At 60.5% G+C, this 54,882-nt stretch carries 59 protein-coding genes and 4 tRNA genes (1 of these 63 only partly in view); 37 read left to right on the forward strand and 26 right to left on the reverse strand.

Going from position 1 to position 54,882, the window contains the following annotated elements; translation table 11 throughout:
• The first annotated feature begins 276 nt into the window (after nt 1–276).
• Entirely contained in the window at nt 277–1,614 is a 1,338-nt protein-coding gene (gene gdhA, locus L6D81_RS22740; protein WP_236182019.1) for an NADP-specific glutamate dehydrogenase, read from the forward strand.
• On the opposite strand, the gene L6D81_RS22745 is transcribed toward gdhA, so the two are convergent.
• The 4 genes from L6D81_RS22745 to L6D81_RS22760 all read right to left on the reverse strand — a co-directional run bounded on the left by L6D81_RS22745 (nt 1,611) and on the right by L6D81_RS22760 (nt 5,051).
• Complete coding sequence (locus L6D81_RS22745) at nt 1,611–2,105, reverse strand: GreA/GreB family elongation factor (RefSeq protein WP_236182020.1); 495 nt, start codon at nt 2,103–2,105, stop codon at nt 1,611–1,613. The genes gdhA and L6D81_RS22745 overlap by 4 nt on opposite strands.
• Nucleotides 2,106–2,175: 70 nt before the next feature.
• Nucleotides 2,176–2,532, reverse strand: a complete 357-nt coding sequence (locus L6D81_RS22750; protein WP_236182021.1) for a hypothetical protein — start codon at nt 2,530–2,532, stop codon at nt 2,176–2,178.
• 84 nt (nt 2,533–2,616) lie between these two features.
• Nucleotides 2,617–4,470: an Lnb N-terminal periplasmic domain-containing protein gene (locus L6D81_RS22755; protein WP_236182022.1), complete on the reverse strand. Its 1,854-nt coding sequence runs from the start codon at nt 4,468–4,470 to the stop codon at nt 2,617–2,619.
• A gap of 92 nt (nt 4,471–4,562) precedes the next feature.
• The gene (locus L6D81_RS22760; protein WP_007950971.1) at nt 4,563–5,051 is read right to left on the reverse strand and encodes a DUF3015 domain-containing protein; all 489 of its coding nucleotides are present in this window, start codon (nt 5,049–5,051) and stop codon (nt 4,563–4,565) included.
• Nucleotides 5,052–5,352: 301 nt separating this feature from the next.
• On the opposite strand from L6D81_RS22760, the gene L6D81_RS22765 reads away from it, so the two are divergent.
• Complete coding sequence (locus tag L6D81_RS22765; protein WP_236182023.1) at nt 5,353–7,791, forward strand: Lon protease family protein; 2,439 nt, start codon at nt 5,353–5,355, stop codon at nt 7,789–7,791.
• Between the two features lie 243 nt (nt 7,792–8,034).
• Complete coding sequence (locus L6D81_RS22770; protein WP_007950969.1) at nt 8,035–8,364, forward strand: PA4575 family protein; 330 nt, start codon at nt 8,035–8,037, stop codon at nt 8,362–8,364.
• A 19-nt stretch (nt 8,365–8,383) separates the two neighbouring features.
• Here the strand turns inward: L6D81_RS22770 and L6D81_RS22775 are convergent, their stop codons facing one another.
• On the reverse strand, nt 8,384–10,213 hold the full coding sequence (locus L6D81_RS22775) for a hypothetical protein (protein WP_236182024.1): 1,830 nt from the start codon (nt 10,211–10,213) through the stop codon (nt 8,384–8,386).
• Nucleotides 10,214–10,375: 162 nt separating this feature from the next.
• Here L6D81_RS22775 and L6D81_RS22780 point away from each other — a divergent pair, with 162 nt between their 5' ends.
• The 3 genes from L6D81_RS22780 (at nt 10,376) to L6D81_RS22790 (ending at nt 12,049) form a co-directional block, all read left to right on the forward strand.
• Nucleotides 10,376–10,864, forward strand: coding sequence for a TIGR00645 family protein (locus L6D81_RS22780; RefSeq protein ID WP_007950967.1), 489 nt, complete (start codon nt 10,376–10,378; stop codon nt 10,862–10,864).
• A 135-nt stretch (nt 10,865–10,999) separates the two neighbouring features.
• Complete coding sequence (locus L6D81_RS22785) at nt 11,000–11,305, forward strand: DUF6482 family protein (protein ID WP_236182025.1); 306 nt, start codon at nt 11,000–11,002, stop codon at nt 11,303–11,305.
• A 126-nt stretch (nt 11,306–11,431) separates the two neighbouring features.
• Entirely contained in the window at nt 11,432–12,049 is a 618-nt protein-coding gene (locus L6D81_RS22790) for a BamJ family beta-barrel-assembly machinery protein (protein ID WP_236182026.1), read from the forward strand.
• Between the two features lie 49 nt (nt 12,050–12,098).
• Here L6D81_RS22790 and L6D81_RS22795 read toward each other — a convergent pair whose 3' ends face one another.
• The 3 genes from L6D81_RS22795 to L6D81_RS22805 all read right to left on the reverse strand — a co-directional run bounded on the left by L6D81_RS22795 (nt 12,099) and on the right by L6D81_RS22805 (nt 13,997).
• A complete protein-coding gene (locus L6D81_RS22795) occupies nt 12,099–12,356 on the reverse strand; it encodes a PA4570 family protein (protein ID WP_007950964.1) in 258 nt (85 codons plus the stop codon).
• A gap of 207 nt (nt 12,357–12,563) precedes the next feature.
• On the reverse strand, nt 12,564–12,905 hold the full coding sequence (locus L6D81_RS22800; RefSeq protein WP_236182027.1) for a zinc ribbon domain-containing protein YjdM: 342 nt from the start codon (nt 12,903–12,905) through the stop codon (nt 12,564–12,566).
• A 123-nt stretch (nt 12,906–13,028) separates the two neighbouring features.
• Nucleotides 13,029–13,997, reverse strand: coding sequence for a polyprenyl synthetase family protein (locus L6D81_RS22805; RefSeq protein WP_007950962.1), 969 nt, complete (start codon nt 13,995–13,997; stop codon nt 13,029–13,031).
• 241 nt (nt 13,998–14,238) lie between these two features.
• Between L6D81_RS22805 and rplU the strand changes: the two genes are divergently transcribed.
• The 5 genes from rplU to L6D81_RS22830 all read left to right on the forward strand — a co-directional run bounded on the left by rplU (nt 14,239) and on the right by L6D81_RS22830 (nt 17,992).
• The gene (gene rplU / locus L6D81_RS22810) at nt 14,239–14,550 is read left to right on the forward strand and encodes a 50S ribosomal protein L21 (protein ID WP_003228361.1); all 312 of its coding nucleotides are present in this window, start codon (nt 14,239–14,241) and stop codon (nt 14,548–14,550) included.
• Nucleotides 14,551–14,585: 35 nt separating this feature from the next.
• The gene (gene rpmA / locus L6D81_RS22815; protein ID WP_003228360.1) at nt 14,586–14,843 is read left to right on the forward strand and encodes a 50S ribosomal protein L27; all 258 of its coding nucleotides are present in this window, start codon (nt 14,586–14,588) and stop codon (nt 14,841–14,843) included.
• Nucleotides 14,844–15,036: 193 nt separating this feature from the next.
• Nucleotides 15,037–16,260, forward strand: a complete 1,224-nt coding sequence (cgtA, locus tag L6D81_RS22820) for an Obg family GTPase CgtA (protein ID WP_039771717.1) — start codon at nt 15,037–15,039, stop codon at nt 16,258–16,260.
• 137 nt (nt 16,261–16,397) lie between these two features.
• Nucleotides 16,398–17,516 (forward strand): glutamate 5-kinase, encoded by a 1,119-nt coding sequence (proB, locus tag L6D81_RS22825; RefSeq protein ID WP_236182083.1) that lies wholly within the window; start codon nt 16,398–16,400, stop codon nt 17,514–17,516.
• Between the two features lie 11 nt (nt 17,517–17,527).
• The gene (locus L6D81_RS22830; protein ID WP_085747711.1) at nt 17,528–17,992 is read left to right on the forward strand and encodes a CreA family protein; all 465 of its coding nucleotides are present in this window, start codon (nt 17,528–17,530) and stop codon (nt 17,990–17,992) included.
• Nucleotides 17,993–18,102: 110 nt separating this feature from the next.
• Here the strand turns inward: L6D81_RS22830 and rpsT are convergent, their stop codons facing one another.
• Complete coding sequence (gene rpsT / locus L6D81_RS22835) at nt 18,103–18,375, reverse strand: 30S ribosomal protein S20 (protein WP_003228351.1); 273 nt, start codon at nt 18,373–18,375, stop codon at nt 18,103–18,105.
• 252 nt (nt 18,376–18,627) lie between these two features.
• Here rpsT and murJ point away from each other — a divergent pair, with 252 nt between their 5' ends.
• From murJ to ispH, 6 genes are all read left to right on the forward strand, one after another.
• A complete protein-coding gene (gene murJ, locus L6D81_RS22840; protein WP_236182028.1) occupies nt 18,628–20,166 on the forward strand; it encodes a murein biosynthesis integral membrane protein MurJ in 1,539 nt (512 codons plus the stop codon).
• A gap of 129 nt (nt 20,167–20,295) precedes the next feature.
• Nucleotides 20,296–21,234, forward strand: a complete 939-nt coding sequence (ribF, locus tag L6D81_RS22845; protein WP_007959537.1) for a bifunctional riboflavin kinase/FAD synthetase — start codon at nt 20,296–20,298, stop codon at nt 21,232–21,234.
• 13 nt (nt 21,235–21,247) lie between these two features.
• Nucleotides 21,248–24,079 carry an isoleucine--tRNA ligase gene (gene ileS / locus L6D81_RS22850; protein ID WP_236182029.1) on the forward strand — a complete coding sequence of 944 codons (2,832 nt, stop codon included), beginning with the start codon at nt 21,248–21,250 and terminating at the stop codon, nt 24,077–24,079.
• On the forward strand, nt 24,072–24,584 hold the full coding sequence (gene lspA, locus L6D81_RS22855) for a signal peptidase II (RefSeq protein WP_236182030.1): 513 nt from the start codon (nt 24,072–24,074) through the stop codon (nt 24,582–24,584). The genes ileS and lspA overlap by 8 nt, the downstream gene beginning before the upstream one ends.
• A gap of 7 nt (nt 24,585–24,591) precedes the next feature.
• The gene (fkpB, locus tag L6D81_RS22860) at nt 24,592–25,029 is read left to right on the forward strand and encodes an FKBP-type peptidyl-prolyl cis-trans isomerase (protein ID WP_236182084.1); all 438 of its coding nucleotides are present in this window, start codon (nt 24,592–24,594) and stop codon (nt 25,027–25,029) included.
• A 75-nt stretch (nt 25,030–25,104) separates the two neighbouring features.
• A complete protein-coding gene (gene ispH / locus L6D81_RS22865) occupies nt 25,105–26,049 on the forward strand; it encodes a 4-hydroxy-3-methylbut-2-enyl diphosphate reductase (RefSeq protein WP_236182031.1) in 945 nt (314 codons plus the stop codon).
• On the opposite strand, the gene L6D81_RS22870 is transcribed toward ispH, so the two are convergent.
• A complete protein-coding gene (locus L6D81_RS22870) occupies nt 26,021–26,575 on the reverse strand; it encodes a GspH/FimT family pseudopilin (protein WP_236182032.1) in 555 nt (184 codons plus the stop codon). The genes ispH and L6D81_RS22870 overlap by 29 nt on opposite strands.
• A gap of 127 nt (nt 26,576–26,702) precedes the next feature.
• On the opposite strand from L6D81_RS22870, the gene L6D81_RS22875 reads away from it, so the two are divergent.
• The 7 genes from L6D81_RS22875 to thiO are packed head-to-tail and all read left to right on the forward strand — an operon-like array spanning nt 26,703 to nt 33,475.
• Entirely contained in the window at nt 26,703–27,176 is a 474-nt protein-coding gene (locus L6D81_RS22875; protein ID WP_064599521.1) for a GspH/FimT family pseudopilin, read from the forward strand.
• Entirely contained in the window at nt 27,173–27,622 is a 450-nt protein-coding gene (pilV, locus tag L6D81_RS22880; RefSeq protein WP_236182033.1) for a type IV pilus modification protein PilV, read from the forward strand. The genes L6D81_RS22875 and pilV overlap by 4 nt, the downstream gene beginning before the upstream one ends.
• Nucleotides 27,619–28,332, forward strand: a complete 714-nt coding sequence (locus tag L6D81_RS22885) for a PilW family protein (protein ID WP_236182034.1) — start codon at nt 27,619–27,621, stop codon at nt 28,330–28,332. The genes pilV and L6D81_RS22885 overlap by 4 nt, the downstream gene beginning before the upstream one ends.
• A 10-nt stretch (nt 28,333–28,342) precedes the next feature.
• On the forward strand, nt 28,343–28,822 hold the full coding sequence (locus tag L6D81_RS22890; protein ID WP_236182035.1) for a pilus assembly PilX family protein: 480 nt from the start codon (nt 28,343–28,345) through the stop codon (nt 28,820–28,822).
• Entirely contained in the window at nt 28,809–31,901 is a 3,093-nt protein-coding gene (locus L6D81_RS22895) for a pilus assembly protein (RefSeq protein WP_236182036.1), read from the forward strand. Before L6D81_RS22890 ends, L6D81_RS22895 begins: the two co-directional genes overlap by 14 nt.
• Nucleotides 31,902–31,915: 14 nt before the next feature.
• Complete coding sequence (locus L6D81_RS22900; protein ID WP_085648738.1) at nt 31,916–32,317, forward strand: type IV pilin protein; 402 nt, start codon at nt 31,916–31,918, stop codon at nt 32,315–32,317.
• 57 nt (nt 32,318–32,374) lie between these two features.
• Nucleotides 32,375–33,475 (forward strand): glycine oxidase ThiO, encoded by a 1,101-nt coding sequence (thiO, locus tag L6D81_RS22905; protein WP_236182037.1) that lies wholly within the window; start codon nt 32,375–32,377, stop codon nt 33,473–33,475.
• Between the two features lie 59 nt (nt 33,476–33,534).
• Here thiO and L6D81_RS22910 read toward each other — a convergent pair whose 3' ends face one another.
• The 4 genes from L6D81_RS22910 to L6D81_RS22925 all read right to left on the reverse strand — a co-directional run bounded on the left by L6D81_RS22910 (nt 33,535) and on the right by L6D81_RS22925 (nt 37,832).
• A complete protein-coding gene (locus L6D81_RS22910; RefSeq protein ID WP_236182038.1) occupies nt 33,535–34,881 on the reverse strand; it encodes a sigma-54-dependent transcriptional regulator in 1,347 nt (448 codons plus the stop codon).
• Nucleotides 34,878–36,467: a sensor histidine kinase gene (locus L6D81_RS22915; RefSeq protein WP_236182039.1), complete on the reverse strand. Its 1,590-nt coding sequence runs from the start codon at nt 36,465–36,467 to the stop codon at nt 34,878–34,880. The genes L6D81_RS22910 and L6D81_RS22915 overlap by 4 nt, the downstream gene beginning before the upstream one ends.
• The gene (locus tag L6D81_RS22920; RefSeq protein ID WP_236182040.1) at nt 36,457–36,690 is read right to left on the reverse strand and encodes a PP0621 family protein; all 234 of its coding nucleotides are present in this window, start codon (nt 36,688–36,690) and stop codon (nt 36,457–36,459) included. The genes L6D81_RS22915 and L6D81_RS22920 overlap by 11 nt, the downstream gene beginning before the upstream one ends.
• A gap of 125 nt (nt 36,691–36,815) precedes the next feature.
• A complete protein-coding gene (locus L6D81_RS22925) occupies nt 36,816–37,832 on the reverse strand; it encodes an outer membrane protein assembly factor BamD (protein ID WP_039771681.1) in 1,017 nt (338 codons plus the stop codon).
• A 152-nt stretch (nt 37,833–37,984) separates the two neighbouring features.
• Between L6D81_RS22925 and rluD the strand changes: the two genes are divergently transcribed.
• The 8 genes from rluD to L6D81_RS22965 all read left to right on the forward strand — a co-directional run bounded on the left by rluD (nt 37,985) and on the right by L6D81_RS22965 (nt 43,433).
• A complete protein-coding gene (rluD, locus tag L6D81_RS22930) occupies nt 37,985–38,947 on the forward strand; it encodes a 23S rRNA pseudouridine(1911/1915/1917) synthase RluD (RefSeq protein ID WP_236182041.1) in 963 nt (320 codons plus the stop codon).
• Nucleotides 38,944–39,666, forward strand: a complete 723-nt coding sequence (gene pgeF, locus L6D81_RS22935; protein WP_236182042.1) for a peptidoglycan editing factor PgeF — start codon at nt 38,944–38,946, stop codon at nt 39,664–39,666. Before rluD ends, pgeF begins: the two co-directional genes overlap by 4 nt.
• 129 nt (nt 39,667–39,795) lie before the next feature.
• The gene (gene clpB / locus L6D81_RS22940) at nt 39,796–42,360 is read left to right on the forward strand and encodes an ATP-dependent chaperone ClpB (protein ID WP_236182043.1); all 2,565 of its coding nucleotides are present in this window, start codon (nt 39,796–39,798) and stop codon (nt 42,358–42,360) included.
• 298 nt (nt 42,361–42,658) lie between these two features.
• Nucleotides 42,659–42,734 (forward strand) — tRNA-Asn (locus L6D81_RS22945).
• A 9-nt stretch (nt 42,735–42,743) separates the two neighbouring features.
• Nucleotides 42,744–42,820, forward strand: a tRNA-Pro gene (locus L6D81_RS22950).
• Nucleotides 42,821–42,825: 5 nt separating this feature from the next.
• A tRNA-Lys gene (locus L6D81_RS22955) sits at nt 42,826–42,901 on the forward strand.
• A gap of 97 nt (nt 42,902–42,998) precedes the next feature.
• A tRNA-Pro gene (locus L6D81_RS22960) sits at nt 42,999–43,075 on the forward strand.
• A 127-nt stretch (nt 43,076–43,202) separates the two neighbouring features.
• Complete coding sequence (locus tag L6D81_RS22965) at nt 43,203–43,433, forward strand: hypothetical protein (RefSeq protein WP_236182044.1); 231 nt, start codon at nt 43,203–43,205, stop codon at nt 43,431–43,433.
• Nucleotides 43,434–43,506: 73 nt separating this feature from the next.
• On the opposite strand, the gene L6D81_RS22970 is transcribed toward L6D81_RS22965, so the two are convergent.
• The 5 genes from L6D81_RS22970 to L6D81_RS22990 all read right to left on the reverse strand — a co-directional run bounded on the left by L6D81_RS22970 (nt 43,507) and on the right by L6D81_RS22990 (nt 46,858).
• A complete protein-coding gene (locus tag L6D81_RS22970) occupies nt 43,507–43,902 on the reverse strand; it encodes an HvfA family oxazolone/thioamide-modified RiPP metallophore (RefSeq protein ID WP_236182045.1) in 396 nt (131 codons plus the stop codon).
• Nucleotides 43,903–44,115: 213 nt separating this feature from the next.
• A complete protein-coding gene (locus L6D81_RS22975; protein ID WP_236182046.1) occupies nt 44,116–45,414 on the reverse strand; it encodes an NAD(P)/FAD-dependent oxidoreductase in 1,299 nt (432 codons plus the stop codon).
• Nucleotides 45,415–45,477: 63 nt separating this feature from the next.
• The gene (locus L6D81_RS22980) at nt 45,478–45,651 is read right to left on the reverse strand and encodes a DUF3094 family protein (protein ID WP_003228304.1); all 174 of its coding nucleotides are present in this window, start codon (nt 45,649–45,651) and stop codon (nt 45,478–45,480) included.
• Nucleotides 45,652–45,707: 56 nt separating this feature from the next.
• On the reverse strand, nt 45,708–46,235 hold the full coding sequence (locus L6D81_RS22985) for an MOSC domain-containing protein (RefSeq protein ID WP_236182047.1): 528 nt from the start codon (nt 46,233–46,235) through the stop codon (nt 45,708–45,710).
• Nucleotides 46,232–46,858 (reverse strand): DUF1780 domain-containing protein, encoded by a 627-nt coding sequence (locus L6D81_RS22990; protein WP_007959580.1) that lies wholly within the window; start codon nt 46,856–46,858, stop codon nt 46,232–46,234. The genes L6D81_RS22985 and L6D81_RS22990 overlap by 4 nt, the downstream gene beginning before the upstream one ends.
• Nucleotides 46,859–46,988: 130 nt before the next feature.
• On the opposite strand from L6D81_RS22990, the gene L6D81_RS22995 reads away from it, so the two are divergent.
• The 3 genes from L6D81_RS22995 (at nt 46,989) to L6D81_RS23005 (ending at nt 48,423) form a co-directional block, all read left to right on the forward strand.
• On the forward strand, nt 46,989–47,456 hold the full coding sequence (locus tag L6D81_RS22995) for an FAD/FMN-containing dehydrogenase (RefSeq protein WP_236182048.1): 468 nt from the start codon (nt 46,989–46,991) through the stop codon (nt 47,454–47,456).
• Nucleotides 47,453–48,142: an energy-coupling factor ABC transporter permease gene (locus tag L6D81_RS23000; protein WP_236182049.1), complete on the forward strand. Its 690-nt coding sequence runs from the start codon at nt 47,453–47,455 to the stop codon at nt 48,140–48,142. Before L6D81_RS22995 ends, L6D81_RS23000 begins: the two co-directional genes overlap by 4 nt.
• Nucleotides 48,143–48,207: 65 nt before the next feature.
• Nucleotides 48,208–48,423 (forward strand): hypothetical protein, encoded by a 216-nt coding sequence (locus L6D81_RS23005; RefSeq protein ID WP_007959584.1) that lies wholly within the window; start codon nt 48,208–48,210, stop codon nt 48,421–48,423.
• A gap of 6 nt (nt 48,424–48,429) precedes the next feature.
• On the opposite strand, the gene yacG is transcribed toward L6D81_RS23005, so the two are convergent.
• From yacG to pilB, 5 genes are read right to left on the reverse strand one after another with little or no spacing between them, the layout of a single operon-like run.
• Nucleotides 48,430–48,630, reverse strand: a complete 201-nt coding sequence (gene yacG, locus L6D81_RS23010; protein ID WP_039771664.1) for a DNA gyrase inhibitor YacG — start codon at nt 48,628–48,630, stop codon at nt 48,430–48,432.
• A complete protein-coding gene (gene coaE / locus L6D81_RS23015) occupies nt 48,627–49,250 on the reverse strand; it encodes a dephospho-CoA kinase (protein ID WP_207983964.1) in 624 nt (207 codons plus the stop codon). Before coaE ends, yacG begins: the two co-directional genes overlap by 4 nt.
• Nucleotides 49,247–50,119, reverse strand: a complete 873-nt coding sequence (locus tag L6D81_RS23020; protein ID WP_236182050.1) for a prepilin peptidase — start codon at nt 50,117–50,119, stop codon at nt 49,247–49,249. Before L6D81_RS23020 ends, coaE begins: the two co-directional genes overlap by 4 nt.
• Before the next feature lies 1 nt (nt 50,120).
• Nucleotides 50,121–51,338, reverse strand: coding sequence for a type II secretion system F family protein (locus tag L6D81_RS23025; protein ID WP_236182051.1), 1,218 nt, complete (start codon nt 51,336–51,338; stop codon nt 50,121–50,123).
• Between the two features lie 2 nt (nt 51,339–51,340).
• Nucleotides 51,341–53,041 (reverse strand): type IV-A pilus assembly ATPase PilB, encoded by a 1,701-nt coding sequence (pilB, locus tag L6D81_RS23030; RefSeq protein WP_236182052.1) that lies wholly within the window; start codon nt 53,039–53,041, stop codon nt 51,341–51,343.
• A gap of 226 nt (nt 53,042–53,267) precedes the next feature.
• Between pilB and L6D81_RS23035 the strand changes: the two genes are divergently transcribed.
• Both L6D81_RS23035 and L6D81_RS23040 read left to right on the forward strand, forming a co-directional pair.
• Nucleotides 53,268–53,684 (forward strand): pilin, encoded by a 417-nt coding sequence (locus L6D81_RS23035; RefSeq protein ID WP_236182053.1) that lies wholly within the window; start codon nt 53,268–53,270, stop codon nt 53,682–53,684.
• A gap of 284 nt (nt 53,685–53,968) precedes the next feature.
• The gene (locus L6D81_RS23040; protein ID WP_236182054.1) at nt 53,969–54,325 is read left to right on the forward strand and encodes a BON domain-containing protein; all 357 of its coding nucleotides are present in this window, start codon (nt 53,969–53,971) and stop codon (nt 54,323–54,325) included.
• Between the two features lie 165 nt (nt 54,326–54,490).
• Here L6D81_RS23040 and L6D81_RS23045 read toward each other — a convergent pair whose 3' ends face one another.
• Complete coding sequence (locus tag L6D81_RS23045; protein ID WP_236182055.1) at nt 54,491–54,787, reverse strand: DUF2845 domain-containing protein; 297 nt, start codon at nt 54,785–54,787, stop codon at nt 54,491–54,493.
• Nucleotides 54,787–54,882, reverse strand: partial view of a DUF748 domain-containing protein gene (locus tag L6D81_RS23050; protein WP_236182056.1) — the 3' end only. It continues 2,856 nt past the right edge of the window; only the last 96 of its 2,952 coding nucleotides appear in the window; the start codon falls outside the window, past its right edge; its stop codon occupies nt 54,787–54,789. Before L6D81_RS23050 ends, L6D81_RS23045 begins: the two co-directional genes overlap by 1 nt.

The following is a 54,882-nucleotide window of genomic DNA, read 5'->3' on the forward strand; positions in this document are numbered from 1 at the left end:
AAAAGGAAGGAAAGTATTAATATCGCGCATAAGAACGCCGGTTTGTTAGATGTGTTTGCTCGCACGAACATCATCAACCAAATCGGCGTTCTTGTTTCTATGTTTCCCGGGATTCCGTGAAGAACCTTTTTTTTGCCTGCAATTCGGGCTGATTTATAGCGTGTGTACTATTTGTTTTCATAAATGCGACATTTTTGTCTGTTGCTGTGTACAGGACGTTTGTTACAGTCCGGCTCAATCTCCTCCAACGACAACAAATTTGCCGAGCCTTTTCCCATGATCGAATCCGTCGAATCCTTCCTCGCCCGTCTGAAAAAACGCGATCCGGATCAACCCGAATTCCACCAGGCCGTCGAAGAAGTCCTGCGCAGCCTGTGGCCGTTTCTCGAAGCCAATCCGCACTATCTGACCTCGGGGATTCTGGAGCGCATCTGCGAGCCGGAGCGGGCGGTGGTGTTCCGGGTGTCGTGGGTCGACGATCAGGGCAAGGTTCAGGTCAATCGCGGTTTCCGCATCCAGATGAACAGCGCCATCGGCCCATACAAGGGCGGTTTGCGCTTCCATCCTTCGGTGAATATGGGCGTGCTGAAATTCCTCGCCTTCGAACAGACCTTCAAGAACTCCCTGACCTCCCTGCCCATGGGCGGCGGCAAGGGCGGTTCGGACTTCGATCCGAAGGGCAGGAGCGACGCTGAAGTCATGCGTTTCTGCCAGGCATTCATGAGCGAGTTGTACCGGCACATCGGTGCCGATGTGGACGTGCCGGCCGGTGATATCGGTGTCGGCGCGCGGGAGATCGGTTTCCTGTTCGGCCAGTACAAGCGCCTGAGCAACCAGTTCACCAGCGTGCTGACCGGCAAGGGCGTGACCTACGGCGGCAGCCTGATCCGCCCGGAAGCCACCGGTTTCGGTTGCGTGTACTTCGCCGAGGAAATGCTCAAGCGCCGCGAGCAGACCGTCGAAGGCAAACGCGTGGCGATCTCCGGTTCCGGCAACGTTGCGCAATACGCCGCTCGCAAAGTGATGGATCTGGGCGGCAAGGTGATTTCCCTGTCTGACTCCGAAGGCACGCTGTATTGCGAGGCAGGCCTGAGCGAAGAGCAGTGGCTGGCGCTGCTTGAACTGAAAAACGTCAAGCGCGGACGGATCCGCGAATTGGCGGCGACGTTCGGCCTGGAGTTTCGCGCCGGTCAATTGCCATGGTCGTTGTCGTGCGACATCGCGCTGCCGTGCGCCACCCAGAACGAACTCGACGCCGAAGCCGCCCGCACCTTGCTGCGCAACGGCTGCATCTGCGTGGCCGAGGGCGCGAATATGCCGACCACCCTCGAGGCGGTGGATATCTTTATCGAGGCCGGGATTCTGTTTGCGCCGGGCAAGGCCTCGAATGCCGGCGGCGTGGCGGTCAGCGGTCTGGAGATGTCGCAGAACGCCATGCGCCTGTTGTGGACGAGCGGTGAAGTGGACAGCAAGCTGCACGGGATCATGCAGTCGATCCACCACGCCTGCGTGCATTACGGAGAGGAAAACGGCCGGATCAACTACGTCAAAGGCGCGAACATCGCCGGCTTCGTCAAGGTTGCCGACGCGATGCTCGCCCAAGGCGTTGTTTAAGAACGTTCTATGCGGATCACTTCAATCAGTTGATCGCCGGCCGGACGCTGCCACAGCACTTCGTCGTTGAGCCGCGCGCCAAGCAGCGCACGGCCCAGCGGTGAGGCCCAGTTGATCAGGCCGTTGGCGGCATCGGCCTGATCTTCGCCGACCAGTTGCACCCGGCGCTCGGTGTCGTGTTCATCGGCGTAGGTTACCCAACTGCCGATCTGCACCTTGTCGGTCGAAGTCGGACCTGGCGCGACCTGAGCGCTGCCGACCCGTTGATTGAAATACCGCAAATCCCGTTCGAGATCGGCCAGCCGCTGCTTGTCGGCCTGTTCGCCCTTGGCCGACTGCTCGGCGTGCAGGCTTTGCAGCTCGGCGACTTTCGCCTGCAACTGGGCAAGCCCTTGCGGCGTGACGTAGTTGGGCTGGGTGCTGACCTGCCGTTCGACCGGCTGATCGGCTTGCGCAGCGGCGTTGTCTTCGTTGACGAAAGCGCGACTCATGGTGGGCTCCTGTTATAGCCGTTGGGCCATGTTCGCAGGCAAAAGGTTTCGCTGGATGTCTGGAAGCGACCTACTGCGAACGATAAGCCCGCGCGGCGCCCTGATCCTTCTCCTGCTGCCAGGCGCGCTCGCGTTCGTCCCAGTGCTCGTTGCGGTACTGTTCGCGATCCTTGTTTTCCAGCATCGCCTGACATTGGCGGAAGCCGTCGCTCCAGCCTTCGGCGTATTGCTTGTCCTTGAGATAGCGCGGCACGTTCTTGCGAAAGTCGCCGCTGATTGAGCCGGCCGCCTGACGACCGCTGATGCAACCGTCATCGAAACCGTCGGCGAACGCCGGTGGATAACCCTTGGCAATCAGGTCTTCGTGGGTGCTCTGACAGCCACCCAGCAACAGCAACACGCCCGTAAAAACCGCACACCGCCACATCACGCTCTCCCGCGCCGTCACACGGCTGATAGGGAAAGTCTAGAAGCGGATTCGTCGATGGGGCGTGAAAGAAAGATCAAAACCTCAGTAGTGATACCACTTCACTTCCAGCATCACCTCGGTCTGCGGTGTGGCCAGATGGCTGAACTCGCGCTGGGCACTCAGACGCAGGCCGAGGTTGCGCGACAATTCCCACTGCTGATTCAGACTCAGGCTGCGGCGCACTTCACCATTGAAGAAGTAATCGCCTTTGGCCTCCAGGCTGAGATTGCCCAACGGGTTTTTCCACAACACGCCGGTATTGAAACCGCCTGCGGGGGAAACGAACTCGGCGAAATCATTGTTGTGTTCAACGCGCACCGTGCCGAGGGCAAACCCCAGCACATCGTCACCCAGCGCCCAGGTTCCGCCACCGCCACCGTTGACATGGCTGACCAGGGTTTCGTCGTCATGCTGGCCCGGCACACGTTCAAGACCACCGGTGACTTGCCACGACAGCGGCTGCAACAGCGCATTGCGCGGGGTCAGCGAGCGGATGGTCGCCAGATCCAGCTGCTGGAATTGCCAGTGATTGCCTTCGTACTGGCGCAACTTCATCTGCAGGATTTCGATCTGCGCACCGAGCGGGAAACTCTCGGCGTTGTCGTTGAGGTCGTGATAGGCCATGCGCAAGCCGTACTCGCCGAACGCGCGGTCACCGCGCGTGCCGAGACCGGCCTGCCAGGTGCGCGATTCATGGCCGTCTTCGGGCAGGCCCGGCTGCGGGATTTGCAGCTCCGGTGCCGGGTTTTTGTTGATCGCCCGCAGCAGTTCGAAACTGCGCTGTGCACGCTGTGGATCACGCTCCTGGCCGTTGGCGCGGTAGCGCTCCAGGCGATATGCCGCGTCGACGATCAGCGCTTGGCGATCCCGGGGCAGGGCCTTGAAGGCCGGGGCCTGAAGCTGCTGCTGATCGGCGCTGACCTTCAGCACCCAGTCCTGTTCTTCGCCGCTCAAGGGTTCGGCACGGCTGAGCAGTTCGCGCTCGCGGGACGGACGGTATTCGATGTGCTCGACCAGCCCGGCTTCCTTCACTGCTTTGACGGTGTCGGTGGGGATGGCGGTCAGCGGGAATTGCTCGGTCAGACGCAGGCTCGGGCGCGCGACCTGCAACAGTTCGAGCAGGCGATAGGAGCAGTTTTCATCGAAGAAGAAATAGTCGAACTGGATCTGCTTCAACTCCCATACGTGCTCGACCATCCGCGCGGTTTCGGCTTGCGTCAGGTTGAGCCGGTATTCCCACAGGTCGCGGTTTTCCAGGCTGCGGTATTCCGAGAGTTTTTCCTGATACGGCACCAGCGCGAACAGCCCCGGATAACCACCCATCAAGCCTTTCCAGGCGTAAAGAATGCTGTTGTCAGAACCTTCGATGTAGGCGCCGAAGTTGATCGCGTAACTGAGCAGCGAAGTCTTGTCGCTTTGCACGTCGGCCTGGTCGATGCGCAGCAGGGTGTGGCCGAACATCGACGACGGGCTGTTGAGGTAGGCCGCCGGGAAAATCATCACTGCGCTGTGTGGTGAGACGTCCTTGAACCATTTCTTGAATTCGGCGCAGTCCGGCGTCGGCAGGTCAGTCAGGTTGAGCTGATCCTTCAGCCAACGGGTACGTGCCGGGTAAACGCACTGGGCGTGTTGTTCACCGAGACTCGCCGGGGCGTACAGCGCCTGGACGGTAGCGGCCAGTTCGTGGTCGGGGTGCTCGTTGCCATCGGGGGCGAGGAAGAATTTTTTGTCGCTGACATAGCTGCGCCAGCCACCGAGCTTGGCAGTTTCGTAATGACCGAGGGAAATCCAGAAGCGGTCGTTGGCCAGTTGCTGCAAACGTTGAGGGTCGATGTGGGGCGCGGCGGACAGCGGGGCGCAGACACACAGCGCCAGCCAGGCAAGGCGTTTGAGCATAAATGGCAACTTAAGTCGAAAAGAAACAAAGCCCAGGAAGGGCGGGCCGAAAAAATAAAACCCGCTTCCCGAAAGAAGCGGGTGAGTCGAGCTTAAGCCTGAGTCGCGTACTTGGCCAGACGTGGGTCTGCCTTCAGAACGGCCAGGGTGTTGGTATGCACGTCTTCGGCGGTCACGTCCGCCTTGCTGAAGATCTGCTGGAAGTGCTCGTGAGTGACGGCGGCGAAGTGCGCACGATCTTCCGGCGCCACGCCCAATACCACGGCATAGGTCGTCAGCGCTTCGCCGTTGCCTTTTGCCATGTCTTCGGACAGCTCGTTCATCATGCCATTCATGGCAAACCAGGATTTGCCGCCATAGGTCAGCGAAGCGTTGGTGGAGCAACCGTTGGTGCCGGACGTCATGCCGAACGTGGCGTTACCGGAGGTGCCGTTGGTGGTGGAGGCCAGGAAGTGCGCCGGGGTGCCACGCTGACCTTCGAACAGCATGTTGCCCCAACCGCAATCCGGACCGCCTGGAGCTTGCGCCATTGCGTTGATCGATACAGCGGTGAAGAGAGTACCGAGAAGAATCCGTTTCATAGCTTTGTTCTCTTTATGTGCATACCAATGGACAGGGTTCTGGCCCCCCGAGCTCTGTACGAAACAGATCAAAACGAAGCCAGTGGGCCGGTATTAGTTCCAGCCGCGCAGTTTGGAGTTTAGGCACGTTCCCGGGGTTCCGTGATTTTTTACGAAAGATTTGGTGATAACCCCGGTTTCACTGGGGCTGGGTCAAGGTTGGCCGGTTGTCTATGCTTTGTCGTGTGGCGCGCCTTGCCAGTGGGGCTCGGGCAGCGCCAGAATGCCGCTATCTGCCCCGCCTGATTGTTAAGGAAGCCCGATGCCTGATCCTGTTGCTGCCAGCTTGCGTCTAGCGCCCGAAGCGCTGACCCGTCCGTTTTCCGCTGAACAGTTCAGCTTCACTACCACCAATGATCTGGAGACCTTTCGCGGTGTGCTTGGCCAGGAACGTGCGGTCGAAGCCTTGCAGTTCGGTGTGGCCATGCCACGCCCCGGTTACAACGTATTCGTCATGGGCGAGCCCGGCACCGGCCGGTTCTCGTTCGTCAAACGCTACCTGAAGGCCGAAGGCAAACGCCTGCAGACCCCGGCGGACTGGGTCTACGTCAACAATTTCGATGAACCGCGCGAGCCCCGCGCCCTGGAATTGCCGTCGGGCACGGCCGGTGCTTTCATCGGCGACATCAACGGCCTGATCGACAACCTGCTGGCGACCTTTCCTGCGGTGTTCGAACACCCGTCCTACCAGCAGAAGAAGAGCGCCATCGACCGCGCCTTCAACCAGCGCTACGACAAGGCACTGGATGTCATCGAACGTCTGGCCCTGGAAAAAGACGTCGCCCTGTATCGCGACAGCAGCAACATCGCCTTCACCCCGATGCTCGAAGGCAAGGCGCTGGATGAAGCCGAGTTTGCCCAGTTGCCTGAAGCCGAGCGCGAACGCTTTCACGACGATATCTCCGGTCTCGAAGAACGCCTGAACGAAGAATTGGCGAGCCTGCCGCAATGGAAGCGCGAATCGAGCAACCAACTGCGTCAGCTCAACGAAGAAACCATCACCCTGGCCTTGCAGCCATTGCTCGCACCGCTGTCGGAAAAGTACGCGGAAAACGCGGCCGTCTGCGGTTACCTGCAAGCGATGCAGGTCTATCTGCTGAAAACCGTGGTCGAGCAACTGGTCGACGACAGCAAGACCGACGCCGTCGCGCGCAAGCTGCTGGAAGAACAGTACGCCCCGAGCCTGGTGGTCGGTCATCCGGCCAGCGGCGGTGCGCCGGTGGTGTTCGAGCCGCATCCGACCTACGAAAACCTGTTCGGCCGTATCGAGTACACCACCGATCAGGGCGCGCTCTACACCACCTATCGCCAGTTGCGCCCGGGTGCACTGCACCGCGCAAACGGCGGTTTCCTGATTCTCGAAGCGGAAAAAATGCTCGGCGAGCCGTTCGTATGGGATGCGCTCAAGCGCGCCCTGCAATCGCGCAAGCTGAAGATGGAATCGCCGCTGGGCGAGATGGGCCGTTTCGCCACCATGACGCTCAACCCGCAGCACATTCCGCTGCAGGTCAAAGTGATCATCATCGGTGCGCGTCAGCTGTATTACACGCTGCAGGACCTCGATCCGGACTTTCAGGAGATGTTCCGCGTTCTGGTGGACTTCGACGAAGACATCCCGATGGTCGACGAGAGCCTGGAGCAGTTCGCCCAGTTGCTGAAAACCCGCACTTCGGAAGAAGGCATGGCGCCGCTGACCGCCGACGCGGTGGCGCGTCTGGCGACCTACAGCGCGCGTCTGGCCGAACATCAGGGGCGTTTGTCGGCACGAATCGGCGATTTGTTCCAGCTGGTCAGCGAGGCGGATTTCATCCGGCAGCTGGCCAACGATGAAATGACCGACGCCGGCCACATCGAGCGTGCCCTGAAGGCCAAGGCCACCCGCACCGGTCGGGTATCGGCGCGGATTCTCGACGACATGCTGGCGGGGATCATCCTGATCGACACCGACGGCGCGGCGGTCGGCAAGTGCAATGGCCTGACCGTGCTGGAAGTCGGCGACTCGGCGTTTGGTGTGCCGGCGCGGATTTCCGCCACGGTGTACCCGGGCGGCAGCGGCATCGTCGACATCGAGCGCGAGGTCAACCTCGGTCAGCCGATCCACTCCAAGGGCGTGATGATCCTTACCGGGTATCTGGGCAGCCGTTACGCCCAGGAATTTCCGCTGGCGATTTCCGCGAGCATTGCGCTGGAGCAGTCCTACGGCTACGTCGATGGCGACAGTGCGTCGCTGGGCGAGGCGTGCACGCTGATCTCGGCGTTGTCGAAAACCCCGCTCAAGCAGTGCTTCGCGATCACCGGCTCGATCAACCAGTTCGGTGAAGTGCAGGCGGTGGGCGGGGTCAACGAGAAGATCGAAGGCTTCTTCCGTCTCTGCGAAGCACGCGGGCTGACGGGCGAGCAGGGCGCGATCATCCCGCAGGCCAACGTTGCCACGCTGATGCTTGATGAAAAAGTGCTGGCGGCGGTGCGGGCCGGGCAGTTCCACGTCTACGCGGTGCGTCAGGCCGACGAAGCGTTGAGTCTGCTGGTGGGCGAGCCGGCCGGTGAGCCGAACGAACAGGGCGAATTCCCGGAAGGCAGCGTCAATGCGCGGGTGGTGGAGCGCCTGCGGGTGATTGCCGAGATGATCAGCGAAGAAGACTTGAAAGAAGCCGAGAAGGAACTGGCGCAGGAGGCGCTGGCCGAGGCCAAACCGGCGTAAGTCAGGCGGCCGTTAAAAAAGTGGGAGCCTTGTGCTCCCATTTTGTTTTGTCGCGAACGTCGGCAAAAGTGCCATCACTCTGGCGTCAATATTCACACAATGACCATTCGGCGCCTTCTGGTTCTGTGCGGCTTGCGCACCGGACTTTTCTTCTATTCTCTGCTCAAGGACATCGACAGTATCACTGGATCGAAACAGCTCTTCAGCAAGGGCTGAACACCGGCTTTACCGAGGGTCGCCGCCATGTCGCGCAACCTCTGCCTCACCCGTCAATGCCTGGGTCTTGTGACCCGTATCGAATGCGCCATCAAGCCGTTGGCCGGCGATAACGGCATGTGGACGTTGCTCTTCGCCGCCGGCATGGCCGGTGAACAACCTTCCGCCATCAAGGCCCAGGGCCCGTTTCACGGGCCGATCGCCGCCGAGTCGATTCTCGACACCATTGTCGAAAGCCTGACGATGCACGGCTATGAGCTGGCCAATGACCCACAGATCTGGTCGTTGCATCTGCAGGCGCAGTTGCGGCAGATCAACGGTGGACGCGGACGCAGTATCGGCACTTTCGACCATTAGCGTCGATCACCAGTGCCGATCAGGGCGCAGCGCCCTGGGTCTGCGGCTTGTCGAGTTTGACCTCAAAGCCGTATTGCACGGTGGCGAGGTCGGTTCGCTGGTAGGTTTCCACGTGCGTCGGATGGCCGTAGAAATAATGCACGCCGAATAATGCCGGCCCTTCTGTGCTCGCATCGTGGCTGACCGACAGGATTCGCTTCAGGTAATTGCCGCTGTCGTCCTTGACGAAGAATCGCCATTCGTTGGCGGGGAATCGCTTCAAGTCCACCACGAGCGCGTTGTTTCTGATGTCCAGACCTTTTGGCAGGGCCTTGGCTTCATAGGCCTGTTTGTCCACCGTGGCCAGGAACAACGGCATCGAGCCGACGGCAATCGCCGGGGTTTCCGGGAACAGGTTCAGGTCGTAGGTGATGGTCGCCTGTAGCGGATCGACCTGATACGCCTCGGGCGGCAGCTCGATCGGCTCGTCGAGTTTGCCGTCGTGTTTTTCAGTGAAGAACGTCACCGGGCTTTCGCCGGGGCTGAAGTCGTCGCCGAGCATTTCATCATTGAAGGTTCTGCGGTGGTCGAATTCGATGCGTGCGGCGCTCGGCTCTTCAACCGACTGGCGGATATGAACGCCGCTTTTGAGCTGTTCTTCAGTCAGGGACGCGCCCTTGAGCCAGTCGCGTGCCTGGTCATCGTAGACGGTGATCGGCAGGTCGAGCGGCTGCACGGTTTTTTCCGTGGTGTGTGGATTGAATTCGCGCACCGGCAAGTCCAGCGCCTTGCGGGTGACGGTCACTTCGGAAAAATCCAGCAGGCTGACTTCAAGGGTGTCGATCGGGCCGTTGAAGTACACCTTGGTGTAGTGGCGCGGATGCTGCTGTTCAAAGGCCTGTTGTTCATCGTCCAGCTTTTTTTCCAGTGCCTCGCTCCAGGCTTTTTGCTGTTGCAGGTAGGCCAGCTGCTTTTGATAGAAGGCCACCTGCTCGGGGTTTTCGTTGATGGCGCCGGCGCGCACCAGAAACCGGCCCGTCGAATCGCGGGCCTGGACGATCAACGGATTGAGCCGGGTGTTGGCGACTTCCGGAGCGAGGGGCAACTGGTTGCTGAACTCGAGTTCGGCGTAATGCTTGTCCAGCTTCAGCAGGGTCACGCTGAGGTTGCCGTCGGAGCGGGTCTGGCCGACGTCCTTTTTATCCAGGTTGAAACTGTGCAGGCGTTTCGGTGCGATGACTTCCACCTGGCCTTGCAGGCTGACCGGGCGCGGCAGGTTCTTCTTGTCGACATTCAAGCCCTCGATGAACGGGTAAGTGACGGTCAGGTCATCGGGGTTGGTGACGTTGGAACTGGACGGGCTCAGTTGAATGCCCGGATCGGTTTCCGACCATTCCGGCTGGTAGGCAATCACCCGTTTGTTGCTCAGGGTAACCGAGTGCCACTCCATGCCATGGGGGAACAGAAAGCCGCCGGGGATGTTGAGATTGAAGGGGAACACCGGTTGCAGATCGGTGAGGTAATCGGAGCTGGAATCCTTGTGCAGCACAAACAGGCCGTTGATGAAGGTGTCGACCAGCGCCTGAGGTGTCGGGTAATGCCGGAGTACGCCGAGGGCGTCTTCGCCGTATTCGGTCCGGGGCGGTTTGTTGTCGAGCTTCTGTTGCGCGCGTTCGAGCAATAGCAACGAACCGCCGAGTTCGGTCACGGCGTCCTTGAGTTTCGGGTCGGTAATGGCGTCCAGTGATTGCTCGAACTGCGCCGTCTTTTCTTCGAGACTGACGGCGGGTTTTTCATCGCCGGGCGGACACCCGCCGAGCAACAGGGCGAGGCAAATTCCGGCAGTCGTTATCGGCAATCGCACATCCATTTCCAGTCGTCCTGTGCACTGTCGCTGGGCTGTCAATGGTTTGGACACTAGCAGAAAAACTTTGACACACACACGCAGGTAGCGGATTTCCGGGCGGTTTCTGGCTGTCATGGGCGGCTGGTATACTCGCCGCCGATTTCAACCCTTCTTGTGTGAGAGTCAATGGAACGCTTTATCGAAAATGCAATGTACGCCACGCGCTGGCTGCTGGCGCCGATCTACATCGGGCTGTCCCTGGGGCTGCTGGCGCTGGCATTGAAATTCTTCCAGGAAGTGTTTCATGTCATTCCCAATGTCTTCTCCATGGCCGAGTCCGAGCTGATTCTGGTGCTGCTGTCGCTGATCGACATGGCGCTGGTCGGTGGCTTGCTGGTGATGGTGATGATTTCCGGCTACGAGAACTTCGTGTCCGAGCTGAACATCGATGAAGGCAAGGAGAAGCTCAGCTGGCTGGGCACCATGGACTCCTCGTCGCTGAAGATGAAAGTGGCGGCATCGATCGTGGCGATCTCCTCGATCCACCTGCTGCGGATCTTCATGGACGCCAAGAACGTCGATCCCGAGCACCTGATGTGGTACGTGATCATCCACATGACTTTCGTGATCTCTGCGTTCGCCATGGGGTATCTGGACAAGCTCACCAAGCACTGATGAGCTGACGATTGCAGTAACAAAACCGCCCGTCTGTTGCGAAACAGACGGGCGGTGTCGTTTGTGGCTTGTACTTTGTCCGGCCGAGGCATATCCCTGTAGGTCTCAAGGCTTGCCACCGCGTGAGGTGCGTTCATGAACCTGCAAGAGCTGAATGCGTTTGCCGTCGCCAGAAAAGTCGACGAACTGAACCTGATCTCCATGGAAGGCGGAATCTATCTGCTCGAAGCCCGGATGCATGGTGCGGCGTACCCGCTGAGCGATGCGCAGGGAAAAATGCTGACACTGCGTTCGGTCGAGCATGCCCGGGATCTGCTGCATAACTTTCCGGTGCTGCCGTTCAACCTGGTGCACACCTCGGTGCACGATGAAATGTGCGGTCTTGGCGCCAGTGCCGAAGAAAGCCTGAAGGTGCCGCTGGCCTGGCGATCCGCACTGTAGGCCCCGGGGCCTGATCATTGCCGGAACATCTGTGCTAGTCTGCTCGCCCTTTTGGTTCCGGGCGCGCCGGGACGCGCTGTGTACGCACGGCGTGTTCCGAGGCCGTCCGCACAGCGGAGCAGTGTCATGTCCGAAGTAAATCTGTCCACCGACGAAACCCGCGTCAGCTACGGTATCGGCCGTCAGCTGGGTGACCAGCTGCGCGACAACCCGCCACCGGGTGTCAGCCTGGACGCCATCCTGGCCGGTCTGACCGACGCATTCGCCGGCAAGGAAAGCCGTGTAAGCCAGGACGCCATGTCCGCCAGCTTCAAGGTGATCCGCGAGATCATGCAAGCCGAAGCCGCTGCCAAGGCTGAAGCCGCCGCTGGCGAAGGCCGGGCATTCCTGGCTGAAAACGCCAAGAAAGAAGGCATCACGACTCTGGCTTCCGGCCTGCAGTTCGAAGTGCTGACTCAAGGTGAAGGCGCCAAGCCATCCCGTGAAGACACCGTGCGTACTCACTACCACGGCACCCTGATCGACGGCACTGTGTTCGACAGCTCCTACGAGCGTGGCCAGCCGGCTGAATTCCCGGTCGGTGGCGTTATCGCGGGCTGGACCGAAGCCCTGCAACTGATGAATGCCGGCAGCAAATGGCGTCTGTACGTGCCGAGCGAACTGGCCTACGGCGCTCAAGGCGTTGGCAGCATCCCGCCGCACAGCGTTCTGGTGTTCGACGTCGAGCTGCTCGACGTTCTGTAATCCCGTTACCCTGCACAAGCGTGGCTTGTGCAGGGTCTCTCAGTCTTTCTCATACTTCGATCTTGTTGTGCAGTTCACTGGTCGGGCGCAAGGCTCGGGCATAGCAGAACAGGAACAGATTGCGCACCAGCTCCTTGAGCACCAAGGGCTCGCTGGAACTCAGGCCGCTGACGTCCAGATCCCCTTGATCCTGCAACTCGTGCAGGGCTTCTTCTTCCAGTACGGCGCAGACTTCACCGGTTTCCCGATGCAGGATCCTGAGGTACGGGTGCGGGCGATCCAGCCAGGCGTCGATCAAATAAGTCATGGTTCTCATCTCCATTGAAAGGGTTTCAATGAGAATAATTCTTATTCGTCAAATAGCAAGCGCCTATTGGCGGTTTGTGATTTTTTGCGGGTAAAGATTGCGTAAGGTCAAAACGGCTGGCGTTTGGCTATCGCGTGGATTGGCTGGGGATTGCGGGAGAGGGGGAGGTTCCATCCCACGGCAGGCGCGGGATGGAAGACAGCAGACTCAGACTTTTCTGACGAACTCGGATTTGAGTTTCATCGGGCCGATGCCGTCGATCTTGCAGTCGATGTCGTGATCGCCATCGCACAGGCGGATGTTCTTGACCTTGGTGCCGACCTTGACCACCAGCGAGGTGCCCTTGACCTTCAGGTCCTTGATCACGGTGATGGTGTCGCCGTCCTGCAGGACGTTACCGACCGAATCCTTTTTCACGGCATCATCGGCTGTCACTTCGGCTTCACCGCCGGCGGACCACTCGTGGGCGCACTCGGGGCACACCAGTTGGGTGCCGTCTTCGTAGGTGTATTCGGAATTGCATTTCGGGCAGGGTGGCAACGTGCTCACTAAGGCTCCTTGGAGAGGGGATCGCTAAAAGTCGCACATTGTATAGGGTTTTAGCCGTTGATGGCAGGCAACAAAAAACCGCAGGCTCCACGGAGGCTGCGGTTTTTGCTGACGCGATGCTGATCAGTGCGTGCGGGCGACCGCGAACTCGCTCAGCTCAACCAGTGCATCGCGGTATTCGCTGGCCGGCAGCGCGTCAAGGCACTTGATCGCACGGGCCACATAATCGCGGGCCAGTTGCGCGGTGTATTCCAGCGAACCGGAGGCTTCCACGGCGATGCGGATGCTTTCCAGGTCTTCGATCCCGCCTTTCTGGATCGCCTGGCGTACCAGTGCGGCCTGCTCTGGCGTGCCTTCGCGCATGGTGTAGATCAGCGGCAGGGTCGGCTTGCCTTCGGCCAGATCGTCACCGACGTTCTTGCCCAGGGTTTCGGCGTCGCCCTTGTAGTCGAGCAGGTCGTCGACCAGCTGGAACGCCACACCCAGGTGATCGCCAAAGGTGCGCAGGGCTTCGCTCTGCTCGGCGGTGGCACCGGCCAGCGCCGCGGCGCTGTGGGTCGAAGCCTCGAACAGCATCGCGGTCTTGCCGCGGATGACTTCCATGTAGGTTTCTTCGGTGGTGCTGGCGTCGCGGACCTTGGACAGCTGCAGCACTTCGCCTTCGGCGATGATGCGCGTGGCCTGGGACAGAATCTTCATCACCGGCATCGAGCCCAGTTCGACCATCATCTCGAACGAGCGCGAGTACAGGAAGTCGCCGACCAGTACGCTCGGGGCGTTGCCCCACATGGCGTTGGCGGTCGAACGGCCGCGGCGCATGCCGGACATGTCGACCACGTCGTCATGCAGCAGGGTGGCGGTGTGCAGGAATTCGATGGTGGCGGCCAGCAAGCGCATGTCGTCGCCTTCGCGACCCAGGGCCTTGCCACACAGCAGCACCAATAAAGGACGCAGGCGTTTACCGCCGGCGGACGTGATGTAATCGCCGATTTTCGATACCAGCGGCACTCGGGAAGTCAGCTGCTTCTTGATGATGCCGTCGACGGCGCTAAAATCGTCCGCCACCGCGCGGTAGAAAGCTTGGGGTTGCATCAGCGACAGGTGCTCCAGAAGGGTTGCGCGGCATGCTAGGACCCACGTCCGGGCCTGTCAAGGCGCGATGGACGGCCCCTTGCATGACTTCGAAGGCTTGCGTACAATCGCGCACCCTGAACTTCCTGGGCAGCACCTGCCTTACGCAATTGCACTTGGGCCGTTCCAGCCCCATGCAGCCATGCCAGCCAATACCTCTTCTTATAAAGAGCTGGGTGAGCAGGATTATCGGAGAAATACCATGTACGCAGTAATCGTTACCGGCGGTAAGCAATACAAGGTCGCTGAAGGTGAATACCTGAAGATCGAAAAACTGGAAGTCGCCACTGGCGAATCCGTGACTTTTGACCGCGTTCTGTTGGTCGCCAACGGCGACGACGTGAACATCGGCGCACCTGTTGTTGCTGGCGCAACCGTCAAGGCTGAAGTGATCTCCCAAGGTCGTCACGATAAAGTCCGCATCATCAAGTTCCGTCGCCGTAAGCACCACATGAAGCGTATGGGCCACCGCCAGTGGTTCACCGAGATCAAAATCACCGGTATTCAGGCTTAATTACAGCCTAATTCCTCACTAGGAGAATTGAACTCATGGCACACAAAAAAGCTGGTGGTAGTACCCGTAACGGTCGCGACTCAGAAGCCAAACGCCTTGGCGTGAAGATGTATGGCGGCCAGGTCATCAAGGCCGGCAACATCATCGTGCGTCAGCGCGGCACCCAATTCCACGCTGGCTACGGCGTTGGCATGGGTAAGGATCACACCCTCTTCGCGAAAATCGAAGGCGTGATCAAGTTTGAAGTAAAAGGCGCCTTCGGTCGTCGTTACGTGAGCGTTGTCGCAGCCTAACTGCGAGAGTGCTGGAGAAGCCCTGTCTTGCGACGGGGCTTTTTCGTTTGTGGGGTGAGTCTCTTGCAAAGCTGTTTGTATGGGCTGCCGGCGTGCGATGCAGGTCGTGGATTGGGGTCGCTGCGCTCATTTTTGCAAGAGTCTTATGTCTTGATTGTTTTTCGGCTCGTCCGTACGGCGAGAGGCGTTGGTTATGAAGTTTGTTGATGAAGTATCGATCCGCGTAAAGGCTGGCGACGGCGGCAATGGCTGCATGAGTTTTCGTCGCGAAAAATTCATTGAAAACGGCGGTCCGAACGGTGGTGATGGCGGTGATGGCGGTTCCATCTACATGATGGCCGACGAAAACCTCAACACCCTGGTGGACTACCGCTACACCCGGCACTTCGATGCCGAGCGTGGTTCCAACGGCGGCAGCACCGACTGCACCGGCAAGAAGGGTGAAGACCTGATCCTGCGCGTGCCGGTTGGCACCACCGTGATTGACTCTGCCACCCAGGAAGTCATCGGCGACCTGACCAAGGCCGGTCAGAAACTGATGGTGGTGCAGGGCGGCTGGCACGGTCTGGGCAACACCCGTTTCAAATCCAGTACCAACCGTGCGCCGCGCCAGACCACGCCGGGCAAGCCGGGCGAGCAGCGCGACCTGAAGCTGGAAATGAAAGTGCTGGCCGACGTCGGTCTGCTGGGCCTGCCGAACGCCGGTAAAAGTACCTTTATCCGTTCGGTGTCGGCTGCCAAGCCGAAAGTTGCCGATTACCCGTTCACCACCCTGGTGCCTAACCTGGGTGTGGTCAGTGTCGATCGCTGGAAAAGCTTCGTCATCGCCGACATTCCGGGTCTGATCGAAGGTGCTTCCGACGGTGCCGGTCTGGGTATTCGTTTCCTCAAGCACCTGGCGCGTACTCGCCTGCTGCTGCACCTCGTCGACATGGCGCCGCTGGATGAAAGCAGCGCGCCGGACGCCGCTGAGGTGATCGTCAACGAGCTGATCAAGTTCAGCCCGTCGCTGGCCGAGCGTGATCGCTGGCTGGTGCTGAACAAGTGCGACCAGATCCTCGAAGAAGAGCACGAGGCGCGGGTCAAGGAAATCGTTGATCGTCTGGAGTGGACTGGTCCGGTCTACGTGATCTCGGCCATCGCTAAAGAAGGCACCGAGCGCCTGACGCGCGACATCATGCGTTATCTGGAAGATCGTGCCGATCGCCTGGCCAATGATCCGGCCTACAAGGAAGAACTGGCCGATCTCGATCAGCGCATCGAAGACGAAGCTCGTGCGCAGTTGCAGGCGCTGGATGACAAGCGTGCCCTGCGTCGCAGTGGTGTGAAGTCGGTTCACGACATCGGTGACGATGACTGGGACGAAGAAGATGTGGATGACGAAGACGGTCCGGAAATCATTTACGTGCGTGACTGATTCGTTGCAGTAAACTTAAGCGCCGCTCAATCGAGCGGCGTTTTAGTATCTGGAAATCGATTGTTGGTCGCGAAGAACCACGAATAACGTCACGGGCGGTGCCAGGTCGCGCTGCCCTCAAGCTAAGGTTGAAGATGATGCGGAGCAAGGTGACAGGTGCGCAGCGTTGGGTCGTGAAGATCGGCAGCGCTTTGCTGACGGCGGATGGCAAAGGGCTGGATCGCGCGGCAATGAGTGTCTGGGTCGAGCAGATGGTGGCTTTGCATGAGGCTGGCGTCGAGCTGGTGCTGGTGTCCTCCGGGGCAGTGGCGGCGGGCATGAGTCGCCTGGGCTGGACCGCGCGACCCAGTGCGATGCATGAGCTTCAGGCTGCCGCTGCAATCGGTCAGATGGGCCTGGTGCAAGCCTGGGAGTCGAGCTTTGCCGAGCATGGTCGGCACACGGCGCAGATTCTCCTGACCCATGACGACCTGTCCGACCGCAAGCGCTACCTGAACGCTCGCAGCACCTTGCGTGCGCTGGTCGAACTGAAAGTTATCCCGGTGATCAACGAGAACGACACCGTCGTCACTGACGAAATCCGCTTCGGCGACAATGACACGCTCGCGGCGCTGGTGGCCAACCTGGTCGAGGCCGATCTGCTGGTGATCCTGACGGATCGCGACGGCATGTTCGATGCCGATCCGCGCAATAACCCTGGCGCGCAGCTGATTTACGAAGCGCGCGCCGATGATCCGACACTGGATGCAGTGGCGGGCGGCACCGGCGGTGCGCTGGGGCGTGGCGGCATGCAGACCAAGTTGCGCGCGGCGCGTCTGGCGGCGCGTTCCGGGGCGCACACCATCATTGTCGGTGGGCGTCTGGAGCGCGTGCTTGATCGTCTGAAGGCGGGTGAGCGCATTGGTACGCTGCTGTCGCCTGAGCGCGGCATGCTCGCGGCGCGCAAGCAGTGGCTGGCCGGGCATCTGCAAACCCGTGGCACGCTGGTGCTGGATGATGGCGCGGTTTCTGCGTTGTCCCAGGGCAACAAAAGCCTGCTGCCGGTCGGCGTCAAACTGGTTCAGGGCAGTTTCCGTCGTGGCGAAATGGTGGTGTGCGTGGCACCGGACGGTCGTGAGATTGCCCGTGGCCTGGCTAACTACAGCGCGCTGGAAGCACAAAAAATCATCGGTCAGTCGTCGGATGCGATTGTCGGTTTGCTGGGTTACATGGCTGAGCCGGAACTGGTTCACCGTGACAATCTGATTCTGGTGTAAGGAAAAACGCGATGCGCATGGCAAAAGGATTGTTGGGCTTGTTGATGGCGTTGCCATTGCTGGCCTCGGCCGAGGAGATCGGCCAGGTGTCGACGGTGTTCAAGTTTGTCGGGCCGAACGACCGGATCGTGGTCGAGGCATTCGATGATCCGAAGGTCGAGGGTGTGACCTGCTATCTGTCGCGCGCCAAGACCGGTGGTGTGAAGGGTGGGCTGGGTCTGGCCGAGGATCGTGCCGAGGCGTCCATTGCTTGCCGTCAGGTTGGGCCGATCAACTTCAAGGGCGAGTTGAAGGATGGTGAAGAGGTGTTCAAGGAGCGCACTTCGCTGGTGTTCAAGACCATGCAGGTGGTGCGCTTCCTGGACAAGAAGCGCAATACGCTGGTGTATCTGGTCTACAGTGATCGCCTGATCGAAGGCAGTCCGCAGAATGCGGTGACGGCGATTCCGATTCTGCCTTGGGCATCGGCTCGTTGATCGCGTGTAAGAAGGGGAGCCGGCTGGCTCCTCTGTTTTTGCCCTGAGTTCAGCAAATCGCAGGCAATAAAAAACCGACCCTGAGGTCGGTTTTTTAATGACTACGTCGCTTAGGCAGCTTCTTTCAGTGCCTTGACGTGGCCATTCAGACGGCTCTTATGACGAGCAGCCTTGTTCTTGTGGATGATGCCTTTATCGGCCATACGGTCGATAACTGGCACAGCCAGAACGTATGCAGCTTGAGCTTTTTCAGCGTCTTTTGCGTCGATGGCTTTAACTACATTCTTGATGTAGGTACGAACCATGGAACGCAGGCTGGCGTTGTGGCTGCGACGCTTCTCAGCCTGTTTTGCACGTTTTTTGGCGGAAGGTGAGTTGGCCACCGTCGAGCTCCTCGAAAGACTTTTTAGGAAATAGCAAACAAAATAGGCCGCGAATCATGCCGATGAGTTGAAGTCTTGTCAAGGGCGCTTGAAACGTTCCGCTAAGTGGTAGGTGTGGTGCGACGGGATATTTCTTTCCGGCGTGTGACCTGTAAACTCGCGAGCTTTGGCTCTGTGCTGTTGCGGCGCGGAGTATCGCACAAGTGGGCGCGTTATTCGCCTGCTGTTTATCGACAGGCACACATTCCTTCAATGAATCTGCTCAAATCGTTGGCCGCCGTCAGCTCTATCACGATGCTTTCCCGGATTCTCGGGTTTGTTCGCGACACGCTCATTGCCCGTATCTTCGGCGCCGGAATGGCAACCGACGCCTTCTTCATCGCCTTCAAGCTGCCCAACCTGCTGCGCAGGATTTTTGCCGAGGGCGCGTTTTCCCAGGCTTTTGTGCCGATCCTGGCCGAATATAAAAGCCAGAAGGGCGAAGAGGCGACCCGCACCTTTATTGCCTACGTTTCCGGTCTGCTGACGCTGGTGCTGGCACTGGTCACCGCGCTGGGCATGATTGCCGCGCCCTGGGTGATCTGGGCCACGGCGCCGGGTTTCACCGATACGCCGGAAAAATTCCAGCTGACCTCCGACCTGCTGCGAGTGACCTTTCCTTATATATTGCTGATCTCTCTGTCTTCGCTGGCGGGAGCAATCCTCAATACCTGGAACCGTTTCTCGGTTCCGGCGTTCGTGCCGACCCTGCTCAACGTCAGCATGATCGTGTTTTCGCTGTTCCTGACGCCGTACTTCGATCCGCCGGTCATGGCCCTCGGTTGGGCGGTGCTGGTCGGTGGCCTCGCCCAGTTGCTCTATCAACTGCCACACCTGAAGAAGATCGGCATGCTGGTGCTGCCGCGCCTGAATCTGCGCGATACCGGTGTCTGGCGAGTCATGAAGCAGATGCTGCCGGCGATCATCGGCGTCTCGGTCAGCCAGATTTCCCTGATCATCAACACTATTTTCGCCTCGTTCCTGGTGGCGGGCTCGGTGTCGTGGATGTACTACGCCGACCGTTTGATGGAGCTGCCGTCCGGTGTGCTCGGCGTCGCGCTGGGTACGATCCTGCTGCCGACGCTGGCCAAGACCTACGCCAGCAAGGATCGACACGAATATTCACGGATTCTCGACTGGGGCCTGCGCCTGTGCTTCGTGCTGGTGCTGCCGTGCGCGCTGGCGCTGGGGATTCTGGCTGAGCCTCTGACGGTTTCGCTGTTCCAGTACGGTCAGTTCAGCGGGTTTGACGCGGAGATGACCCAGCGGGCGTTGATTGCCTATTCTGTCGGTCTGCTCGGCATTATCGTGATCAAAGTGCTGGCGCCGGGCTTTTATGCGCAACAGAACATTCGTACTCCAGTAAAAATTGCAATTTTCACTCTGGTGGTTACTCAGCTGTTCAACCTGGTGTTGATCGGCCCGCTGGCGCACGCCGGTCTGGCACTGGCGATCAGCGCCGGTGCTTGCCTGAACGCCGGATTGCTGTTCTATCAACTGCGCAAGCAGCAGATGTATCAACCGCAGCCTGGCTGGCTGAAGTTCGGTTTCAAGCTGTTGGTCGCGGTGGCGGTGATGTCGGCGGTGCTGTTGATCGGCATGCATTTCATGCCCGCGTGGGATCAGGGCCACATGCTTGAGCGTTTCCTGCGCCTGGGCGCATTGGTAATTGCTGGTGTCGTCGCTTATTTCGGTATGTTGCTGCTGCTCGGTTTCCGTCTGCGCGACTTCAATCGCAAGGCGTTGAGCTGAGGTTCCACCCTTGAAACACGGGCGCGAGCCGGCAGTTTTGTCGGCTGGTTTATTTTGGGTTACGGTGTTGCCTGTCGTCGGCCGTCGGGTGTGGTTATAATCGGCCACTTTATGAGCAAGAAGCGCGTTATGCAGCTGGTTCGAGGCCTCCACAATCTGCGCCCCCAGCATCGGGGCTGCGTCGCCACTATTGGCAACTTTGACGGTGTTCACCGTGGTCACCAGGCCATCCTGGCCCGACTGCGTGAGCGTGCGCTCGAGTTGGGCGTACCCAGCTGCGTGGTGATTTTCGAGCCGCAGCCACGGGAGTTCTTTGCCCCGGAGACCGCGCCGGCGCGTCTGGCCCGGTTGCGCGACAAGCTGCAACTGCTGGCCGCCGAAGGCGTCGACCGGGTCTTGTGTCTGGCGTTCAACCAGCGCTTGAGCAAGCTGAGCGCCAGCGAATTCGTCGATACCATCCTGGTTGATGGCCTCGGTGTGCAGCATCTGGAGGTCGGTGACGATTTCCGCTTCGGTTGCGACCGTCTCGGCGATTTCGATTTCCTGTTGCAGGCCGGGCAGGTTCACGGTTTTACCGTGGAAGCGGCGCAAACCGTCGAGCTGGACGGCATTCGTGTCAGCAGCACCCAGGTGCGCAACGCGTTGGCCGCCGCCGATTTTGCTTTGGCCGAACGTTTGCTCGGTCGCCCGTACCGAATTGCCGGGCGTGTGCTGCATGGCCAGAAACTGGCCCGCCAACTGGGTACGCCCACGGCGAACATTCAATTGAAGCGCCGTCGCGTACCGTTCACCGGGGTTTATCTGGTCGACGTCGATATCGACGGCAAGACCTGGCCCGGCGTCGCCAATATCGGCGTGCGGCCCACGGTCCAAGGTGATGGCAAGGCCCACCTTGAAGTCCATCTTTTAGATTTTGCCGGCGATCTGTATGACCGGCGTTTGACGGTGGTTTTCCACCAGAAGCTGCGTGAAGAGCAGCGTTTCGCCTCCCTGGAGGCATTGAAAACGGCGATCAGCGCGGATGTCGCCGCCGCCCGTGCACTAGCCGCACCTAGCGCCCATCGCTAATGAAGAGCCTTAAATGACCGACTATAAAGCCACGCTAAACCTTCCGGACACCGCCTTCCCAATGAAGGCCGGCCTGCCACAGCGCGAACCGCAGATCCTGCAGCGCTGGGACAGTATTGGCCTGTACGGAAAGTTGCGCGAGATTGGCAAGGATCGTCCGAAGTTCGTCCTGCACGACGGCCCTCCGTACGCCAACGGTACGATCCACATCGGTCACGCACTGAACAAGATTCTCAAGGACATGATCATCCGCTCGAAGACCCTGTCGGGCTTTGATGCGCCGTATGTCCCGGGCTGGGATTGCCACGGCCTGCCGATCGAACACAAGGTTGAAGTGACCCACGGCAAGAACCTGGGCGCGGACAAGACCCGCGAACTGTGCCGTGCCTACGCCACCGAGCAGATCGAAGGGCAGAAGACCGAGTTCATCCGTCTCGGCGTGCTGGGCGACTTCGCCAACCCGTACAAGACCATGAACTTCAAGAACGAGGCCGGTGAAATCCGCGCCCTCGCCGAAATCGTCAAGGGCGGTTTCGTGTTCAAGGGCTTGAAACCTGTGAACTGGTGCTTTGATTGCGGTTCGGCCCTGGCCGAAGCGGAAGTCGAGTACGAGAACAAGAAGTCCTCGACCATCGACGTGGCCTTCCCGATCGCCGACGAAGCCAAACTGGCCGCCGCGTTCGGTCTGCCGTCCCTGAGCAAACCTGCCTCGATCGTGATCTGGACCACCACCCCGTGGACCATCCCGGCCAACCAGGCGCTCAACGTTCACCCGGAATTCACCTACGCGCTGGTCGACATCGGCGACAAACTGCTGGTGCTGGCTGAAGAGCTGGTCGAATCCTGCCTGACCCGTTACGGCGTCGAAGGCAACGTATTGGCCACCGCCCCGGGTTCGGCGCTGGAGCTGATCAATTTCCGTCATCCGTTCTACGACCGTCTGTCGCCGGTGTACCTGGCCGACTACGTGGAACTGGGCGCTGGCACCGGCGTGGTTCACTCCGCCCCGGCCTACGGCGTGGACGACTTCGTGACCTGCAAGAAATACGGCATGGTCAACGACGACATCCTCAACCCGGTACAGAGCAACGGCGTCTACGTGCCGTCGCTGGAGTTCTTCGGCGGCCAGTTCATCTGGAAGGCCAACCCGGCCATCGTCGAAAAACTGACCGAAGTCGGTGCGCTGCTGCACACCACCGTCATCGAACACAGCTACATGCACTGCTGGCGCCACAAGACCCCGCTGATCTACCGCGCCACCGCGCAGTGGTTCATCGGCATGGACAAGGAGCCGGTATCCGGCGACACCCTGCGCCAGCGTTCGCTCAAAGCCATCGAAGACACCAAGTTCGTTCCGGCGTGGGGCCAGGCGCGCCTGCACTCGATGATCGCCAACCGTCCGGACTGGTGCATCTCTCGCCAGCGCAACTGGGGCGTGCCGATCCCGTTCTTCCTGAACAAGGAAAGCGGCGAACTGCACCCACGTACCGTCGAGCTGATGGAAGAAGTCGCCAAGCGCGTTGAAGTCGAAGGCATCGAAGCCTGGTTCAAACTCGACGCCGCCGAACTGCTGGGCGATGAAGCGCCGCAGTACGACAAGATCAGCGACACCCTTGACGTCTGGTTCGACTCGGGCACCACTCACTGGCACGTCCTGCGCGGTTCGCACCCGATGGGTCACGAGACCGGCCCGCGTGCCGACCTGTACCTGGAAGGTTCGGACCAGCACCGTGGCTGGTTCCACTCGTCCTTGCTGACCGGTTGCGCCATCGACAACCACGCGCCGTACCGCGAGCTGCTGACTCACGGTTTCACCGTGGACGAGTCCGGTCGCAAGATGTCCAAGTCCCTGGGCAACGTGATCGCGCCGCAGAAAGTCAACGACACCCTGGGCGCCGACATCATGCGTCTGTGGGTCGCCTCGACCGACTACTCGGGCGAGATGGCCGTGTCCGAGCAGATCCTGCAGCGCAGTGCGGACGCCTATCGTCGTATCCGTAACACCGCGCGTTTCCTGCTTTCCAACCTGACCGGTTTCAACCCGGCCACCGACCTGCTGCCGGCCGAAGACATGCTGGCGCTGGATCGCTGGGCGGTGGACCGCACCCTGCTGCTGCAACGCGAGCTGCAAGAGCACTACGGCGAATACCGTTTCTGGAACGTCTACTCGAAGATCCACAACTTCTGCGTGCAGGAGCTGGGTGGTTTCTATCTCGACATCATCAAGGACCGCCAGTACACCACCGGCGCCGACAGCAAGGCCCGTCGTTCGTGCCAGACCGCGCTGTTCCACATCTCCGAAGCGCTGGTGCGCTGGATCGCGCCGATCCTGGCCTTCACCGCCGACGAACTGTGGCAATACCTGCCGGGCGAACGCAACGAGTCGGTGATGCTCAACACCTGGTACGAAGGCCTGACCGAGTTGCCGGAAGGCTTCGAGCTGGGTCGCGAGTACTGGGATCGCATCATGGAAGTGAAGGTGGCGGTCAACAAAGAGATGGAAATCCAGCGCGCGGCCAAGGCCGTCGGTGGCAACCTGCAAGCCGAAGTGACGCTGTTCGCCGAGGAAGCGCTGACCGCTGATCTGGCCAAGCTGAGCAACGAGCTACGCTTTGTCCTGATCACCTCGACCGCCACTGTTGCGCCGTTCGTGCAGGCTCCGGCCGATGCCGTGGCCACCGAAGTCAGCGGCCTGAAGCTGAAGATCGTCAAATCCGCCTTCCCGAAATGTGCCCGTTGCTGGCACTGCCGCGAAGACGTCGGCGTGAATCCGGAGCATCCGGAAATCTGCGGCCGTTGCGTGGACAACATCGATGGTGCCGGCGAGGTTCGTCACTATGCCTAATGCCGTTGGCCGTTTCGGACGGCTGAGCTGGCTCTGGTTGAGCTTGCTGGTTCTGGTCATCGACCAGGCCAGCAAGTTCTACTTCGAAGACAAGCTCGAGATGTTCCAGCAGATCGTGATCATCCCTGATTACTTCAGCTGGACACTGGCCTACAACACTGGCGCCGCCTTCAGCTTCCTCGCGGACAGCTCGGGCTGGCAGCGCTGGCTGTTCGCCCTGATCGCAATCGCGGTCAGTGCGGTGCTGGTAGTCTGGCTCAAGCGCCTGGGCCGCAACGAAACCTGGCTGGCCATCGCACTGGCGCTGGTGCTGGGCGGCGCACTGGGCAATCTGTATGACCGCATTGCCCTGGGCCATGTGATCGACTTCATTCTGGTGCACTGGCAGAACCGCTGGTACTTCCCGGCGTTCAACTTCGCCGACAGCGCCATCACCGTTGGCGCGGTGATGCTGGCACTGGACATGTTCAAAAGTAAAAAAACCGGAGAAACCGTTCATGACTGAACAGGTATTGGCTGAGCAGCGCATCGGCCAGAACACGGAAGTCACCTTGCACTTTGCATTGCGCCTGGAGAACGGCGACACGGTCGACAGCACCTTCGACAAGGCACCGGCGACTTTCAAGGTCGGCGACGGCAACCTGCTGCCAGGCTTCGAGGCTGCCCTGTTCGGTTTCAAGGCCGGCGACAAGCGTACCCTGACCGTCGAACCGGAAAACGCCTTCGGCCAGCCGAACCCACAAAACGTGCAGATCATCCCGCGTTCGCAGTTCGTGGACATGGAGCTGTCGCCGGGTCTGCTGGTGATCTTCAACGATGCGGCCAATACTGAGCTGCCGGGTGTGGTGAAAGAGTTCGACGACGCGCAAGTGACCGTCGACTTCAACCACCCGCTGGCTGGCAAGACGCTGACCTTTGACGTCGAAATCATCAACGTCAAAGCACTGTAATCGCTGTTCTGCAGGAGCCGGCTGACCGGCTCCCGTAGTGATCCAATCTTTCGCGCGCAAGACACGAGGCACCGCATGCAAATCAAACTCGCCAACCCCCGTGGCTTCTGCGCCGGCGTGGACCGGGCGATCGAAATCGTCAACCGCGCCCTGGAGGTCTTCGGGCCGCCGATCTACGTGCGTCATGAAGTGGTGCACAACAAGTTCGTGGTTGAGGACCTGCGCAGTCGTGGCGCGATCTTCGTCGAAGAGCTGGATCAGGTGCCGGACGATGTCATCGTGATCTTCAGTGCCCACGGCGTCTCGCAAGCCGTGCGTACCGAAGCCGCCGGTCGTGGCCTGAAAGTGTTCGACGCCACCTGCCCGCTGGTGACCAAGGTGCACATCGAAGTCGCGAAGTACAGCCGTGACGGTCGCGAGTGCATCCTGATCGGCCACGCCGGCCACCCGGAAGTCGAAGGCACCATGGGCCAGTACGACGCCAGCAACGGTGGCGCGATCTACCTCGTCGAAGACGAGAAGGATGTCGCCGAGTTGCAGGTGCGCAACCCCGACAAACTCGCCTTTGTCACCCAGACCACGTTGTCCATGGATGACACCAGCCGCGTCATCGATGCGCTGCGTACGCGTTTCCCGGCCATTGGCGGGCCGCGCAAGGACGATATCTGCTACGCCACCCAGAACCGTCAGGACGCGGTCAAGCAACTGGCCGACGAATGCGACGTGGTGTTGGTGGTGGGCAGCCCGAACAGTTCCAACTCCAACCGCCTGCGTGAACTGGCCGAACGCATGGCCACGCCGGCCTACCTGATCGATGGCGCCGAAGACCTGCAGAAGAGCTGGTTCGACGGTGTCGAGCGTATCGGCATCACCGCCGGTGCTTCCGCCCCGGAAGTTCTGGTGCGCGGCGTGATCCAGCAGTTGCAGGCCTGGGGCGCCACCGGCGCTGACGAGCTTGACGGGCGTGCGGAGAACATCACGTTCTCGATGCCTAAAGAGCTGCGCGTTCGCTCGATCTGACCGCCTTATCCTTTCGGCACAGCGCCTGTTCAGCCTTTTGGTTGGCCAGGCGTACGCGACCGGTCGCCGCCAGCACCACCTGAAGCTGGCTGACCGGCTCGCGAGCCGAGCACAGATGTAACGTCCCCGCCTGAAACTTGCGGTCCGGCACCAGTGGCTGGCCCAGGCTGCTGAAGCGTATGTACCGGCTCACCAGCCAGTTGCCGACAATCGGTATCTTTCCGTCACTCGCCTGCTCGATCAGCAATGGATTACCGGCATCCCCCGGTCCCTTTCCGCTGAGATCCAGAATGATCCGCCAGCCCTGGCCCCAATCGCCGTTGATGCCATGAATCACCACGCTCTGATTGCGCGTGATGGCCATGGTCCGGGCATTGCGAATCCCGTCGAGCAGAGACTGCGCGGCCTGCTGCCGCCGGTTTGATTCGGTGAAGTCCGCCAGCGCCGGACTGACCAGCGACAGAACAATTGCGCCGATCGCCAGTCCCATAAGCAGTTCGACCAGACTGAAACCCTGTTGCGGCATGTGCGCGTCCTCCCTGGATTGTGCACAGCAGCGCAGTCCGTGCGCTGCACGCGGTAAATCAACCGGCGCCCGCCGGTCGAATGTTCTAGGTTTGTACAGGTATAGCCGACGGCAACGGAGGGCATCGATGGATCATCGTACAAAAGGTTTCACGCTGATCGAGCTGTTGGTGGCGGTCGCGGTGTTTGTGATCCTGATCACGATGGCGGTGCCGGCATTCACCCGTTCGGTGCAGGGCAGCAAGGCCGACACCGAAGTCGGCGACCTGCAACGGGCCCTCAATTACGCAAGGCTCGAGGCGATCAACCGGGGCGTCACCACCCGCTTGCGGCCGAGCGCCGGCGGCAGTGTCTGGACCGGTGAGCTGTCGGTCTACGACAGTACTGGCACTCCGGCCAATGTATTGCGGGTTGTTCCAGCGATGAGCAGCGGCGCGACTCTGACGCTACCCTCTGGAGTGACCGCACTGGACTTCAACAATCTGGGCGGGCTGGCGGCACCGTCCACGGCGGTGGTCATCAGTTACACGCTGGGCACGCAAAGCAGGACGCTGAACGTGTGTCTGAACGGACGAATTCAATTGGGTGGAAGTTGCGGATGAGGGCAGGGAGCAAGCACGCACAGGAAGGCATGACGCTGATCGAAGTGCTGGTCGCGTTGTTGATTCTGACGGTCGGGTTGTTGGGCGCGGCGGCGGTCCAGCTCAATGCGCTGAAGTACACCGACAGTTCGCGCATGACCAGCCAGGCGAGTTTCATCGCCTACGACATGATGGACAGGATTCGCGCCAATTCCGGCGCCGACTACACCGTCACACCGCCGACCACGGGCAACCTGAGTGTCGCCCGGGATCAGGATCTCTACGACTTCACCACCAATATCGTCAATTTCGGCGGCCCGACCGCCACCGGCAGCATCACCCTCAATCAACGCGTGTACACCATCACCATCACCTGGAGTGACGCGCGCGCCGCCAATACGACCGGTGCAACCCGCAGCTTTGTCCTGAGCAGCCGCGCCGCGGTCGATCCGGTGGCCACGCCATGAAGCGGCATAACCTGGGTTTCGGTCTGATCGAAATGCTGGTCGCCCTGGCGTTGGGGCTGATCGTGGTGCTCGGTGTGGTGCAGATCTTCCTGGCGGCGAAAAACACCTACGTCAGCCAGAACAGCGCCGCCGCCATGCAGGAAGACGCGCGGTTCGTGCTGAGCAAGATGATTCAGGAACTGCGCATGGTGGGCATGTTCGGCTGCCTGGGCACGATTACCGATTCCAGCTCGGCGGGGGATTTCAATGCGGCCCAGATCACGCCGATCAGCTGGGACAACGCCAACCTCAAACTGACCCTGGTTACCGCTGATGTCGGCAGCGCGGGCGGAACGCCGACCTGGACCGTGGTCTCCGATTGCCGCAACAGCGCCATTGCTTATACCGGCGCACGGGCAGCCGCGACGGGGCAGATCGCGTTCCCGATCCGTCGGCTGGTCTACAGCTTCAGCAACAACCAGATTCTGATGGGCACCGGCAGTGGCAATCCGGCCCAGCAGGTGCTGGTGAACAATGTCAGTGCGTTCACGGTGATGTTTGGTCTGGCGAGTTCCGCGACCGATGTCGCGGCGTCTACCTACAGCACCAATCCCGGTGATCCGGCGCGGATTCGCAGCGTGCGCCTGAGCCTGACCCTCACTGACCCGAACAACCGGGTCCGCAATCAAACCTTCAACGTGGTTGCCGCCTTGCGCAACCGCTTGCAGTGAGGGGCAAGCGATGAATCTTTCTCTCCATCGGCGACGGTCCCAGGGCGGCATGGTGTTGCTGGTCAGCCTGGTGTTCCTGCTGCTTCTGACGGTGATCGGCTTGTCTTCGATGCAAAGCGCCAACCTCCAGGAAAAAATGGCGGGCAGCGTGAGCCTGCGCAATCAATCGTTCCAGACGGCCGAGGCCGCGCTGCGTATCGGCGAGAGTGCGGTGCAACTGGACGGCTACGCGCTGGCGGTGTGCGCCAGCGCCACCCAATGTGCGCCGCCGGCGGAGTCCTCGGTGGTCAGCGCGGCAGGGTTCAATTCCACGTCGGGCGTTACCTGGATCGCCGCCGGCAGCGGGTTTTACGGAGTGCAGAACATCGGCACGACCCTGACGGCGGTGAACGTACCGAGCAATACCTCGGCGACGTTGTACCGTGTCACGGCCGTCGGCATCGCCGGCACTTCGCGCAGTGTGGTGGAGAGTGTCTATGCGAAGTACTGAGCGACGCTTCAAGTGGCTGTCGCTGCTGCTCGGCATGCTGACCGGGCTTTATCTGGCTGCACCGGCGTTTGCTTTCACGCCGTCCGATTCGCCGCTGTTGAGCGCGGCGGCCGTGCCACCGAACGTCATGTTGATGATCGACGACTCGGGCAGCATGAACAGCATCATCTATGCGGCAGGATTTGATCCGACCGTGGATCGAACGCCGGCCCGGCAGTGCAACGCGGTCATTGGGCTGTGCTTCAGCTCGACCGCCATCACTGGCGATACGATCTTTCTTTCGAGCCTGCCGACCTCTGGCTGCTCCGGCGGCGCCTATGCGTTCTACAACAACAGCCTGACGCCGCTCTGCCTGAAATTGCCGGATCCGGTGGGCAGCGGCAACACCCGCTATTCGGCGGATTACATTTCCTACGTGGTCGGGCTGGCGATCAACAACGGCACGCGCGACTTCACCACCGGAGCCATTCCCAACGATTACCGGATCAACGTGGCGCGCAACGTTTCCACCACACTGGTCACCAGCAATCGCAACCTGCGCATGGGTCTGGCCACGTTCAACCCGGCCACCAGCAACAACCCCGGCAACGGTGGTTTCATTGCCCGTTCCATCAGCGATCTGTCAGCGGTCAGCGGCAGCGTGACCCAGGCCCAGGCCGACACCAACTACAACGCACTGATTTCCTCGATCAACGGCCTGAGCGCGGTGGCCAACACGCCACTGGCCGAGACCTACTACGAAATCACCCGCTACATGCGCGGGATGGCGCCGTACTACAACAGCACCCCCAGCACCTACACCAGCCCGATCCAGTACCGCTGCCAGAAAAACTACGGCGTGGTCATCACCGACGGCCTGCCGACCTACGACCGCACCTTCCCGAGCAACGACCCGCTGGGCGGCAGCCGCCTGCCGAACTGGGACGGCATCAACAATGACGGAAACAACCTGAACGGGGACGGGGAGGGCGATACGCTGTACCTGGACGATATCGCCAAGTTCGCCTTCGACATCGACATGCGCTCCTCCGGCACCGACGCGGCGGGCAAGAGCTGGAACGCGGTGGATTTCCCCAGGCAGAACATGAACACCTACACCGTAGGTTTCACCGCTTCCAACGACATGCTCTCGGACGCCGCCGACTACGGACAGGGCCGCTACTACCAGGCGACCGACAGTGCCGGCCTGAATGCCGCGCTGTCTTCGGCGTTGAGCGACATCACCTCCAAGGCTGGGTCCGGCGGTGCGGGTGTGACCAGCAGCACCACGCTGACCGGCAGCAGCAGTTTTTTCCAAACCACCTACGACCCCAAAGACTGGCGCGGCACGATCAAGTCCTTTGGGTTCAACTCGGCCGGGGCGGTCAATACGTCGGCCGTGCTGTGGACCACCGATACGGCCATCGTGCCCAGTGCCACTGCGCCGACCTATCAGTCGTGGAACTCCCTGAACAACGCGGCGGTAACGTTGGCCTACGGCAACTTCTCCCCGGCCCAGCAGACCGTCCTCAACCAGGGTTTGCCCGCCGGCATCAGCGGCAGCGACCTGGTCGAATGGAGCAAGGGCACCAACAAGACCGGGCTCAAAGTGCGCAGTGTGTTGCTCGGGGACATCATCAACTCGCCGCTGGTGCTGGCCTCGCCCACGGAAAAGACCGCTTCCGATCTGGCCGGTGACACCACTTACAGCACCTACCTGACCACCAAGGCTTCGAACATGAATACCAGCCTGGTGGTGAACGCCAACGACGGTTTTGTCAGCGTCATCAACTCGGCCAACGGTACCCGGCGCTATGCCTACATGCCGTCCAGCGTATTGCCCTCGCTGCGCCTGATTGCCGATCCGAACTACGTCAACGGCGTCAGCCACAAGTTTCTGGTGGATGGTCAGCTCGGTGTATTCGACGCGCAATTCGGCACGGCCTGGAAAACCCTGGCCATCGGCGGGACAGGAGCCGGTGGCAAGACCTTCTATGGCCTTCAGCTGTTCGACGCCTCGGCGGGCAACATCATCCGCGCCTTGTGGGAAGTCAGCGCGCCGGCCACCGCCAGCCCTTCCAACGCTTTTAATGATCTGGGTTATGCATACGCCCGTCCGGAAGTGGCACGCTTGGCCGATGGTCGCTGGGCGGCGTTCATTGCCAACGGTTACGGCAGCAACTCCGGGGTGGCGGCGCTGTATGTGCTGGATGTGCGTGACGGCTCGCTGATCAAAAAAATCGTCATCGACAGTACGGAAACCACCAACGGTTTGTCCTCGGTGAAGTTGCGGGTCAATTCGCAGAACGTGGTGCAGGCAGCCTATGGCGGTGACTTGAAGGGGCGGTTGTGGAAGTTCGATCTCAGCGCCACTTCGTCCGACAGCTGGGGCGTGGCGTTTGCCGGCAAACCGTTGTTCACCACGGCCGGCGGGGCGACTCAGCCGATCACTGCGCAACCGTTGCTGGCGGACAACGCTCTGGGCGGAAAACAGATTTTCGTCGGCACCGGTAAATTCAACGAAACCGCCGACAAGACCAACAAGGATTTGCAGGCGTTCTATTCGGTGTGGGATGCCGATGGCGGGTCGGGCCAGATCACGGTCAGCAGTTTGCAGGCGCAGGCGATTACCGGGGTGTTCTCCGGCAGTACCGGGCAGTTCGTCACCACCAGCCAGAATGACACGACTTATCCGGCGGAGAAGGGCTGGTATCTGCCGCTGGTGTACAACAACGCCTTGACTGGCGAACGGGTGATCAATCAGGCCAGTCTGGTGCTGGGACGCATCGTGTTCACCACGGCCAGTGTCGATACCACCGACCCGTGTTCCAGTTTCGGTACCGGCAAACTGATCGAACTCGATGCGTTCAGCGGTAAGATGCTCAACTACGCGGTGCTCGACACCAATGCCGATGGCGTGGTCGACAGCAACGACACGATTTCCAGCGGCGTGGTGTTCACCGGTGGTATCCCGACCCTGAACGCCATCGTCAACGGTGCATCACGCAAGGTCGTGAACGATTCCAGTGGCGGTATCACCACCCTGGTGGAAAAATCCGGCGGCGGCAGCCGTCGTATCATGTGGCGACAAATACAGTAAGTGAGAGTTGAGGCATGCGCAGATCCAACCGGGGTTTCACCTTGATCGAAATCATGATCGTGATTGCGATCATCGGTATCGTCATCACCATCGGCTATCCGAGCCTCACCGAGTACGTGAAGAAAGGCCGTCGTGCAGACGTCGTCAGCACTTTGTCGGAACAGGCACAGATCCTCGAGCGCTTCTATTCGAAGAACAACGTCTACACCGGTGTCACCGGGTTGAGCACCGGCAACGATTTCTACACCATCACGCCGACGATCACCGATCAGACCTTCCTGCTGACCGCGACCCGCAAGACCGGCACGGCCATGGCCACTGACAAGTGCGGGGATTTCACCCTCACCAACACCGGTGTCAGAAGCATGAACAACGCGACCACCGGGCTGACCACCAAGGATTGCTGGGGCCGCTGAGCCGCTTTATTTCGGGCGCCATTTGCGCCCACTGTCTTTTTTACGGTTGGATCAAACATGACCAGGCAACAGCAAGTGGTGATTGTCGGTGGCGGGGTGATTGGCCTGCTCACGGCGTACAACCTCGCCTCCGAGGTCGGCAGCGTGGTGCTGCTGGATCGTTCGAACGTCGGCCAGGAATCGTCCTGGGCCGGTGGCGGTATCGTGTCTCCGCTGTACCCGTGGCGCTACAGCCCGGCCGTCACCGCGCTGGCGCACTGGTCGCAGGATTTTTATCCACAGCTGGGCGAGCGTCTTTTTGCCGATACCGGAGTCGATCCCGAAGTGCATACCACCGGCCTGTATTGGCTGGATCTGGATGACGAAGCCGAAGCGCTGGCCTGGGCTGCGCGGGAGAACCGCCCGTTGCGGGCTGTGGATATTTCGGCGGCGCATGATGCGGTGCCGGTGCTCGGTGGCGGCTTTTCCCGGGCGATCTACATGGCCGATGTGGCCAACGTGCGCAACCCGCGACTGGTGAAGTCTTTGAAAGCAGCGTTGCAGGCGCTGCCGAACGTGACGATTCACGAGCAGTGCGAAGTCAGCGGGTTCGTCCGTGAAGGCGAACGGGTGGTGGGCGTGCAGACTTCCACCGGTGTGATCGCTGGCGATCAGATCGTGCTGACGGCGGGCGCGTGGAGCGGCGCACTGCTCAAGACCCTGAACCTTTCCCTGCCGGTGGAGCCGGTCAAGGGCCAGATGATTCTCTACAAGTGCGCGGCGGATTTCCTGCCGAGCATGGTGCTGGCCAAGGGGCGCTACGCCATTCCGCGTCGTGACGGGCACATTCTGATCGGCAGTACGCTGGAGCACGAAGGCTTCGACAAGACCCCGACGAATAACGCGCTGGAAAGCCTCAAGGCATCGGCGGTCGAGTTGCTGCCGGCGCTGGCCGATGCCGAAGTGGTGGGGCATTGGGCCGGGCTGCGACCGGGTTCGCCCGAGGGCATTCCTTACATTGGCCGGGTTCCGGGGTTTGACGGTCTGTGGCTGAACTGCGGGCATTACCGCAATGGGCTGGTGCTGGCGCCGGCGTCCTGTCAGTTGTTTGCCGACGTGATGCTGGGGCGCGCGCCGATCATCGATCCGGCGCCGTATGCTCCGGCCGGACGTATCTAGTCAGTTTTTCTTCCGGTAACTGACAAATAGCTTTCGCGGGCAAGCCCGCGAAGGGGCCCTTAATCCAGCCCCAGTTTCTTGAGCCTGTAGCGCATCGACCGAAACGACAGGCTCAACCGCTGCGCCGCCGCCGTGCGATTCCAGCGGGTTTCCTCCAGCGCCTGCAAAATCAGTTTGCGCTCGACGCTCTCAAGATAGTCTTCGAGGTTGTCGATCTGGGTGAGATCGGCAGCTCCGCCCTCGGCGGCGCCGTTACCTTCACTCAGGCGTAAATCATCGGTCTCGATCGTGCGGTTTTCACACAGGGTGTGTGCCCGTTCAAGCACGTTCTCCAGCTCCCGCACGTTGCCCGGGAAACGGTAGTTTTTCAGCGCCTCAAGGGCATGGGGATGAAGACGTGCCGCCGGTTGCCCGGTGCCATTGGCCAGGCGTTTGAGCATGTGGCCGGCCAGTGTTTCGATGTCATCGCGGCGTTCGCGCAGGGACGGCACACGCAGTTCGATCACGTTCAACCGGTAATACAGATCCTGACGAAAGCGCTCGGCAGCCACTTCCGCGTCGAGATCCTTGTGCGTCGCGCAAAGGATGCGCACGTCAACCACGGTTTCCTGTTGACCGCCGACGCTGCGCACGGCTTTTTCCTGGATCGCCCGCAGCAGCTTGACCTGCATCGGCAGCGGCAGATCCGCCACTTCATCGAGAAACAGCGTGCCGCCATGGGCCGCCTGAAACAGCCCCGGTTTATCCTCCACCGCGCCGCTGAAACTGCCTTTGCGGTGGCCGAAAAATTCGCTTTCCATTAACTCTGAAGGAATCGCCCCGCAGTTCACCGGCACAAATGGCTGGCTGGCCCGCGGGCCTTGTTCATGAATCAGTCGGGCGACCAGCTCCTTGCCACTGCCGGACTCGCCGCTGATGTAGACCGGTGCCTGGCTGCGGGCCAGTTTGTCGATCTGCTTGCGCAGGTTGCGCATCGGCGGTGAATCGCCAAGCAGCCGCCGGTCGATCGAGGTGCAGACATTACCTGCCGCCGGCATGCGCAACGCCGAGCCGACCAGCTCACGCAGGCGTGTCAGGTCCACGGGTTTGGTCAGGAAGTCGAAAGCCCCGGCCTTCAAGGCGTTGATCGCCGTTTCCAGGCTGCCGTAGGCGGTGATCATGGCTACCGGCAGTTGGGGATAACGCTGCTGAATATGCTGCACCAGTTCCAGGCCGGTGCCGTCGGGCAGGCGCATGTCGGTCAGGCACAGCTCGAAGCTCTCGCGGTGCAGCAGCGCCTGGGCTTCTGCGAGATTGCGTGCGCTGAAGGTGTCGAGTTTCATCCGTCCCAGGGTGATTTCCAGGAGTTCGCGGATATCCGGCTCGTCGTCGACGATGAGGATTTTTTGCCGTGGGCTCGTGTTCAACTTTGTTTCCGTCCGTGAGCAAAGGTGATGCGAAAGCAGCCGCCGCCTTGGCGTGATTTGAAGTCTAGGCGCGCTTGATTGCTTTCGCACAGCTCACGGGACAGATAAAGCCCAAGGCCGGTGCCCTGGCTGGTGGTGGTAAAGAACGGTTCGAACAGGTGGGCTTGATGATCCAGCGGCACGCCGGGGCCATTGTCTTGCACCTCAAGCACGGCCAGCGTGCTCTCGGGGTCGATGGACAGCGTCAGCCAGACCTCGGCCGGATCGTGCAGCAGGGCACTGTGGCGCCAACCGTTACGTAACAGATTGTCGAGAATCTGCGTGAGCTGGCCGGGATCCATCAGGGTGCGGAAGTCCCCCGGGCCGATGTGCAGGTGAATCTGCTGATGCTCGCCGGCCTGTTCGCGGCTCTCGTCGACAAACTGCTCCAGCCACGGCTTGAGATCCAGCCGTTGCGGTGCGCTCTGCTGGCGGCGGGACAGTTGCAGGACGTTTTCGATGACTCGGTTCATGCGCTGGGAGTGGTCTTGAATGATCTGCGTCAGACGCCGATCCGCGCTGTCGAGTTCCTCGGATTCCTGCAACAGCTGCGCGGCATGACTGATGGCCCCCAGCGGATTGCGGATTTCATGGGCGATACCGGCGGTCAGCCGACCCAGCGCGGCCAGTTTCAATTGCTGGGCCTGCTGGGCGATCTGTGCGAGGTCTTCGAGAAACACCAGGGTCTGGCGATTCGGGCTCTGTTCCAGGGCGACGAAACTCGGCTGCAGCTCCAGGCCGTTGCCGGCGACTTTCAGGCTTTGCGGGCGCAGGGTCGGGTTGTTCAGCCACAGTTGCAGGCGTTCGACCAGTGCGCTCGAGTGCTCATCAATCAAGTCGCCTTGGAGGTGCGGTTGTCCCAGCAGGACCCTGGCACTGTGATTGGCCAGTTGCACCCGGCGCTGTTCGTCGAGCACCAGAATGCCGGTGCGCATGCGTTGCAGGATCAGCGCGTTGAGGGCTTCGAGACCCACCACTTCGCTGGCGCGCAGCTCGGCCAGGTTCTCACTGACTTCGAGACGGCGGATCAACCCTTGTACCAGTAACGAGGCCGCAAAACACAAGGCGCCGAGGGTGCCGGCCTGCAGATAGTCGTTGGCGCTCAAGGGGTGACTGAAGCTCAGCAGAAAGCTGAGCCCGACGATGCCGAGGGTGGCGATGGCGGCGATCAGCAAGCCGATGCGTCGTCGCAGCAACGTGTTGCTGATGGCCACCGAAACGATCAGCAAGTTGCCAATCGCACTGGCCACACCGCCCGCCGCATAGAACACGCCACACAGCAGCAGAATGTCGACCAGTGACAGCGCGAACAACCGGGCCGGGCGGCGGATGTTCTCGAGGAATACCACCAGCAGAATGTTCAGCACCAGGTACAACCAGCTGCCATTGCGCAGCAACTCGTCGTTGGCCGAGGTCAGCAGGCGGTTGTCCATGTTGCTGGAGATCAGCAACACCAGGGTGATGCCGACGCTCAAACGGTACAGATGATAGAGGCGCAGCAATCGCTGAGCCTGTTTGCTGTTGGCGTTGTCGGCCTCAGCGATCACTGGAGCCGGGGCCTTGCTCGAGGTGAGCCTGGCTGCAATACCACTGTTGTTGAAGGTTCAGCGCGCGGTCGCGGGGCAGGTGCACGCCACAATGGGCGCAGCGCACCATCGGCGCGGCATCCTGTTCGCGAGGCGATCGGGCGGAGGCGGCAGGGGCCTTGAATTTGCGCCACAACCAGACAGCAGCGGCGATCAAGGCAATCCAGAACAGTAAACGAAGCATGATGGGCGGCTTTTCGGCTAATGATTCGGCAGTTTAGCCAAGGACCCGACAGGCGCACAGCCCAATCACACGCGGCAATAAAAAGGGAGATCCGAAGATCTCCCTTTTTGGCATCACCGCAGTGATCAGTCGAACAGACCGAAGGTCATGTAGCTGAAGATGGAACGGTCGCTGTCGCTCGACTCCGGCTCCGGCTCTTCGATCACGTCGCCGTTTTCGTCTTTAGGCTTGAGCTCGTTCGGGATCGCGTCTTTCGCGTCCTGGAACTGCTTCTGCACGTCCTGGTTGGCGCGGGTCTCTCCCGGCGGCAGCGGCGGACGGGATTCGATCAGGCCCAGCGTGGCCTTGCTCAGGAACGAACGGTTGTCGGCTTCGGCAACGCGAGGCACGAACTGGCCGTCCTGCAGGCTCGGGTGGTTCGGGTAGTTGAGCTTCAGGGTTTCCAGACTGGTGGCGGCCAGATCGTCCAGGTGCAGGCGCTGGTAGGCTTCGGTCATCACCGCCAGGCCGTCGCCGACCGATGGGGTTTCCTGGAAGTTTTCCACTACATAACGACCACGGTTGGCGGCAGCGACATAGGCCTGACGGGTCAGATAGTAGTCGGCCACGTGGATTTCGTAGGCGGCCAGCAGGTTGCGCAGATAGATCATGCGCTGCTTGGCGTCCGGCGCGTAGCGGCTGTTCGGGTAGCGGCTGGTCAGCTGGGCGAACTCGTTGTAGGAGTCGCGGGCGGCACCCGGGTCACGCTTGGTCATGTCCAGCGGCAGGAAGCGCGCCAGCAGGCCGACGTCCTGGTCGAACGAGGTCAGGCCCTTGAGGTAGTAGGCGTAATCCACGTTCGGGTGCTGCGGATGCAGACGAATGAAACGCTCGGCGGCGGACTTTGCAGCTTCCGGCTCGGCGTTCTTGTAGTTGGCATAGATCAGTTCCAGCTGCGCCTGATCGGCGTAGCGACCGAACGGATAACGCGACTCCAGAGCCTTCAGCTTGGCTGTGGCGCTGGTGTAGCTGTTGTTGTCCAGGTCCTGTTGAGCCTGCTGGTACAGCTCGGCTTCACTCAGGTTTTCGTCTACGACTTCCTTCGATGAGCAAGCAGCGGTCAATGCGAGGATGGCGATCAGCAGCAGGTGTTTCACTTGCATGGCGGCTTGCGTCCCTATGACGGCCGCTGTCTTGGGCGGGGCCGTCCTGTTATGATGAGCGCCCCGTTGAAAAGCCCCGGGGCAAAAGACGCCGTATTTAACCACAAGCGCGCAGCCGAAACCAAAGGCTGTAGCCGACGCCCAGTCCGAGCATGTCCGATAAAATTGAACTTCGCGCAGAGGTGCCGTCCGAATTGGGCGGCCAACGCCTCGATCAAGTCGCCGCCCAACTCTTCGCCGAGCACTCGCGCTCGCGCCTTTCCGCCTGGATCAAAGAAGGTCGCCTGACTGTGGACGGGGCGGTCATCCGCCCGCGCGACATCGTTCATGGCGGTGCCATCCTTGAGCTGACTGCCGAGCAGGAGGCCCAGGGTGAATGGGTCGCTCAGGACATCGAACTCGACATCGTCTATGAAGACGACGACATTCTGGTGATCAACAAGCCTGCGGGCCTGGTGGTGCACCCGGCTGCCGGTCACGCTGATGGCACCTTGCTCAACGCGTTGCTGCACCACGTCCCGGACATCATCAATGTCCCGCGTGCCGGTATCGTGCATCGTCTGGACAAGGACACCACCGGTCTGATGGTGGTGGCCAAGACCATTCAGGCGCAGACCAAACTGGTCGCGCAGTTGCAAAGCCGCAGCGTCAGCCGGATCTACGAGTGCATCGTGATCGGCGTAGTGACCGCCGGCGGCAAGATCAACGCGCCGATCGGCCGTCACGGCCAGCAGCGTCAGCGCATGGCCGTGATGGAAGGCGGCAAGCCGGCCGTCAGCCACTACCGCGTGCTGGAGCGCTTCCGTTCCCACACCCACGTACGGGTGAAGCTGGAAACCGGTCGTACTCACCAGATCCGCGTGCATATGGCGCACATCAACTTCCCGTTGGTCGGCGACCCGGCGTACGGCGGCCGTTTCCGCATTCCGCCGGCCGCGAGCCAGACCATGGTCGAATCCCTCAAGCACTTCCCGCGTCAGGCCCTGCACGCGCGGTTCCTCGAACTGGATCACCCGACCACCGGTGAGCGCATGAGCTGGGAATCGCCGTTGCCGGAAGACTTCGTCTGGCTGTTGACCCTGCTCAAGCAGGATCGCGAGGCATTCGTCGGATGAACTGGCTGACGCCGGACTGGCCCGCGCCGGCCAGCGTCAAGGCCTGTGTCACCACCCGCGAGGGCGGCGTCAGCGAGACGCCGTTCGACAGCCTCAATCTGGGCGATCATGTCGATGACCGCCCCGAGGCTGTGGCCGAAAACCGTCGACGTCTGACCGAACACTTCTCTATAAAGCCTGCCTGGCTGCAGCAAGTGCACGGGATTGCCGTGGCACATGCCGATCCGTCCGTGGTGGCCACCGCGGATGCCAGCTGGACGGCGACACCCGGTATCGCCTGTGCGGCGATGACCGCCGACTGCCTGCCGGCGCTGTTCTGCGACCGTGCCGGCACTCGCGTTGCTGCGGCGCATGCCGGTTGGCGTGGACTGGCGGCTGGCGTGCTGGAAGCCACCCTCGACAGTCTGAATGTACCCGCCGGGGATGTACTGGTCTGGCTCGGCCCGGCCATCGGCCCCCAAGCCTTTGAAGTCGGCCCGGAAGTCCGGGAAGTCTTCGTCAGTCAATTGCCCGAAGCCGAGGCAGCCTTTGTCCCGAGTCACAACGCGGGCAAGTTCATGGCTGACATCTATAAGCTGGCGCGGCTGCGTCTGGCGGTTCGTGGTGTCACCGCTGTTTATGGTGGCGGTTTCTGCACCGTGACCGATCCGCGCTTCTTTTCCTATCGCCGTGCACCTCGCACGGGTCGCTTCGCCTCCCTGGTCTGGCTTACCCGCTAAACTCTCTGATCTGCATCAACTCCCTGACGCTTGAATCTTCCAGAATCGACCGCATCTATAGCGGTATCTGGCAGGTTTCTTTATTCAGGATGGTTTTCAGGTCCGGCCTGCTCAAAAGGAAGGTGACCCATGCGTATAGACCGTTTAACCAGCAAATTGCAGTTGGCGTTGTCCGATGCCCAATCCCTGGCTGTCGGCCACGATCATCCGGCCATCGAGCCGGCGCATTTGATGCAGGCGATGCTTGAACAACAGGGTGGTTCGATCAAACCCCTGTTGATGCAGGTGGGCTTCGACGTCAACAGCTTGCGTAAAGAGCTGACCAAAGAGCTCGATCAACTACCGAAAATCCAGAACCCGACCGGCGACGTCAACATGTCCCAGGATCTGGCGCGTCTGCTCAACCAGGCCGACCGCCTGGCCCAGCAGAAGGGCGATCAGTTCATTTCCAGCGAGTTGGTGCTGCTTGCCGCGATGGACGAGAACAGCAAACTCGGCAAGTTGCTGCTCGGCCAGGGCGTGAGCAAAAAGGCCCTGGAAAACGCAATCAACAACCTGCGTGGTGGCGAGGCGGTCAATGACGCCAACCACGAGGAATCACGTCAGGCGCTGGATAAATACACCATCGACCTGACCAAGCGCGCCGAAGACGGCAAGCTTGACCCGGTGATCGGCCGTGACGATGAAATTCGTCGCACCATTCAGGTTCTGCAACGCCGCACCAAGAACAATCCGGTGCTGATCGGCGAGCCTGGCGTGGGTAAAACCGCGATTGCCGAGGGGCTGGCCCAGCGCATCATCAACGGCGAAGTGCCGGATGGGCTGCGCGGCAAGCGTCTGCTGTCCCTCGATATGGGCGCGCTGATTGCCGGTGCCAAGTATCGCGGTGAGTTCGAAGAGCGCCTGAAAGCGCTGCTCAACGAACTGTCGAAGCAAGAAGGGCAGATCATTCTGTTCATCGACGAGCTGCACACCATGGTCGGCGCCGGCAAGGGCGAAGGCTCGATGGACGCCGGCAACATGCTCAAGCCGGCACTGGCTCGTGGCGAATTGCATTGCGTCGGCGCGACCACGCTCAATGAGTACCGCCAATATATAGAGAAGGACGCAGCCCTCGAACGGCGCTTCCAGAAAGTGTTGGTGGACGAGCCGAGCGAAGAAGACACCATCGCGATCCTGCGTGGCCTCAAGGAGCGTTACGAGGTTCACCACAAGGTGGCGATTACTGACGGCGCGATCATTGCGGCGGCCAAACTCAGCCATCGCTACATCACTGACCGGCAGCTGCCGGACAAGGCGATCGACCTGATCGATGAGGCGGCCAGCCGCATCCGTATGGAGATCGACTCCAAGCCGGAAGTGCTGGATCGTCTGGAGCGGCGCCTGATTCAACTGAAGGTGGAATCCCAGGCTCTGAAGAAAGAAAGCGACGAGGCGGCGAAGAAACGTCTGGAGAAACTCCAGGAAGAAATCGATCGCCACGAGCGTGAGTACTCGGATCTGGAAGAAATCTGGAACTCGGAAAAAGCCGAGGTGCAGGGTTCTGCGCAGATTCAGCAAAAGATCGAACAGTCCCGTCAGGAGCTGGAGGCCGCGCGACGTAAAGGCGACCTGAACCGCATGGCCGAGTTGCAGTACGGGGTGATCCCGGATCTGGAGCGCAGCCTGCAAATGGTCGACCAGCACGGCAAAAGCGAGAACCAATTGCTGCGCAGCAAGGTGACCGAAGAGGAAATCGCCGAAGTCGTCTCGAAGTGGACCGGTATCCCCGTGTCGAAAATGCTCGAAGGCGAGCGCGACAAGCTGATGAAGATGGAAAGCCTGTTGCACCAACGCGTGATCGGCCAGGACGAAGCGGTGGTCGCAGTGGCCAACGCGGTGCGGCGTTCCCGCGCCGGGTTGTCCGACCCGAATCGCCCGAGCGGCTCATTCATGTTTCTCGGCCCGACCGGTGTCGGTAAAACCGAGCTGTGCAAGGCGCTGGCCGAATTCCTCTTCGATACGGAAGAGGCGATGGTGCGGATCGACATGTCCGAGTTCATGGAGAAACATTCCGTGGCGCGGCTGATCGGTGCGCCACCGGGCTACGTCGGCTACGAAGAGGGCGGTTACCTGACCGAAGCGGTACGTCGCAAGCCTTACTCGGTGATCCTGCTGGACGAAGTCGAGAAGGCGCACCCGGACGTGTTCAACATCCTGCTGCAAGTGCTGGAGGATGGCCGTCTGACCGACAGTCATGGCCGCACGGTAGACTTCCGCAATACCGTGATCGTCATGACTTCCAACCTTGGTTCGATGCAGATCCAGGAACTGGTCGGTGACCGTGAGGCGCAACGTGCGGCGGTGATGGATGCGATTTCCACCCACTTCCGTCCGGAGTTCATCAACCGGGTCGACGAAGTGGTGATCTTCGAACCATTGGCGCGGGACCAGATCGCGGGCATTACCGAGATCCAGCTGGGCCGTCTGCGCAGTCGTCTGGCCGAGCGCGAGCTGAAGCTGGAACTGAGCCCGGAAGCGATGGACAAGCTGATTGCCGTCGGTTACGACCCGGTCTATGGCGCACGGCCGCTGAAGCGGGCGATCCAGCGCTGGATCGAGAACCCGTTGGCGCAGTTGATCCTGTCGGGGCGCTTCATGCCAGGCGAGACCGCGACCGGCGTCGTGGAGAACGACGAGATCACGTTCAACTGACGTCCGACGGTGGTGTCGTCATCAAGGCCTCGCACTGCGAGGCCTTTTTTTTCGCCAGGCTGTTGAACTCAAAGGAAAAGGCTTGTAAAGTGCGCCCCGCAGTCAGTCACCAACACGGTTTCAGCTCACTGGGCGGAAATCTGAAATAAGTTGCAAATCATTAACTTGAAAGCAATTTAGGGGGTTGACAGAGGTGTTCTAGGTTGTAGAATAGCGCGCCTCAGACACACGAACGCAGCGATGCGAAAACGATGTCGAGAAGCTGCAAGTTTCACCGTAGTAAATTGAAATATGTAGTTCCGTGATAGCTCAGTCGGTAGAGCAAATGACTGTTAATCATTGGGTCCCAGGTTCGAGTCCTGGTCACGGAGCCAATTTCAAACCGGGGTATAGCGCAGTCCGGTAGCGCGCCTGCTTTGGGAGCAGGATGTCAGGAGTTCGAATCCCCTTACCCCGACCATTTTTGGGTCGTTAGCTCAGTTGGTAGAGCAGTTGGCTTTTAACCAATTGGTCGTAGGTTCGAATCCCACACGACCCACCATTTTTGAAACCAGGTAACACTGGGATCGAATCTTAAGATCAGAGGCCAAAAGCGCTGATCGAAGAAGGCGATCTTTGAAAGGTCGCCTTTTTTTTACCGGGGTATAGCGCAGTCCGGTAGCGCGCCTGCTTTGGGAGCAGGATGTCAGGAGTTCGAATCCCCTTACCCCGACCATATTAAAAATCCTCGTATCGAAAGATACGGGGATTTTTTTTGGTTCTTCGCGGAACCCTGGGAAAGCGAGCAGGCTAACCTGCTGGCGCTCAACGCCGCCATCGAAGCAGCGCGGGCCGGTGAAGCGTTGCAGACGATCACGGCGTCGGTCCATGAAATCCACGAGCGCAATCTGGTGATCGCCAGCGCCGCTGAAGAGCAGGCGCAAGTGGCGCGGGAAGTGGATCGCAATCTGGTGAACATTCGCGATCTGTCGGTGCGTTCGGCGGCGAGTGCCGATCAAACCAGCGCGTCGAGCCACGAGCTGTCGCAACTGGCCAATGCCCTGCAGGGCATGGTGCGGCGCTTCCAGTTGTAATCATGCAGGCATGAAAAAGCCGCGCTTCTCGTCAGAGAAAGCGCGGCTTTGTTTTGTCAGGCAGGCTGAAAAATCAGGCACCGTCCTGGTCTTTCAGGTGCTCGAACAGACCTTTCGGCATTTTCTTGCCGTTGGCTTCGAAGTTGGCTTTGACGTTGTTGTACGCCTCTTGCTCGTCGATGAAACCGTCGTGGTTGGTGTCGATCTTGTCGAAGTCGGACTTCGGCGCAACTTTCAGAAATTCGGCGCGCGAGACCTTGCCGTCGCCATCGGTGTCGGTCTTGGCCATCGACGCATCGCCGCATTTGCCTTCACCGCATTTGCCTTCCGGGGTTTTCACCGAGGTCTCGGCCGAAGCAACCATGTAGCCCTGGGCCAACGGTTGCGCGGCAAACACCGAGCCGGACAGCATCAGACCGCCGGCCAGTACGGCACCGACCAGGCCAAGGGAGTTCGAAGTACGGGACATTGCATTCTCCTTCGGTTGCACAGTGCAACCACACGTTAAGGGCGATCAAGCCGGAGCAGGTGTGCTCGGGTGTAGCCATTAAGCGGTGGCGGTGTATCGCGTCTGTGTCGAGGAGCGGGGCGTTTGTAAGCGAAGGTGGGTAAAGCGAGGGCAGATACAGTAGAAGACAAAACACCGTGGGAACGAGCCAGCTCGCCCCACGATATTTTTACGTCAGTGCAGCTTCAGGCGTGGCTCGGTGCCGCGTCCGATCTTGCTGCCGAGCATCAGCATTGCCGTACGGAACGGCCCATACAGCGCCATCTGGTGCATGCGGTACAGCGACACGTAAAACATCCGCGCCAGCCAGCCCTCGAGCATCACGCTGCCGGTCAGATTGCCCATCAGGTTACCCACCGCCGAGAAACGCGACAGCGAAATCAGCGAGCCGTAGTCGGTGTACTTGTACTCCGGCAGGGTCTTGCCTTCGATGCGCAGCTTCAGTGATTTGGCCAGCAACGACGCCTGCTGGTGAGCAGCCTGGGCCCGTGGTGGAACGTTGCGATCGGAGCCCGGTTGCGGGCACGCGGCGCAGTCACCGAAGGCGAAGATGTTTTCGTCGCGGGTGGTTTGCAGTGTCGGCAGCACTTGCAGCTGATTGATGCGGTTGGTTTCCAGGCCATCGATGTCCTTGAGGAACGCTGGCGCGCGGATCCCGGCGGCCCAGACTTTCAGGCTCGCCTTGATTTCGTTGCCGTCTGCGGTAATCAGGCTGTCGGCGGTGACCTGGCTGACCGAGGCGTTGGTCATCACGTTGACCCCGAGTTTCTCCAGGGTCTTGTGCACCGGCCCGCTGATGCGCTCCGGCAGGGCGGGCAGCACCCGTGGCCCGGCTTCGATCAGGGTGATGTGCATGTTTTCCGGTTTGATCCGGTCCAAACCGTAGGCGGCCAGCTCATGGGCGGCGTTGTGCAGTTCGGCTGCCAGTTCGACGCCCGTGGCGCCCGCGCCGACGATGGCCACGCTGATCTGCTGGATCGCATCGGTCTGCCCGGCGTGGGCGCGCAGATAGTGATTGAGCAGTTGCTGATGGAAGCGTTCGGCCTGCTTGCGGGTGTCGAGGAACAGGCAGTGCTGCGCGGCGCCCTGGGTGCCGAAATCGTTGGTGGTGCTGCCGACCGCGATCACCAGCGAGTCGTACGGCACTTCCCGCGCCGGGACCAGCTCCACGCCGTTTTCGTCGTAGGTGGCGGCCAGCTGGATCTTCTTCTGCTCACGATCGAGCCCGCTCATGCGCCCCAGCTGGAACTCGAAGTGGTTCCATTTGGCCTGGGCGACATAGTTGAGTTCGTCTTCGGAAGAATTCAGCGATCCGGCGGCCACTTCGTGCAACAGCGGTTTCCAGATGTGCGTGAGGTTCGCGTCGACCAGCATGATGCTGGCGGTACCGCGCTTGCCCAGGGTCTTACCCAGACGGGTAGCCAACTCCAGACCGCCGGCGCCGCCGCCGACAATGACAATACGATGGGACATAGGGATAGCTCGCAAGGTTTTTAAAGGAAATCGGTACAGCTAACCGAGCGAGCGCGATGCAGCTCATAGCGTCAGGTAACTGATTAAACGGCTCAACAGGCCCAGACCAATGGTCACTGCCAGCACCAGCACCAGGAGCATCCACGGCCGGAATGGCCGGCGCTCGACACGGTGCTGGGACAACTGCAGGTACTCTTCGACATGCTTCTGGTCTTCGGGGTTCAGGCGGCTGGTCATATGAGGCCTCGTCAGGGGTAGACGTTGCTGAATGTGAACAAGCTACAGCGGTTTTTTTAACCGGGATTGAACGCAGCATAGCCACTGTCCGGGATCGGTTCGACCGACACACGGTCCCCCAGGCGAATGATCCCGCTTTGTAACACTCGCGCGGTGATTCCGCCATGCCCGCGCACGGCCTGGAATGTTCCGGGTCCGAGATTGTTCTGCAGGCGCGCGCACGGTTGACACCAGCCCGTGGTTTCGAAAATCGCCTGGCCAATGCGAAAGCGCCGCCCCTTGAGGCTGAACAGGTTGATCCCGCTTATAACGAGATTGCGCCGCAGATCTTCAGGCCTGATCGGTTGCTCGTGGGTACGTCCCATCAATGCGCTGATCACGGCCAGGTGTTCGAACTGAATCAGCGTGACCTGTCGGGCATTACGTACACCGGGGCGGGCATGATCCCCGGTCAGTCCCGCTTCAAGGCGTGCCTCTACGGCGTCGAGCTCGATCATCGGCCCACGAGACTCAGGACGCACGCCAATCCAGCGCACGCATCCCGTTTGCGGGACATCGGCGATCAATTGTTGCAGCGGCGTCACAGGCTGATCCCGACATCGAACACGATGCTGCGCCCCAGGTTGCCGCGCAGAAAATCCGGGGCATCGGGATGGGCGAACAGCACCCGTGCGAAGGTCGGCCCGACCAGCGACAGCGAGCGCCAGCCCTGACGCAGGTATTCGGTGGGCGGTGGAAAGTGGCTGTTCAGGTCGAGCACTTCGCGTTTGAGGCTGGCGAAGGCAATGATGTCCAGCTCGCCCAGGTCCATCCCGCGTTCCTTGTAGTTGTGCGCCTTCTTGCGCAAGGTCGGTGCCAGTCTCAGCAGAAATTCATTGGCCGGAATCCGCCGCGGCTTGGCTTCACGGCGCACCAGTTGGCTGAGGGAAAACGCACTGCGCCGCCGTTGCAGCTCATCGCGCCATTCGTCGTTGAGCCGACGGCCTTCGTCAAGGACGAAGAACACCTCGAAGTTGGCGTCGCGAAACAGCACGTCCGGTGGCTCTCCGGCAGGGGCGAACTCGTCGGCGCGATAAGGAATATTCAAGCCTTGCAGCAGGCGCTGGCAAACCCAACGCTCACGCTCCCATTTGCGGGCATTGGACAGGAACGCGTTGGCTTGCTCGGCCGCGATGGTCAGCAGGCGTAAATAATCTGAGTCATCCATAGGCCCAAGCTTAGCGTTCAATTGCGACAAGCAGAAAGCGTTCGCGCGGCAAAGTGCATCAGTGGGCAGTCGGGAGGGTCGGTGTAGACTGATGGCTCCGTGTATCAACGTCGAATGAAAGGGGCTGAATGTGAAATTTCGCTGGCTGTTGTTGTTCGCTGTCGTTCCGTTATGGGCCCATGCGCTGGAAATCGGCGAGCGGCTGGCACCCTGGACGTTGCTGGATCAGTACGATCAGCCGTTTACCCTTGATAACCGCACCACGACGCTGCTGGTGGCGCGTGACATGGACGGCGCGAAACTGCTCAAGCAAGCCATGGCCGATCAGCCCAAGGGCTATCTGGAGGCGCGGCATGCGGTGTTTGTCGCCGATATCCAGCGTATGCCGGCGCTGATCGCGAAGATGTTCGCCGTACCGGCCATGCGTGACTACAGCTATCGAGTGTTGCTTGATCGCGAAAGCCGCGTGGCCTCGCGCTATCCCGGGACCGAAGGCACGGTGCTCTGGCTGCAGCTCAAGGACGGGCGCTTGCTGGCCCGGCATGAATACACCCAGGCGGCTGAACTGCGTGAGGCGCTGGAGCAGGCTCGCCCATGATCGGCGCCGAGCTGCTGTCGTCTGCGAGCCTGCTGCTGGGATGGTTGATTTACCTGCCGGTGCTGCTCTGGGCGATTGGCCGCGCGCCGTGGGTTGAGCTGTTCAGTGACAACCGCCGTCAGCACTTGCTGTTCGGCACGGTGTTCGCGTTGTTTCTGTTGTGGCTGGTGCGCAGGGATTTCGATACCGGCGTGTCTTACCACTTCATCGGCATGACGGCAGTGACGCTGCTGCTGGACTGGCCGCTGGCGATCGTCGGCGGACTGATGGCGCAACTGGGGCTGGTGCTGTTGGGACGTCAGGATCTGGTGGCCGTCGGGGTCAACGGCGCCTTGTTGATTCTGTTGCCGGTGTTGATCACCGAATGCGTGGCGATCCTGGTTGAGCGCGCACAACCGCGCAATCCGTTCGTGTACATCTTCTGTTCCGGTTTTTTCGCCGCGGCGCTGTCGGCGTTGTTGTGTCTGACGCTGAGCCTGACGTTGCTCTGGTACGACGGCCTCTTTGCCATGCCCGAATGGCTGGAAGATTTCATCGGTTACCTGTGGCTGCTGATTTTTCCCGAAGCCTTCATCAACGGCATGGTGGTCAGCGCTCTGGTGGTGTTCTGCCCGGAATGGCTGGAGACTTTCAACCGCACCCGCTACCTTTCGGCGCCGTGGAAGGACGACGATCCCAAGTCTTGATCCACATCAAATCCGCTCTGCGCGCGGCATTTCATGCTCGGCCAAATCCCTTCAGGAGCAGCGGCATGAGCGTGTACGAGTGGGCGAGGCAGGAAACCCGGCAGAGTCTGGAGATGGCGCAGGAGGTAGGATTCGATCCGGGCCTGAGCCTGCGCGCCTTGCTCAGCGCGGTGGTGCAGCAGAGCAAGGCGGTGCGCAACGCCGAAGACCTGGCCGACGAGTTGCGTTTTCTGGCGGAAAACCTCGACGACGATCAGGACTACGGCTTCATGCGGCCCTGAACAGGATCAGTGACGCGGGTCGAAATCGCCCGAAAACAGTTCGTCCTCGGCATCCGGGGCGACCGGAATCTTGTGTTCTTCCGACGCCCAGGCGCCGAGGTCGATCAGTTTGCAGCGGTCCGAGCAGAACGGACGGAATTTGTTTTCCGGGGTGAATTCCACGGGCGCGCCGCAAGTCGGGCAGTTGACGGTTGGGGTCTGGCTCATGATTGGCCTCCGGATAATGTCAGGTAAAAGTGATGCAGGCGCTCGACCTCGCTGTGCAGCCAGGCGAGGTCGCGGTCGTTGACCACCACATCGTCGGCACGGCTGACGCGGTCTTCGCGGCTGGACTGGGCCTTGAGGATCGCCTGGACCTGCTGTTCGCTGGTCTGGTCACGCTGCAAGGTGCGTTCGATCTGCAGTTGTTGCGGGGCGTCGATCACCAGGATTCGCTGGGTCATCGCGTATTGCCCCGACTCGATCAGCAGCGGTGAAACCAGAATCGCGTAAGGCGATTGTGCCAGCGCCAGGTGATGGGCGATTTCCTCAGCGATCAACGGATGCAGCAGGGCTTCGAGCCAGCGCCGTTGCTCCGGCACCTCGAAGATCAGTTTGCGCAGGGCCGCACGGTCCAGTGTGCCGTCGGCCTGCAGGACATCAGGACCGAAGTGTTCGGCGATCTTCGCCAGCGCCGGGCGGCCCGGTTCGACCACCCAGCGCGCCGCGTGATCGGCGTCCACCACGTGGACACCGAGATCGATGAAGTGCTGGGCGGCGGCGCTTTTGCCACTGCCGATGCCGCCGGTCAGGCCGAGAATCCAGGGTTTTTCCACAGGGGTATTCATTTCAAACCGACAAACTGCCAATAGAAGCCGGTTATTTGACCACCCCAGAGCAAGGCAATCCAGCCGGCAATGGCCAGATACGGGCCGAAGGGGATCGGAGACGAGGTTTTCTGGTCGCGCAGCTTGAGCAAAATCACCCCGAGCACGGCACCCACCAGCGAAGACAGCAGGATGGTCAGCGGCAGAACCTGCCAGCCGCCCCAGGCCCCGAGCAGCGCCAGCAGCTTGAAATCGCCGTGGCCGATGCCGTCCTTGCCGGTGATCAGTTTGAACAGCCAGAACACCGACCACAGCGCCATGTAGCCCAGCACCGCGCCCCACAGTGCGTCGTGCAGCGACACGAACAGCTCGAAGCTGTTGACGATCAGCCCCAGCCACAGCAGCGGCAGCACCAGCACGTCGGGCAGCAACTGATGCTCGGTGTCGATCAGGCTCATGGCCAGCAGGCCCCAGGTCAGCACGATCAGCAGGCACGCCGGCCAGCCGAAACCCAGGTGCCAGGCGATGAACGCCGAGAGCAGGCCGCAGGCCAGTTCAGTCAGCGGGTAGCCCTTGCTGATCGGTGCTCTGCAACTTGAACAGCGCCCGCGCAGGAACACGTAACTCAACACGGGAATGTTTTCCCATGCGCGGATCCGGTGGTCACAGTGCGGGCATTGAGAGTGCGGCAGCATCAGGTTGTAGGTGGGCAACGGCGCTTCACCGGGCAGTCCCAGCACATCGTGGGCCTGCTGGCGCCATTCACGCTCGAGCATTTTCGGCAGGCGCCAGATCAGCACGTTGAGAAAACTGCCGACCACCAGCCCCAGCAGCAGGGCGGTGAAGACAAAGGCCAGCGGATACAGGCTGAGGAGTTCGTCGATAGGCATGTCAGATCGCTGAGCCGAGTTGGAAGATCGGCAGGTACATCGCCACCACGAGGCCGCCGACGATCACCCCAAGCACCACCATGATGAATGGCTCCATCAGGCTGGTGAGGTTGTCGACCATGTTGTCCACCTCGTCCTCATAGAACCCCGCGACCTTGTCGAGCATCTCGTCCAGTGCGCCGGACTCTTCGCCGATGGCGGTCATCTGCACCGCCATGTTCGGAAAGATGCCGGTGGAGCGCATCGAGAAGTTCAGCTGCATGCCGGTGGAGACGTCCTGGCGGATGCGCAGCACGGCGCGCTTGAACACCACGTTGCCGGTGGCCCCGGCCACCGAGTCCAGGGCTTCCACCAACGGCACGCCGGCCGCGAAGGTGGTCGACAGGGTCCGGGCAAACCGCGCCACGGCGGACTTGTACATCAACGTGCCCACCAGCGGCAGCTTGAGAAACCAGGCATCGCGTCGGTCGCGCAAGGCCTGGGATTTTTTCAGGGCATGACGGGTGCCGAAAAAACCGGCCACCAGCACACCGAGAATCGCCCACCACCCTTGTTGCATGAATTCGGACAGGCTAATCACCATCAACGTGAAGGCCGGCAGTTCGGCACCGAAGCCGGAGAACACCGACTGGAATTGCGGTACCACCTTGACCAGCAGAATCCCGGTCACCACCGCCGCCACCAGCACCACGGCGGCCGGGTAGGTCATGGCCTTCTTGATCTTGGCCTTGAGGCTTTCGCTCTTTTCCTTGTAGGTGGCGACCCGCTCCAGCAGGGTGTCCAGGGCGCCGGACTGCTCGCCGGCATCCACCAGATTGCAGTACAACTCGTCGAAATAGTGCGGCTTCTTGCGCAGCGCGGCGGCGAAGCTGTTGCCGGCGGCCACTTCCTGTTTAACCTCGTCCACCAGCTTGCGCATGGCCGGGTTTTCGAAGCCTTCGCCAATGATGTCGAATGACTGCAACAGCGGCACGCCGGCCTTCATCATGGTCGCCATCTGCCGGGTGAACAGGGCAATGTCCTGAGCCCTGATGCGCTTGCCGAAGCTCAGCAGCGAGGCGGATTTCCTGCGCACCTTGCCCGGGTTGATGCCCTGCTTGCGCAATTGGGCCTTGATCAATGCAGGGTTCTGGCCGCTCAACTCGCCGGTCACCTTGCTGCCTTTGCGGTCCGTGCCTTCCCAGGCGTAGACGCTGATTTTTGCTGCCTTGACCGCCATGTTCAGTCCTTGGTGACCCGGTTGATTTCTTCAAGGCTGGTGATGCCTTGCATGGCCTTGATCAGGCCCGAGGTGCGCAGGTCGTTGAAGCCGTCCCGGCGCATCTGGGTATCGATTTCCAGCGAGTTGCCCTCGGCCATGATCAGCCGTTGCAGCTCGGGGGTGTTCTTCACCACTTCATAGATCCCTACGCGACCCTTGTACCCGCCGTTGCAGTGATCGCAACCGCCGGGCTCATAGATCGTGAAATGGCCGATGCGTTCCTCGGGGAAGCCTTCCTTGATCAGGGTCTCGCGGGGGATTTCGATAGGTTTCTTGCAGTGGCTGCAAAGTTTTCGCGCCAGACGCTGGGCAATGATCAGGCTCACCGAGGTCGCGATGTTGAAGCCGGGGATGCCCATGTTGTGCAGGCGGGTGAGGGTTTCTGCTGCGCTGTTGGTGTGCAGGGTGGACAGCACGAGGTGCCCGGTCTGGGCAGCCTTGATCGCGATTTCGGCGGTTTCGAGGTCGCGGATCTCGCCGACCATGATCACGTCCGGGTCCTGACGCAAGAACGAGCGCAGGGCCTGGGCGAAGTCCAATCCCTGGCGTGGATTGACGTTGACCTGGTTGATGCCTTCCATGTTGATCTCCACCGGGTCTTCGGCAGTGGAAATATTGATGTCGACGGTATTGAGGATGTTCAGCCCGGTGTACAGCGACACGGTCTTGCCCGAGCCGGTGGGGCCGGTCACCAGAATCATGCCTTGCGGCTGTTTGAGGGCTGCCATGTACAGGTCTTTCTGTTCCGGCTCGTAGCCGAGGGCATCAATGCCGATCTGGGCACTGGACGGGTCGAGGATCCGAATCACCACTTTCTCGCCCCAGAGGGTGGGCAGGGTGTTGACCCGGAAATCGATCGACTTGCTCTTCGACAGACGCATCTTGATCCGCCCGTCCTGAGGTTTTCGCCGTTCTGAAATGTCGAGGCTGGCCATCACTTTCAGGCGCGCGGCAATGCGCCCGGCGAGCTGAATCGGCGGCTTGGCCACTTCCCGCAGAATGCCGTCGGTGCGCACCCGCACCCGGTAGTGCTTTTCGTAAGGCTCGAAGTGCAGGTCGGACGAGCCGCTCTTGATCGCGTCCAGCAGCATCTTGTGCACGAAACGCACTACCGGGGCATCGTCGGCGTCCATCCCGCCGAGCGTGTCCTGTTTGCTGTCGTCGACCGTTTCGATGTCGAGCCCGTCGAGATCAACATCGGCCATCTCCTCCAGTCCGGTGGCATGGGTGTCGAAGAACTTTTCGATGGCGTCGGTGAGCTTGTCGTCCTCGACCAGAATGGCTTCGGTGCTCAGCCCGGTGCTGAACTGAATGTCATTGATCGCCTGATGATTGCTCGGATCGGAAATCCCCACGAACAGTTTGTTGCCGCGTCGCCAGAGGGGCAGGGCGTGGTGCTGGCGCACCAGTTTTTCGCTGACCAGGCCCTTGGGCTGGGTTTCCTTGTCGAGGCAGTTGAGGTCGAGAAATGCCATGCCGAAATGCTCCGAGGCAATCTCGGCGACCTGCCAGCTCTTCACCAGTTTGTTCTGCACCAGGTAACTGACCAGCGACAGACGATTGCGCTGCGCCTGTTGCCAGGCTTGCTGGGCACTCTTTTCCGTGAGCAATTCGGCCTGGACCAGTTGTTTGGCCAGGCCGCTCAGAGCGATGTCATTCATGGGGGTTCCACGTGCTTGCCGTTCATGACTTATAGCCTAGTCAAGTGACAGCGCCACACACGCGCAGTGCAGGTGACAAAAAGTGTCAGATAGTGCGGCTACGGGTTGTAGGAATTGGCACGTCAGCCGGATGGCGTCCAGTGGGCCGGGCCTTCAACGGCTTGGCACGGGCTGTGCTGAGTCCTGTTCAGATCATGAGATTCCGACTCATGCATGGAGCGTGTCTATGAATAAACAACAGGGTTTCACTCTGATCGAGCTGCTGATCGTTGTGGCGATCATCGGTATTCTCGCGACGGTGGCGCTGCCGCAGTATTCCAAATACCAGGCGCGGTCGAAGGTGACGGCGGGGTTGGCGGAGATATCGGCGATGAAGGTGCCGTATGAGGATGTCATCAATTCCGGTACTGCCCCCACTACAGCCAATACCGGACCTGGCGGTGCTGCCGCTACCAGTAACTGCACGTTGGCCGTTACTGGTACAGCATCGACTGGCGCTGGGACAATCGTGTGCACATTGGTCAACGCGCCCGCACCCGTGCTGAGTAAGACCATTACTCTGACCCGTGACGCGACCACGGGCTGGACTTGCACCAGTACCGCCGCGCAGGAGTACCTGCCCAAACAATGCACGGGCGCTTGATCCAATCACTGTGACACCGCGCCCCGCCGAACCGGCGGGGCTTTTTTGCACGAAAAATCTACGGGAATCATGGCCTTAAGCCGCCAGCTACAGTCTGCAAGTTGCATGCAGTTAAATCACTGGTCATGCAATTTGCATGATTCCGAAAAATCATATATTTCATAAGTAATTGATTTATATGGATTTATTTTGTGTTTCAAAGTTGGCACAGCGTTCGCAACTACCTGAGTAACCCTGCTGACAAGACAACCAGCAGACTTTCCAGAAAAACAGGAGTTACTCGTATGAAGAAGTTCGCTATCACTGCCGCTGCTGCTACCGCGCTGACCCTGACCATGGCTTCGGGTGCATTTGCTCAATCGACTCAGACCTCTCAGGCGCCAATGACCCTGGCTGCCGGTGAAGTCACCCAAGCGAAAGAAGCGACCTCCGATACCTGGATCACTACCAAAGTGAAAGCGGATCTGGTCACCGAAAAAGGTATCCCAGGCACTGATATCAAAGTTGAAACCAACAAAGGCGTCGTTTCCCTGTCTTCCACTGTTGCAGTGACAGAGGCGCAGAAAACCACCGCCGTTGCCATCGCCAAGAAAATCAAAGGCGTGAAAGCGGTCTCCGCTGACGGCCTGAAAGCCGAGTAAGGCAAGGCTTCTCGCCTGGACCGGGAGAAGACGCGACAGGCGGGCCGAGCAATATGTCTGCCGCACTTTAGAGTTCATGCGACCGGCCACACGGAATGTGGCCATTGCAGGCCCCGGCACATGTGTCGGGGCCTGTTTTATTTCAGGGGCAGAAAAGCGGGGAAGTCAGTTGCCGCGCTTGCTGTTGATCTGTCTCAGGCGATTGCCTTCAAAGCGCAGGTACTGGTACATACCGTTGCTCGGGCCGTAGGTCCATTCCTCGACCTGAAACTCTTCACGACGGTTGGCGCTGCGCTTGTAACCGAGCAGATCGCGACTGACCGGCTCGCCACATTTTTGCAGCACCTCGCTGGCGCGATCGCCGAGGCTCACCAGTTGGCTGCCGCAGCGCAGGGTATCGGACGCCGCAGCCTGGCTGGCGATCAGCGTCAGCCCCAGTGCAGTCAGCCACTTGCTGTTCATCACTCGGCATCCAGATGCATTTGCGTTACCACCCGGCCGTCGCTTTCTGCTTCGCCGAGGTTGGCGTCAATGAAGTACACGCGATCGTCGGCCAG

Source organism: Pseudomonas sputi, from assembly GCF_021603585.1.
Classification (GTDB): Bacteria; Pseudomonadota; Gammaproteobacteria; order Pseudomonadales; family Pseudomonadaceae; genus Aquipseudomonas; species Aquipseudomonas sputi.

Coding starts and splice junctions, on each gene's coding strand:
- gdhA (WP_236182019.1), top strand. CDS start 277: ATGATCGAATCCGTCGAATCCTTCCTCGCCCGTCTGAAAAAACGCGAT.
- L6D81_RS22745 (WP_236182020.1), bottom strand. CDS start 2,105: ATGAGTCGCGCTTTCGTCAACGAAGACAACGCCGCTGCGCAAGCCGAT.
- L6D81_RS22750 (WP_236182021.1), bottom strand. CDS start 2,532: ATGTGGCGGTGTGCGGTTTTTACGGGCGTGTTGCTGTTGCTGGGTGGC.
- L6D81_RS22755 (WP_236182022.1), bottom strand. CDS start 4,470: ATGCTCAAACGCCTTGCCTGGCTGGCGCTGTGTGTCTGCGCCCCGCTG.
- L6D81_RS22760 (WP_007950971.1), bottom strand. CDS start 5,051: ATGAAACGGATTCTTCTCGGTACTCTCTTCACCGCTGTATCGATCAAC.
- L6D81_RS22765 (WP_236182023.1), top strand. CDS start 5,353: ATGCCTGATCCTGTTGCTGCCAGCTTGCGTCTAGCGCCCGAAGCGCTG.
- L6D81_RS22770 (WP_007950969.1), top strand. CDS start 8,035: ATGTCGCGCAACCTCTGCCTCACCCGTCAATGCCTGGGTCTTGTGACC.
- L6D81_RS22775 (WP_236182024.1), bottom strand. CDS start 10,213: ATGGATGTGCGATTGCCGATAACGACTGCCGGAATTTGCCTCGCCCTG.
- L6D81_RS22780 (WP_007950967.1), top strand. CDS start 10,376: ATGGAACGCTTTATCGAAAATGCAATGTACGCCACGCGCTGGCTGCTG.
- L6D81_RS22785 (WP_236182025.1), top strand. CDS start 11,000: ATGAACCTGCAAGAGCTGAATGCGTTTGCCGTCGCCAGAAAAGTCGAC.
- L6D81_RS22790 (WP_236182026.1), top strand. CDS start 11,432: ATGTCCGAAGTAAATCTGTCCACCGACGAAACCCGCGTCAGCTACGGT.
- L6D81_RS22795 (WP_007950964.1), bottom strand. CDS start 12,356: ATGACTTATTTGATCGACGCCTGGCTGGATCGCCCGCACCCGTACCTC.
- L6D81_RS22805 (WP_007950962.1), bottom strand. CDS start 13,997: ATGCAACCCCAAGCTTTCTACCGCGCGGTGGCGGACGATTTTAGCGCC.
- rplU (WP_003228361.1), top strand. CDS start 14,239: ATGTACGCAGTAATCGTTACCGGCGGTAAGCAATACAAGGTCGCTGAA.
- rpmA (WP_003228360.1), top strand. CDS start 14,586: ATGGCACACAAAAAAGCTGGTGGTAGTACCCGTAACGGTCGCGACTCA.
- cgtA (WP_039771717.1), top strand. CDS start 15,037: ATGAAGTTTGTTGATGAAGTATCGATCCGCGTAAAGGCTGGCGACGGC.
- proB (WP_236182083.1), top strand. CDS start 16,398: ATGCGGAGCAAGGTGACAGGTGCGCAGCGTTGGGTCGTGAAGATCGGC.
- L6D81_RS22830 (WP_085747711.1), top strand. CDS start 17,528: ATGCGCATGGCAAAAGGATTGTTGGGCTTGTTGATGGCGTTGCCATTG.
- murJ (WP_236182028.1), top strand. CDS start 18,628: ATGAATCTGCTCAAATCGTTGGCCGCCGTCAGCTCTATCACGATGCTT.
- ribF (WP_007959537.1), top strand. CDS start 20,296: ATGCAGCTGGTTCGAGGCCTCCACAATCTGCGCCCCCAGCATCGGGGC.
- ileS (WP_236182029.1), top strand. CDS start 21,248: ATGACCGACTATAAAGCCACGCTAAACCTTCCGGACACCGCCTTCCCA.
- lspA (WP_236182030.1), top strand. CDS start 24,072: ATGCCTAATGCCGTTGGCCGTTTCGGACGGCTGAGCTGGCTCTGGTTG.
- ispH (WP_236182031.1), top strand. CDS start 25,105: ATGCAAATCAAACTCGCCAACCCCCGTGGCTTCTGCGCCGGCGTGGAC.
- L6D81_RS22870 (WP_236182032.1), bottom strand. CDS start 26,575: ATGCCGCAACAGGGTTTCAGTCTGGTCGAACTGCTTATGGGACTGGCG.
- L6D81_RS22875 (WP_064599521.1), top strand. CDS start 26,703: ATGGATCATCGTACAAAAGGTTTCACGCTGATCGAGCTGTTGGTGGCG.
- pilV (WP_236182033.1), top strand. CDS start 27,173: ATGAGGGCAGGGAGCAAGCACGCACAGGAAGGCATGACGCTGATCGAA.
- L6D81_RS22885 (WP_236182034.1), top strand. CDS start 27,619: ATGAAGCGGCATAACCTGGGTTTCGGTCTGATCGAAATGCTGGTCGCC.
- L6D81_RS22890 (WP_236182035.1), top strand. CDS start 28,343: ATGAATCTTTCTCTCCATCGGCGACGGTCCCAGGGCGGCATGGTGTTG.
- L6D81_RS22895 (WP_236182036.1), top strand. CDS start 28,809: ATGCGAAGTACTGAGCGACGCTTCAAGTGGCTGTCGCTGCTGCTCGGC.
- L6D81_RS22900 (WP_085648738.1), top strand. CDS start 31,916: ATGCGCAGATCCAACCGGGGTTTCACCTTGATCGAAATCATGATCGTG.
- thiO (WP_236182037.1), top strand. CDS start 32,375: ATGACCAGGCAACAGCAAGTGGTGATTGTCGGTGGCGGGGTGATTGGC.
- L6D81_RS22920 (WP_236182040.1), bottom strand. CDS start 36,690: ATGCTTCGTTTACTGTTCTGGATTGCCTTGATCGCCGCTGCTGTCTGG.
- L6D81_RS22925 (WP_039771681.1), bottom strand. CDS start 37,832: ATGCAAGTGAAACACCTGCTGCTGATCGCCATCCTCGCATTGACCGCT.
- rluD (WP_236182041.1), top strand. CDS start 37,985: ATGTCCGATAAAATTGAACTTCGCGCAGAGGTGCCGTCCGAATTGGGC.
- pgeF (WP_236182042.1), top strand. CDS start 38,944: ATGAACTGGCTGACGCCGGACTGGCCCGCGCCGGCCAGCGTCAAGGCC.
- clpB (WP_236182043.1), top strand. CDS start 39,796: ATGCGTATAGACCGTTTAACCAGCAAATTGCAGTTGGCGTTGTCCGAT.
- L6D81_RS22970 (WP_236182045.1), bottom strand. CDS start 43,902: ATGTCCCGTACTTCGAACTCCCTTGGCCTGGTCGGTGCCGTACTGGCC.
- L6D81_RS22975 (WP_236182046.1), bottom strand. CDS start 45,414: ATGTCCCATCGTATTGTCATTGTCGGCGGCGGCGCCGGCGGTCTGGAG.
- L6D81_RS22980 (WP_003228304.1), bottom strand. CDS start 45,651: ATGACCAGCCGCCTGAACCCCGAAGACCAGAAGCATGTCGAAGAGTAC.
- L6D81_RS22990 (WP_007959580.1), bottom strand. CDS start 46,858: ATGGATGACTCAGATTATTTACGCCTGCTGACCATCGCGGCCGAGCAA.
- L6D81_RS23000 (WP_236182049.1), top strand. CDS start 47,453: ATGATCGGCGCCGAGCTGCTGTCGTCTGCGAGCCTGCTGCTGGGATGG.
- L6D81_RS23005 (WP_007959584.1), top strand. CDS start 48,208: ATGAGCGTGTACGAGTGGGCGAGGCAGGAAACCCGGCAGAGTCTGGAG.
- yacG (WP_039771664.1), bottom strand. CDS start 48,630: ATGAGCCAGACCCCAACCGTCAACTGCCCGACTTGCGGCGCGCCCGTG.
- coaE (WP_207983964.1), bottom strand. CDS start 49,250: ATGAATACCCCTGTGGAAAAACCCTGGATTCTCGGCCTGACCGGCGGC.
- L6D81_RS23020 (WP_236182050.1), bottom strand. CDS start 50,119: ATGCCTATCGACGAACTCCTCAGCCTGTATCCGCTGGCCTTTGTCTTC.
- L6D81_RS23025 (WP_236182051.1), bottom strand. CDS start 51,338: ATGGCGGTCAAGGCAGCAAAAATCAGCGTCTACGCCTGGGAAGGCACG.
- pilB (WP_236182052.1), bottom strand. CDS start 53,041: ATGAATGACATCGCTCTGAGCGGCCTGGCCAAACAACTGGTCCAGGCC.
- L6D81_RS23035 (WP_236182053.1), top strand. CDS start 53,268: ATGAATAAACAACAGGGTTTCACTCTGATCGAGCTGCTGATCGTTGTG.
- L6D81_RS23040 (WP_236182054.1), top strand. CDS start 53,969: ATGAAGAAGTTCGCTATCACTGCCGCTGCTGCTACCGCGCTGACCCTG.
- L6D81_RS23045 (WP_236182055.1), bottom strand. CDS start 54,787: ATGAACAGCAAGTGGCTGACTGCACTGGGGCTGACGCTGATCGCCAGC.